Consider the following 57,671-nt stretch of genomic DNA (forward strand, 5'->3'; position numbering starts at 1 on the left):
CGTCGGCGGCAAAATCCATCGACCGCATCATCGACGTGTTCCCGGCAGAAGAAAAGGAAATGGTGCGGGCCATGCTGTCCGAATCCTTGCAGGCGGTGATTTCGCAAAACTTGCTGAAAACCAAGGATGGCACGGGTCGCGTGGCCGCCCATGAAATCATGCTGGCCACGCCAGCCGTGCGTAATCTGATCCGCGAAGCCAAAGTGGCGCAGATGTATTCGGCCATCCAGACGGGCAGCAGCGTGGGCATGCAAACCCTGGACCAGTGCCTCTCCGACCTGGTGCGGCGCGGCACGATTTCGGCGGAAACGGCGCGCACGGCCGCCAAGTCGCCTGAAAACTTTCCAGGGTAAGCCGCATGGACGATAGTTTGCAAACGATGCATAGCTTGCTGGCACAGATGCGCGAACGCGGCGGCTCGGACCTGTTCATCACAGCCGGCTTTCCGCCCGCCATCAAGCTCGATGGCAAGCTGACACCGCTGTCTGCCGAACCGCTAGCTGCTGCCCAGGCCAGTGCCTGCGTGCGCGCCGTCATGAACGAGCGGCAAGCGGCCGACTTCGAAACCAGCCGCGAAGCCAATTTCGCCATCAGCCCGGATGGCCTGGGGCGCTTCCGCGTGTCGGCTTTCGTGCAAATAGGACAGGCAGGCATGGTATTGCGCACGATCAATACCGCCATCCCCAAGCTGGACGCGCTGGGCTTGCCCGCCATCCTGCAAGACGTGGTGATGAGCAAACGAGGGCTGGTCATCATGGTAGGCGCCACCGGTTGCGGCAAGTCGACCACGCTGGCCGCCATGCTGGGCCACCGCAACGAACACAGCCACGGCCACATCATCACCATCGAAGACCCGGTGGAATTCATCCACCCGCATGGCAATTGCATCGTCACCCAGCGCGAAGTGGGCGTCGATACGGAAGACTGGGCCACGGCCCTGAAAAACACCTTGCGCCAGGCGCCCGACGTGATACAGATCGGCGAAATCCGCGACCGCGACACCATGGACCACGCCATCGCATTTGCCGAGACAGGCCATCTGTGCCTGGCCACCTTGCACGCCAACAACGCCAACCAGGCGCTGGACCGCATCATCAACTTTTTCCCTGAAGAACGGCGCCAGCAATTGCTGATGGATTTGTCGCTCAATTTGAAGGGAGTCATCTCGCAGCGCCTGATTCCAGCGAGCAATGGCAACGGCCGCAAGGTAGCGATGGAAATCCTGCTCAATTCGCCGCTGATGAGCGAGCTGATCTTCAAGGGCCAGGTGCATGACATCAAGGAATTGATGAAGAAATCGCGCGAACTGGGCATGCAAACGTTTGACCAGGCCCTGTTCGAGCTGCATGAAGCAGGATCGATCAGTTACGAAGACGCCTTGCGCAACGCCGATTCTGTCAACGACCTGCGCCTGGCGATCAAGCTCGACGGCAAATCCAGCTCTGCGTCCAATGCGGCGCAAGGCCAGGCATCGTGGGGACTGCTCTGAGATGACGAACATTCATGATTTCCAGGCAGATAGCCTCGACGGCAAGCCTGTCGACCTGGCACAATACCGGGGCCAGGTACTGCTGATCGTCAATACGGCCAGCGCCTGCGGCTACACGCCACAATACCAGGGGCTCGAAGCGCTCTACCGCCGTTATCACGACCAGGGCCTGGTGGTGCTGGGCTTTCCCTGTAATCAATTCGGCGGCCAGGAGCCCGGGGCCAACGCAGAGATCGGCGCCTTTTGCGAAAAAAACTTCGGCGTCAGCTTTCCCCTGTTTGCCAAAATCGATGTGAATGGCAGCGACGCCCATCCCTTGTTCCAGCAATTGAAACAGGCGGCGCCCGGCATCCTGGGCACCAAGGCCATCAAATGGAATTTCACCAAATTCCTGGTGCGCAGGGATGGCAGCGTCTTTGAACGTTATGCCAGCGCCAGCAAACCGGAAAAATTGGCAGCAGATATCGAAAAATTGCTAGCGGAATAGGGGGCAATTAGATTAATTTTAAACAACTATGATGCAAAATCAATAAATTTGATTTTATTTAAGGATTGCCGTCAATATTGTGTTCCAAATGGCAATTTTTCGGTGATAATGTTTGCACAATTATTCGCAGATATCGATCAAAATAACGATGCCAGTCTTCGGGAAAATACTATCTTCATGGATGCGGATGGGGTCTTATTCCCGCCTCTTCATTCCCATTTCCCTGTTGATCATTAGCGTATCGGCGGTTCGCTATCAAGCCTTGCTGAATCAGGAAACGGCGCTGGCCACTTCGCACTATCAAAGCGAGGCGCGCCAGCTTGACCTGTACCTGGCCAATACGGTGCTGCCGCTGGCAGTGCAGACGGACTTGCGTAGCGTGCCGCGCGTGCTGCGCAGCGCCCTGCCGCTAAACCACAACCTGTCTTCTATCCGCTGGGACAACGCTGGGGAACATACCGAAGTGCTGCCCGACACCTCGCCCGAGGAACAGCTTGCCGCCAGCGTGCCTGCATGGTTCGCGCGCCTGACGGGCATCACGGCGATTAACAGCAGGCTGACGGTGGCACTGCCCGGTGGCCAGGATGCCATCCTCGATGTGCATTACAGACCCGACCTGCCCTTGCTGCAGGTATGGAACCGCGTGCGCCACCAGGCCGTGATCAGCGCCATCAATATCACCCTGATCTTTGTCTTGCTCAGCCTGATACTGGCCTCGCATCGCAAGCTGCTGGCGCGGCTGACCATGGCCACCGAACGTTTCCGCAGCGGCGACTTCACGATCCGCATGGCGGACGGCGCCACGCCGGAAGAGCAAGCCGTATCGCGCTCGTTCAACAGCATGGCGGGCGATATCGGTAACATGCTGTCTTCGCTGCAAGCGAGCCAGAAACGGCTGGGCGAGCAGTTGAACGAGACGGTGCACATGCAGAAGGCGCTGCAAAAGATGTCCTGGCAAAACTACAATGATGTGCTGACCGGACTGCCTAACCGGGCTGCGCTGGCGGCCCGCTTCGAGCAGGAACTGTTCATCTCGCGCGAGCGCCAGCGGCTGCTGGCCGTGTGCCTGTTCGATCTCGACCATTTCCAGAGCATCAACGACCGCCATGGCGCCGAAGCAGGCGATGAAATCCTCAAGCAGGTGGCGGCGCGCCTGCATGACTTCACGGGACAGGTGCACTATGCGGCGCGCCTGGGCGGCGATGAATTCGTCATGCTGCTATGCGGCCAGGCCAGCATCGCCACGATCGAACAGAATGTCACCTTGCTGATGCAGGAATTGAGCCGGCCCTACCAGTGCGACCAGCAAGCCTTGCACATGACGGCCAGCGCCGGCATCGCCGTCTACGCGGGCAAGGAACTCAATGCAGAAAGCTTGCTGCGCCAGGCCGACCACGCCGCCTACCAGGCCAAGCTGACCGGACGCAATCAATACCACTTCTTCGACACCAACCTGGACGAGGAAGTACGCACCCACCACAACCAGCGCACGGAAGTGCGCCATGCCCTGATCAATGGCGAACTGCGTCTGTATTACCAGCCCAAGGTGAATATGCGGGCCGGCACGGTGGTGGGCATGGAAGCGCTGCTGCGCTGGCAGCATCCGCGCCGCGGCGTGCTGGCGCCGGCGCAGTTCCTGCCGCTGGTGGAGCAAACCGATCTGATCATCGATATCGGCGAATGGGTGCTGCGCCAGGCCCTGTGGCAAATGCAGCGCTGGATCGCTGCCGGCCAGCACTGGGTGGTCAGCGTCAATATCGCGGCGCGCCACTTCCAGCAGCCCGATTTCGTCTCGCGCCTGAAAACCATCCTCGGCGAATTTCCCGGCGTACGCCCCAGCATGCTGGAACTGGAAATCCTCGAATCGTCCGCCCTGCACGATATCGAGCACGTGCGCCGCATCATCCGCGCCTGCCAGGCGCTGGGTATCACCTTCGCGCTGGACGACTTCGGCACCGGCTATTCCTCGATGTCCTACCTGAAGCGCCTGCCGGCCAACATCGTCAAGATCGACCAGAGCTTCGTGCGCAATATGCTCAACGACCACGACGACCTGCACCTGGTGCGCGCCGTGATCGGCCTGGCCCGCTCGTTTTCGCTGACGGTGATTGCCGAAGGGGTGGAAAGCATCGAACACGGCGCGCGCCTGATCCAGCTGGGCTGCGACCTGGCGCAAGGCTATGGCATCGCCCGCCCGATGCCGGCCGACGCCGTGCTCGATTGGGCGGCCAATTTCGTGCCGGCGCCGCAGTGGCGCGTGGCCCAGTTCACTGAAACGCCGGTTTAAGAGCGGCGTCGATCAATTCTATCCAGTGCCGCACGGGCGTCTGCGTGCCCGACTGCAGATGGTTCAGGCAGCCGATATTGGCCGACACGATCACGTCCGGCGCACATTGCGCCAGGTTCGCCAGCTTGTTGTCGCGCAGTTGCTGCGACAGCACCGGCTGCAGCATCGAATACGTGCCGGCCGAACCGCAGCACAAATGGCTGTCAGCGCACAGCACCACATCAACGCCGACGGCGCGCAGCACCTGTTCCACCTTGCCGCGGATTTGCTGGCCATGCTGCAGGGTGCAGGGCGGGTGATAGGCTACGCGCCCGGTGATCTTCCCCTGCACCAGCGCCGCCAGTTCCGCCTCAAACGCCGGCATGATTTCGGATAAATCGCGGGTCAGCGCCGCAATGCGCCGCGCCTTGTCCGCGTAGACCGGATCATGGGCCAGCAAGTGGCCATATTCCTTGACCGTCAAGCCACAGCCGGACGCCGTCATGACGATAGCTTCCACCGGCGCGGCAGTGTCCACATACGGCCACCAGGCGTCGATATTGCGGCGCATATCGTCCAGCGCCGCTTCCTGCTCGTTCAAATGGTGGCGCAGCGCGCCGCAGCAGCCAGCCTTGGGCGCGGTGATCAATTGCACGCCCAGCGCATCGAGCACACGCGCCGTGGCCGCATTGATATTGGGCGACATGGCAGGCTGCACGCAGCCATCGAGCAGCAGCATGGTGCGGACATGGCTGCGCGTGGGCCATTGCCCCGGCGCCGCACCGGGGCGCAATTTGTCTTGCAAGCCTTTCGACAGCAAGGGCCGCAGCGCCTGCCCCACTTTATAGGCGGGCGTAAACAGCCAGCGGCGCGGCAAGGCTTGTGCCAGCGCATAACGCAGCGCCCGTTCACGCAGGGGCCGCTGCACCCTCTGCTCGACCACGTTGCGGCCGATATCGACCAGGCGGCCATACTGCACGCCCGAGGGACAGGTCGATTCGCAGTTGCGGCAGGTCAGGCAGCGGTCCAGATGCGTCTGCGTCTTGCTGGTGACTTCTGCGCCTTCCAGCACCTGCTTGATCAGGTAGATGCGCCCGCGCGGGCCATCAAGTTCGTCTCCCAGCAACTGGTAGGTCGGGCAAGTGGCGGTGCAAAAACCGCAATGCACGCAGGCGCGCAAAATCGCTTCAGCCTCCATGCCTTCGCGCGTGTGCTTGATGAAATCGGCGAGATTGGTTTGCATGCGCCCTCAGTACATTCTGTGTCGGTTGAAGATGGAAGCGGGGTCAAAAGACAGCCGCAAGCGCTGGTGTATCTGGGCCACGGCTGGCGCCAAAGGGTGGAACACGCCCACTGACTTGTCGCCGCCACGGAACAGCGTGGCGTGGCCACCGGCGGCCGCCACCGTCTGGCGGATACGCTGCGCGCCTGCCACATCGGCATCGCCATCGAGTTTCAGCCAGCGCTGCGCCCCGCCCCATTCGATCAATTGCCGCCCTTTCAGGATCACGGCGCTGGCCTGCGGCGGCAAGGACAAACGCCACAAGCTGCCCGCACCGGAAAAGAAGGCATGTGTCTGTTCGCGCAAGGCAGCCCAAAACAGCAGCGCCTCGGATGACTCCACCACCTCGCCGCCCAGGGTGTGCAGCGCTTCGGCCACGGCCGCGTCGGCGCCCGACAGGCGCACGCTCAGGACATCGTCATGCCAGCAGCTGGCGGCAATCGGCAAGGGCTTGCCGGCCCATTCATTGAGCAGGCGCAACGCCGCGATCTCGGCGCATTCCAGGCGCACGGTGGCCTCGCGCAGCGGCAAGGGCAGCACTTTCAATGACACTTCAAGGATCAGGCCCAGGGTGCCCAGCGAGCCGGCCAGCAGGCGCGAGACATCGTAGCCGGCCACGTTTTTCATCACCTGGCCACCGAAAGCGAGGCGTTCGCCCCGGCCATCCATCAGCACGGCGCCCAGCACGAAATCGCGCAGCGCGCCGGCCGAGGAGCGGCGCGGACCGGACAAGCCGCTGGCCACCACGCCGCCGATGGTGGCGCCAGGACCGAAATGCGGCGGCTCGAAGGCCAGCATCTGATTGCGCGCGGCCAGCGCCGCTTCGATCTCTGCCAATGGCGTGCCGCAGCGGGCCGTGATCACCAGTTCCGTCGGCTCGTAATCGATGATGCCGGCATACGCGCGCGTATCGAGCAGCTCGCCTTCCAGCTGCTGGCCATACCAGTCCTTGCTGCCGCCGCCGCGCAGGCGCAACGCTGTACCGGCGGCGCTGGCGGCCACGATGGTTTGCCTGAATTGTTCCACTATCGCTTGCAAAGAAGTCTCCAACACAGTTAAAAACGCGGCAAGCCGGCAAACGGCAGGCGCCCCGCCGTGACATGCATCTTGCCGAATTCGGCGCAGCGGTTCAGGGTCGGTATCGCCTTGTCGGGATTGAGCAAGCCATGCGGATCGAAGGCCCGCTTGACGGCAAAAAACGCGTCCAGTTCGGTCCGCGTAAATTGCAGACACATGGAGTTGATCTTTTCCATGCCCACGCCATGTTCGCCCGTGATGGTGCCGCCGACGGCCACGCACAGGGCTAGGATATCGGCGCCGAACGCTTCGGCCCGTTCGAATTCACCAGGCTGGTTTGCATCGAACAAAATCAGTGGATGCAGATTGCCATCGCCCGCGTGAAATACGTTCGCGCAGCGCAAGCCATGCATCTGCTCCATCTGCGCGATGCCCGTCAAGACTTCGGCCAGTCTCTTGCGCGGGATGGTGCCATCCATGCAGTAGTAGTCGGGCGAGATGCGCCCAGCGGCCGGAAACGCGTTCTTGCGGCCCGACCAGAAACGCATGCGCTCCGCTTCCGACGTCGAGACGGTAATCGCGCTGGCGCCCGCCCCTTCCAGCACTGCCGTCATGCGGGCGATTTCCTCTTCCACTTCGGCGTGCGTGCCATCGGCTTCGCACAGCAGGATGGCAGCTGCATCGGTGTCGTAACCCGCTTTGACAAACGGTTCGACCATGCGCGAGGAAGTCTGGTCCATCATTTCCAGGCCGGCCGGGATGATGCCGGCAGCGATCACGCTGGCCACCGCATTGCCGCCCGTGACCACGTCGCCGAAAGACGCCATGATGACCCTCGCCGTGGCCGGTTTCGGTATCAGCCTGACCGTCACTTCGGTGACGATGCCCAGCATGCCTTCGGAGCCGATCAAGACGGCCAGCAGGTCGAGGCCCGGTGCGTCCAGCGCTTCGCCACCCAGTTCAATGATGTCGCCAGCGATGGTGGCTACCCGTACGCGCAGCACATTGTGCACCGTCAGGCCATACTTCAAACAATGTACACCGCCCGAATTTTCCGCCACGTTGCCGCCGATGCTGCAGGCGATCTGCGACGAGGGATCGGGCGCGTAATACAGCGCGTATTGCGCGGCCGCCTCGGAAATGGCCAGGTTGCGCACGCCCGGCTGCACCACGGCGATGCGCGCATAGGCATCGACACGCACGATGCGGTTCAGGCGCGCCGTCGATAGCACCACGCCATCGACGATCGGCAAGGCGCCGCCGGACAGGCCCGTGCCGGCGCCGCGCGGCACAATCGGCACGCCAAGTTCGCGGCACACGCCCAGGATGGCGATCACCTGTTCTTCCGTGTCTGGCAAGGTGACCACCATCGGTAACTGGCGGTAGGCGGCCAGGCCATCGCATTCATACGGGCGCGTGTCTTCGGCGTCAGACAACACGCAGCGGGCGGGCAGCACGGACAGCAAGGCGGCGACCACGGCTTGCTGGCGCGCAGCTGTACTCAATGCGTTCAGTTGCGGAGCTGGTACGGCATTATGCATAAGATAGTCCGGCAAGATGATCTTGCAACGATTGTAAGCACAAAAGCTATAGTCATCGCATTTTTTTGCGCAGATGCCGTATGCTGCCCTCATTCTTCACAACACAAGGCACAAGATGGGCAAGCGACTCTCGAAAATCGCCACGCGCACGGGCGACAATGGCAGCACTGGCCTGGGCGACGGCAGCCGCACCAGCAAGGACAGCTTGCGCATCCACGCCATCGGCGACGTGGATGAACTCAATTCCCACCTGGGATTGCTGCTGTGCGAAGCCATGCCCGACACCCTGCACGGCGAACTGGTCGCCATCCAGCACGACCTGTTCGACCTGGGCGGGGAACTGTGCATCCCAGGCTACCAGTTGATCAAGGAAGAACATGTGTTGCGCCTGGACGCCATGCTGGCCCACTACAATGCGGACCTGCCCGCCTTGACGGAGTTCATCTTGCCGGCCGGTACGCGCGCCGCCTCGCTGGCCCACGTGTGCCGCACCATCTGCCGCCGCGCCGAGCGCAGCATCGTGGCGCTGGCCAATGCCGAAACCATCCACGAGCATCCGCGCCAATATGTGAACCGTTTATCGGATTTGCTGTTTGTGCTGTCGCGCGTGCTGAACCGTTTTGGCGGCGGTGGCGATGTGTTGTGGCGCCATGAGCGCACACGGGGATAATCGGGGAAGCTGGCCTGTCCAGCGTACTGGCAGGCCCGCACAATCTTGATTTACGGCAAATACGGATCGCAACTCTTGTAGCAGATCTGGTGAATCTTGGTGCAGGCACCGGTCGACTTTGGACGGTCAATCGTGCACTGTATCAGATCATCATCGCACTGCGAATAACATGCAGCCTCACCGCCACCAGCGATGGCATACGAGGCACTGACACCCATGGCAAATAGAAAGAAACCCAACTTTTTAAACATGATATCCCTTTGTAGTAGTGGCGAAGAAAAAATCGCAACACGCCGCCTTTTTCCATGCTGCGACTAAAGATCAATAGGGCAGCTGGAATCAGCCGGCGATTTTCTTGAGGGCAGCCTGCAACGCATCGGCGTTATAGCCCTGGATCTTGCGGTTGCCGATCAGGACCAGCGGTACGCCGCCTCCGCCCAATGCTTCGTGGGCTTTCTTCGCTTCCGGCGATTTTTCGATATCGAGATCGACGAATTCAATCTTGTTTTCTTTGAAGTAAGCGCGCGTCTTGGCGCAATAGCCGCACCAATCGGTGCCATATAAAACCACTTTGCTTTGCGGATTCGGGAAATAGGCGGCGTAATTGCCTTCCACGTAATTCGACTTGAACAAGCCAGGCAACAGGGACAAGCCATAACCGCTGCCCAGGCCGGCAGCAAGTATTACGATATACAGCGCTGTGGTTTTTAATTTTTTCTGCATCATGCTTGTTCCTGAAAAACAATATGCAACAGCCATATGCAATGGCCCATACCAGATTTATTTAAAAGAAAATAGGGAATAATGCTAATTATTAGCACATCATTCCCGCCTGCCTAGAAGACAGGCATCTTGATTTAGCCGCAGGTTTTCAAACAAGCCTGGTAGTTATGACTGCAGAAGGGAGAGCTGTCACCATAAATCATCTTGCATTCTGTCAGTTCTTCCTCGCAGACATAGCAGTTGTTAGTCGCTGCCATGGCATACGAAGCACTCAATCCCAGGGTAAAAATAAAAGCTGCAATCTTCTTCATTCATTCCTCGCCGTGTTTTAGCCATGAACAGAAATCAATCATGATTTCATCTTATTTTCATACTACAAAAACAAATATAGTCCTCACTTATTTTAGAGTCAATATTTCTTTTTCAGATAGAACGTTCATGAAAATATTTTTTCAACAAGAGAAAAATGTGATGTTTTGAGAGATTTAAAGGAGAGTATGTCTATACAATAATGCGCGTCTTGCAATGAAAACAGGCTGCAAAAGCAGCCTGTTTACTCACCACGTATTACCCTGCTGAAAGACGAGCCTATTCGGCACCGTAACTTGCCGCAGCATGAGGCGCCATCTTTTTCGCGTGCAGATGTTCACGCAGCAATCCTCGCAGCAATTGCACATGTGCCACGGCATCAGCTTGCAAGGCCGTCAAACTTTCCGTATTGCATAGGTCAGGCGCCAGCGCATCGGCATCGCCGCGCAGCAGCGCGTCGATTTCGCTACTGACTACGCTGATCCAGCGCTGCAATTCTGGCGGGGCTGGCTCGGCCTGCGGACTCAGACTGATACGCGCCGTGCTGCCTGCCACGCGGCGCAGCAAGGGCAAGGTGGACATGGCGGCCAGGCCCATGCCCGCGCTGCGGCCCAGGCGGCGCTCGATGCGCAGGCGCTGCACCACTTGCTCTGCATTGTTGCTGGCCAGCCCCGCTTCGCGGCGCAAATGCGCAATCGATTTGTCCCATTTGCCGCCGGCCGCCATCACGCCCAGCAGGTATTGCAGATTCGCCGACACAGCCTCGGTCAGGCGCTGGTCCAGGTCGTCTGCCTCGCGGTCTGGCCACAGGAAAAACGTCGCCAGCAGGGCCAGCACGCAGCCGAGCACGTTGTTGCCCAGGCGGCTCAGCGCATACACCATCTCATTGGCAGGCGCCGCATAGTCGGCCACCAGCACGAAGGCCGGCGTCATGAACAGCACATGCAAGCCATAGTTGACGCGGCGCAAGGCCATGGTGGCCACGATCAAGGGGAACACCACCAGCGAAATGGCCAGCGGCGTATGGATCACCAGGCCGATCAACACGGCCAGCAAGGCGCCCAGCACACTGCCCGCCACCCGCTCGATGCCGCGCGGCCAGGTGGTCGACACGGAGGGCTGCAATATCAGCAAGGTCGCCATGGTGGCCCAATAGCCAAACGGGATATGCAGCATTTCGACCAGCATGAAACCGGCCGTGGTCGCCAGCGACACGCGCGCCGCATGGCGCCAGCTCAGGGAACGGGGTGTGGCGTTAACCTTCAGCGTTTGCCACGCTTGTCCCAGCGACAGCAAGGCTTGCTCGCGCCATGGCAGCTCGGTGGCGCGCGCCATGCCCAGGTCCATGAATTCCACGTTCAGGCGCAGGGGCAACAAGGCGCCCAGCGCCGCTTCGAGGCGCCGCCCGCACGCGGTCAGGCGGCGCTGCAAGTCCAGCGGCGCCACATCGGGCTGGCGTTGTACCGACAAGCCCAGTCGCCGCAGCAGCACCGCCATCGCTTCCAGGCTGCGCCGCGCACGCGGATCATGGCGCAGGCGTGGGCGTTCGCGCTCGCAGGAATGCGTGACGGCGATCAGGTAGGCGAAGATGCGTTCGGCGTCGCTGAGCGCCAGCAGCAGGTTGTCGTACAAGTCGCCACGGCCCGCGCGCGCTGGCGGCACGGCGGCCAGCGCCACCCGCGCCGCTTCCAGCGCGGCGCGCGCCTGCGAACGGTAGCTGGCGCCATGCGCGCCAGTGCCGTCCTGTTCAGTGTCCCGTTCCAGATAGCGCGCATTGTCGCGCGCGATACCGGCCAGCCGTGAATAGGCAGCGGCCACGGCGCGCCGGGCCGGCACAAACGGATGGATGCGCCAGACGGTAAAACTGAGTACGGTAGCAAACACGCATCCAAACAGATACAGGCCCAGGAATGGCGCGCTTTGCGTCAAGGAATGCAGCGGGTGGGTGACCATCACCACGCAGGCGGTGGCCGCCAGGATAGACACTTGCGCCGTGGCCGCGCCCCAGATGCGGGCCAGCGCGCCAGCCCAGGAAAACAGCAGTACGGCGATGGCCGCCATCAGCAGGCCATGGCCGGCCGCCAGCGCAGCCAGTCCGCCCACCACGGTCGATAGCAAGCCGAATCCCAGCATCGACACGAAACGCATGCGCCGCGTGCCGGCCGCGTCGGCCAGGCAAGTCCAGAAGGCGCCGATGGCGGCCCAGGCAAAATCGGGGTGGTTCAGTAGCAGCCCCAGCAGCAACACGGCGCTGGCGGCGCACGCGGCGCGCAAGCCTTCGGACAGATTGGTTTCGTCGATGGCCAGGGTCACCATCCACAGGGGACGGCGCTGTGCCAGTTTGTCGCTCAATACATGCAGCGCCGTCACAAGCCGGCTAGTCGAGGTGCGCGCGCGGCGATGGAGTTTCCTGAGTCGCAAGGTCAGCTTCGTTTAGGATGAAAACAGGATCGTATCATTGCCGCGACACAAAATGTTGCAGTGCAGCGTAAACGTGGAGCCGATGCGAAAAAAAAGCGACACCGCAGTGCCGCTTCCGTTTGATCAGCTGACCACCGCCAGCCGTGGCGCCGTGTCGCCAAAGCGCTGGGTAATCGATGCCGCGATACCCGCGCCATCGAGGCCCACGCTTTTCAGCAATTGCACAGGGTCGCCATGGTCGATGAACTGGTCGGGCAAGCCCAGCATCAGGACAGGCTTGACGATGCCTTCCGCCGCCAGCGCTTCGGCCACGGCCGAACCGGCGCCGCCCATGATGCAGCCCTCTTCCACCGTCACCAGGTAATCATGCTCGGCGGCCAGTTGTTTCACCAGCGCTACATCGAGCGGCTTGACGAAACGCATGTTGGCTACCGTGGCGTCGAGTTGCTCGCCCGCTGCCACACCAGGCGCCACCATCGAGCCGAAGGCCAGGATGGCGATGCGCTTGCCTTGGCGCTTGAGCTCGCCCTTGCCGATTTCTATACTCGTCAACTCAGGCACGATGGCTGCGCCAGCACCGGCGCCGCGCGGGTAGCGGATCGCTGCCGGGCCCGGATAGTGGTAGCCCGTGGTCAGCATCTGGCGGCATTCGTTTTCGTCTGACGCAGCCATGATGACCATGTTTGGAATGCAGCGCAGGAAGGCCATGTCGTAGTTACCGGCGTGCGTGGCGCCGTCCGCGCCCACCAGGCCGGCCCGGTCCAGCGCAAACGTCACGTCCAGGTTTTGCAGCGCCACGTCGTGGATCAGCTGATCGTAGGCGCGCTGCAAAAAGGTCGAGTAAATGGCGACCACCGGCTTCAAGCCTTCGCAAGCGAGGCCTGCCCCGAAGGTCACCGCGTGCTGCTCGGCGATACCGACGTCAAAGTAGCGGGCCGGGTATTGCTGCTCGAACTTGACCATGCCCGAACCCTCGCGCATGGCCGGCGTGATGCCGACCAGGCGTTTATCGTGCGCCGCCATGTCGCACAGCCAGTTGCCGAACACTTCGGTGTAGGTCATCTTGGCCGGCGCCGTGGCCGGTTTGATACCCTCGGCCGGATTGAACTTGCCGGTGCCGTGGTACAGGATCGGTTCCGCCTCGGCCAGCTTGTAGCCTTGGCCTTTTTTAGTGACCACGTGCAGGAATTGCGGACCTTTCAGCTGCTTGATGTTTTGCAGGGTCGGGATCAGCGAATCGAGGTCGTGGCCATCGATAGGGCCAATATAGTTAAAACCGAACTCTTCGAACATGGTGGCAGGCACCACCATGCCCTTGGCGTGTTCTTCAAAGCGTTTCGCCAGTTCCAGCACAGGGCCGGGCAGCACGGACTTGCCGACGTTTTTCGCGGCCGCATAGAACTGGCCCGACATCAGCCGTGCCAGATGGCGGTTCAGCGCGCCCACGGGCGGCGAAATCGACATATCGTTATCGTTCAGGATCACCAGCAGGTTGATGTCTTCCTGCACGCCCGCATTGTTCATCGCTTCGAACGCCATGCCGGCCGTCATCGAACCATCGCCGATCACGGCAATCGCGTGCAGCGGATCGCCCTTGATCTTGGCTGCTTGCGCCATGCCCAGGGCCGCCGAGATCGACGTCGAGGAATGCGCCGTGCCGAAGGTGTCGTACTCGCTTTCATCGCGTTTCGGGAAACCCGAAATGCCGTCGCGCTGGCGCAGGGTATGCATGCGGTCGCGGCGGCCCGTCAAAATCTTGTGCGAATAGGTCTGGTGGCCCACATCCCACACGATGCGGTCGTGCGGCGTATTGAATACGTAATGCAGGGCGACAGTCAGCTCGACCGTTCCGAGGTTGGACGACAGATGGCCGCCCGTCTTGGACACGGAATCGAGCAGGAAACTGCGCAATTCCTGCGCCAGCGGCGTCAGTTGCGAACGCGCAAGCTTACGCACTTGCGCCGGTTCATTGATGGTTTCTAACAGTTTCATTTATGCCTTCCGCTGCACGACCAGGTCTGCCATCTCGCGCAGGCGGCGTGCCTTGTCCCCAAATGGCGCCAGCGCCGCATGGGCGTCGCACCGCAATTGTTCTGCCAGGGCTTTCGATGGCTCCAGCCCCAGTATCGATACATAGGTCGGCTTGTTGGCCGCCGCATCCTTGCCTGCCGTCTTGCCCAGGGTGGCGGAATCGGCAGTGGCATCGAGCACGTCGTCGACCACCTGGAAAGCCAGGCCCACGGCGCGCGCATACGCGTCCAGCGCCGCCAGTTCATCTTGCGTGACATCCTTGCCGGCCAGCGCACCGAGCACCACGGCTGCGCGCAGCAAGGCGCCGGTTTTCAACTGATGCATCTGTTCCAGCTGCTGCAAGCTCAAGGCCAGGCCCACGCTATCGAGGTCGATCGCCTGGCCACCGCACATGCCGGCGGAACCCGAGGCTTGTGCCAGCAGCCGTACCATCGCCATTTGCCGCGCCGGTGGAATCGCCGCGCCTTCGGCCAGCAGCATGAAAGCCTGCGATTGCAGCGCATCGCCTACCAGCAGGGCCGTTGCTTCATCGTAAGCGATGTGCACGGTGGGTTTGCCACGGCGCAATGCATCGTCATCCATGCAAGGCATATCGTCATGCACCAGCGAATACACGTGGATCATTTCCAATGCGCAAGCAGCGCGCGCCAGAGTGTCCACATCGGCGTCAAACAGTTCGCCAGCGGCGCGCACCAGCAAGGGACGCACGCGCTTGCCACCGCCCAATAGCGCATAGCGCATGGCAGCGTGCAGCTTGTGCGGCACGCTGTCCGCCGATGGTAAAAATTGATCTAACTGGCCCTCTACCTGCGACTGGGTCGCTTGCATCCAGTCGCCAAAGGTCAAACCAAAGTTATCCGGGCTGGCCGTCATTGTGCAGCCTCGCCATTATCCGTAAACGGTTTCAACAAATCGGCTTCCAGGACTTTGACCTGGGCTTCGACACCGTCGAGCTGGGCTGCGCAATACTTGACCAGTTCCGAGCCGCGCTGATAGGCCGCGACCGACGCTTCCAGCGGCAGCTGACCCGCTTCCATTTGCGTTACCAGCTGCGCCAATTCAGCCATAGCCTCTTCAAACGAGGCCGGCGGGGCGGCAGCGGCAGTTAATTTCTTCGACATAAACTCTGTTCTCTTTGTGGCAAGCAGGGACTGATCAGTAGACGGCGTGGATGCCCGGCCAGCATGGAAGCGTTATTTTAGAACAAACCACAGTCTTAAGTGAAAACTAAAGCGTGAATGCAGCGTGAACCACGCTCCCGTGTCACGCTAAAAAGAAGAGATAGTTTCATCTTGTGCATGGATTTTAGCGTAAGCGCCCCCACTTACAGGAAATTGGCAGCTTGCAGTACAAAAGGTGCGTATTTTCTGCAGGAAAAACATGGACAAGCTATCGGTTTTGGCAATCTTGACGCCAATCCGCGCTATAATCTCCGGTTCTGTCCGAAATACTGTTTCAACAAATTCGAATTCAGGTCTTTGCGGTTTCTTTCTCTCTGTAGCGCTTGCCGGGGGATGACTTGGCAATCTGCTGACCGTTGTACATTTATGGGGGGTTGGGATGTCCGATCTGGCTACTCACGCCAAGCTAGCGCGTTCAAACGCGCAACTTCCGGTCCACGTCTATTTTGACGAAACGCTGTTGCAGCGTGAAATGCAGCAATTATTCCAGGCCGGCCCGCGCTATGTCGGGCATGAACTGATGGTGCCCGAAACCGGTGATTTTGCGACCCTGGCGTCTGAGAACGAAGGGCGCATGCTTGTGCGCAACGCCAATGGTATCGAAGTGTTGTCCAACGTCTGCCGCCACCGGCAGGCGCTGATGTTCAATGGCCGTGGCAATGCCAACAATATCGTGTGCCCGCTGCACCGCTGGACGTATGACCTCAAGGGTGAATTGATCGGTGCGCCGCATTTCCCTGAAACGCCGTGCCTGAACCTGTCGAAAACACCGCTGCAAAGCTGGAACGGCTTGCTGTTCGAACAGAATGGCTACAACGTCATGGACAAGCTGAAACAGCTTTCCGTGTCGAAAGACCTCGATTTTTCCGGGTATCTGTTCGACCACGTGGAAATCCACGAATGCGATTACAACTGGAAAACCTTCATCGAAGTCTACCTTGAAGACTACCACGTCGAACCGTTCCACCCGGGCCTGGGCAGCTTTGTCAGCTGCGACGACCTGCGCTGGGAATTCGGCAAGGATTACAGCGTGCAAACGGTAGGCGTGCACCGAGGCTTGCAGCAGGCCGGCTCACCCGCCTATAAGAAATGGCAGGAGCAGGTGCTGAAATTCCGTGGCGGCGAACCGCCACCGTATGGCGCCATCTGGCTGACCCTGTATCCCAACATCATGGTCGAGTGGTATCCGCACGTGCTGGTCGTGTCGACCCTGTGGCCGATCGGTCCGCAAAAGACGCGCAATGTGGTGGAGTTCTATTACCCCGAGGAAATCGCCCTGTTCGAGCGCGAACTGGTCGAAGCGGAACGGGCAGCGTATATGGAAACCTGCGTCGAAGACGATGAAATCGCCCTGCGCATGGATGCCGGCCGCAAGGTGCTGATGGCGCGCGGCGTGAGCGAAGTGGGCCCTTACCAGTCGCCGATGGAGGATGGCATGCAGCATTTCCACGAGTGGTACCGCAGCAATATCGAACTGTAATTCTCCAAGGGCCGCCGTGTGCGGCCCTTTTCATTGACGTCGCCAGGATTCCCTCATGCAGTCTTTATGGATGTTATTTGCCAGTTTTATGTTCGCCATCATGGGCGTGTGCGTGAAACTGGCCTCGGATATGTATTCCACCTCCGAGATCGTCATGTATCGCGGCATCATCGGCATGACCATCATGGCGTCCACCATCTTGTACCAGGGCGGCAGCTTCAAGACCAGCATGCCGGGCCAGCATCTGTGGCGCGGCGTGGTCGGTGTAATCGCCCTGTGGTTATGGTTTTATGCGATTTCCATCTTGCCGCTGGCCACCGCCATGACCCTGAACTATATGGCGCCCATCTGGATCGCCGTGATCTTGCTGGTCGGTGGCTGGTGGAAAGGTGGCAAAGTGGCGGAATGGCCGCTGGTAGCGGCAATTGCCATGAGCTTTGTCGGCGTCACCCTGCTGCTGCGTCCCGTGTTTGAGACAGATCAATTAGGCGGCGCCATCACGGCGCTGGTCTCGGGCATGCTGTCGGCCCTCGCCTATCTGCAGGTACGTAAACTCGGCTTGCTGGGCGAGCCTGAATACCGGGTAGTGTTTTATTTCTCCGTGGTCAATTTCTTTGCTGGCGTGATCGGCCATGTGGCCAGCGCGGGTACCGGCCCCGTCGTCTGGCATGCGCATACCAGCGGCTTTGGCATCGGTTTATTGGCCGCCATCGGCCTGTGCGCCACCATGGCGCAAATGGCCATGACGCGCGCCTATCGCCTGGGCAAGACCCTGGTCGTGGCCAACCTGCAATACACGGGCATCATCTTTTCCAGTTTCTGGGGCGTAGTGATCTTTGGCGACCTGTTCGACTGGCATGGCTGGCTGGGCATCGCCATCATCCTGTGCTCTGGCAGCGCCGCAACCTACTACAATAGCCGTAGCCGGAACGCGCCCGCCACCTCGGCCACGCGCACCGATCCCATCGCCAGTGAAGTCTGAAGGAGTTTGTTGTTATGTACACGACCTTGATCAGCGCCAGCGAGCTGGCCCAGCACTTGAATGACAGCCAGTGGGTCATTCTCGATTGCCGCCATGACTTGCTGAACCACAACGCCGGCAGCGATGCCTTTGCCGCCGGCCACATCCAGAACGCCCAGTTTGCCGACATCGACACGGCCCTGTCCGGCCAGAAGGCGGCCTTCGGGCCGCAATTCACGGGGCGCCACCCCCTGCCCGACCGCGCCACCCTGCTCGCTACCCTGCGCGCCTGGGGCATCAACGATGACACGCAAGTGATCGCTTACGACGCCCAGGGCGGCATGTTCGCGGCCCGTTTGTGGTGGCTGCTGCGCTGGATCGGCCACCCGGCAGTCGCCGTACTCGACGGCGGCCTGGCTGCCTGGCAAGCAGAAAACTTGCCCCTGGTCACGCCTGTCGCACCAGCGCGCGCAAGCGGCAATATCACCGAAAAAGCCAGCCTGACCCGCAGCGTCACCGTAAAGCAGGTGGTGGCAAACCTGGAAACCCAGGCGGCGACCGTGCTCGACGCCCGCGCACCCGACCGGTTCCGAGGGGAAAATGAAACCATCGACCCGATCGGCGGCCATATCCCCGGCGCAAAAAGCCGTTTCTTCAAGGATAACCTGCAAGCCGACGGCCGCTTCAAGAGCGCCGAAGCCTTGAAACAAGACTTCGAGGCCCTGATCGCCTCGCCAGAATCGGCCATCATGCAATGCGGCTCGGGCGTGACCGCCTGCCACAACCTGCTGGCGCTGGAACTGGCGGGCTTGCCGGGCGCCGCGCTGTATCCGGGATCGTGGAGCGAATGGTGCGCCGATCCGGCACGACCAGTGGCGACAGGAAGCGTATAACAATCATTGACAGGCAGGCAGTCTGAAAAGTTTCCATATGGCACATTATTCTTATACAATAATTATTCATTTAATATAATTATTGATATAGGAATATCTTCATGCGGTTCTTGTTGATCGCGGCAGCCGTAGCATCGTTCTTGATGTCGTCTGGCGCCCATGCACAATCCCCCCAGGCAGAGCCCGCTTACCGGGAAACGCAGGTACGCCAGGGCGCTTACGCGACCGGTCCTGCGCCAGCGTGGGTCACGCCCGCCGACATTCCCGAGAGCACCTTGAGCGGAGATGCGATACGGCGACTGTCGGAAACCCACTTTCTGGCAGGGGCAGTGCCTGCGTTTTATATCCGCCAGGTTATCCAGATCAACAGTCCGGCTGGCATGGCCAACCTGGGGCCGATCATCATGAACTTCGTGCCGGAATATCAGAGCCTGACCTTGAATACCTTGCGCATACTGCGCGGCACTGAAGTCATCGACGTGCGCGACACAGCCAAGGTACGCTTCCTGCAAAGGGAGACAGGCCTGGAACAAGGCGTATACCAGGGTGTCGTCACTGCATCCATACTATTGGACGACTTGCGTGTCGGCGACATACTGGATTTCGCTTCCACCACCACCGGCATCAATCCTGTATTTGGCGGTAAATACTTCGAATCCGCCGCCTGGACACCTCCGGTGCCAACAGAAATGCGGCGGGTAGTCTTGCAATATCCAGACAAGCGTCCCGTGCACTACCGTTTCCTCGGCCCCATCCCCCAAGGCGAGGCAAGCAAACCGCTACGCAGTATGGTCGGCGACATGGTACGACTGCAATTCGAAGAACGCCGACCAGCCATAGTGGCGGCAGAACTCTTTACGCCCCCATCTTACGATGCATCAACGTCATTGGAATTTTCCGAATATGGCTCGTGGAATGACGTCGCGCGGTGGGCAGCCGATCTGTTTGTCAACAAGGAAACGCCAGACACACAATTCACACAGCGTGTCACCGCTTTGCAAGCCGCGCCAACAGAAGAAGAGAAAATCCTCCAGGCTATTCGCTACGTGCAAAATGAGATACGCTATTTCTCGGTATCTTTCAATGAAAGCACCCATCGGCCCGCAGCGCCCGGGCTGACGCTGCAACGCCGCTATGGCGATTGCAAGGATAAATCGCTGCTGCTGGTGAGCCTGCTCAAACAACTGGGCGTGCGCGCCGACATCGTTCTGGTTGCCTCAAAACGCTACAAGAATATGGATGCGCAACCACCCTCGCCCGGTGTGTTCGATCATGTGATCGTCAAGCTGGCACACAATGGCAAAGAGTATTTCGTCGATCCGACACGGGTCGGCCAGGCGGGAACGCTTGAAACCATGGGGCAATACCTCACGGGTGCCGAAGTACTGGTGGTCGACAAGGCAAGCCGCTCCTTGGTGACGATCCGCAATACCGATACCTATGCCGCTACGCCGAACAGCGAATTGCATGAAACCATGTCCTGGCCCGATTTCGACAAGCCCGCCACGTTTGAAAGCAAGCTGATCGTTCGTGGCAAATATGCCGAATCGATGCGCCAGGGTGCGCAGAGCCTGCCTGCGCAATTCGATACGTTTCGCACGCGCTACCTGGCACAGCGCTATCCCGAGGCACGCCGCATCGGCAATGCCGAGCTCAGTGACGACCTGCTGGCAAACCAGCTGACCATTATCGACCGCTACACCATCGACAAGCCGGGCGAAATGCAACAGGACACCAGGCTCGTCACTTTCGCGCCATCCAATTTTTTTGATGCCATCCGTGTCATCAGTGGCGCGCAACGCAGCACACCCATGGTATTGCCCGACGCTCCGCAAGAGCTGCGTTATTCGTTTGACCTGAACTTGCCCGCCAACGTCAGCGCCATGTTCGATCCACGCAGCGAGAAAATCAACAACGATTACTTCAAGTTCAAACTCAATGAAAGATTCCGTGGCAATACCATGCATATGGATCTGGTATTGAAAGTCGTGGCCGACGCCGTGCCGGCAACGGGCATGAAAACCTATCTCGGCGATCTGAAGCAGATGGGCGAACTGATACGTGGCGTGGTACCGATACAGCCCAGACTGCTAAAGGCTACGGCGCCTGCCAATAGCGACCCGGCGCAAGTACTGGCGCAAAGGCTGCGCGAGCAGCAGCAGACGGAAATCGGCGTCTATTCCAAGGTGATCAAAGATAACAAGCTCACCGGCAAGGATCTGGCGGCCGTGTATGCTGCACGCGCTGTCAGCCATAGCAATCTGATGCAGATGGACGAAGCGCTGGCCGATATCCTGCAAGCGAGCCGGCTCGATCCCTCCGAATCTGATCATCCACTCGACCTGGCCATCATCTATGAAAAACGTGGGCAAAACCAGGCTGCTATCGAGCAGGTCAAACGCGCCCTGGTGCTGGGCGCCGATCCGTATCGCATCTACACTCTGCGTGGCCAGATCTATTCCCATATGGGAAAATACGAAGATGCCCTGCGCGATCTTGAACAGGCGGCACTATCGCAGGATAACAAGCCAGGCCTGCCCTATGCCAGACTGTGGTACTTGTGGACATTGGGCCAGGCGGGCTTGCCAGTGCCAGCAACATTGAAACAGCAGCTGGATCAGGAGTTGACGGGCCCCTGGCCACGTGCAGCGTATGGCATGTTCACCGGCGCATCCACACCCGAAACGGTGTTGGCACAGGTACAGAAGATGCAGGGCGAGGAAAGGCTGATGGCCTTGTGCGAAGCGTACTTTTACGTCGGAAAATACTATCTGGTCAAAGGCAACAAGGCAAAAGCCAGAGAGTATTTCGAGAAAACCAGGGCTACCGGTCTGACTATCTATACGGAATATGTCGCCGCGGTACAGGAACTTGAACGCATGGACCGGCCGGAGCAGCCGGCGGCAGGCAGCCAGTAACAGACAGTGATACTGGATGATGCTGCCAAAGAGCAGCATCATCCACAAGCACTCGCTTAGGCGCTGATGCCCAACGCCCGATTCAGCTGATCCAGTTCTTCCCGCCACACCCGCTGGCTGGCCAGCTTCTGATGCCGGGGCTTGCGGGCCAGGTCCTCAGCCAGCAATTGTTCCAGTTCGCACAAGCGTTCCAGTTGCAGGTCTACCTCGCTTTGCACAGGCACCAGCACCGGCGCCTGCTTGCTTGGCTGAGGGGCGGGTGATACGCCGTCTGCCGTGCTCAGCCTTGCATACGCGCTGGGTGCATCGGGCCACTCTTCCAGCTTGCCATCGGCCACCACCCAAAAGCGGTTGCACGCTGTTTCGATCAAGTCGCGGTCATGCGAGACCAGCAGGCAGCCGCCTTCAAAACCTTGCAGCGCCCATCCCAGTTCGGCCTTGCCTTGCATATCGAGGTGATTGCTGGGTTCATCGAGCAGCAGTAAATGATAACTGGCCAGCGACAGGCCGAGGAACAGCAGCCGCGCCCGTTCGCCCCCGCTCAAGGTCGCCACCTTTTGCCCATGCCGGGCATAGCCAAAACCAGCCGAGATCAAGGCTTGCCGGCGCGCCAGCTGGCTGCGGCTGACTTCATTCTGCACGGCAAACGGATACAGGGCATCCGATAAATCGGCCTCGTCGGCCAGTTGCTGCAAGGACTGGTCGTAGTAACCGACGTTGGCGGCCCGATGAAAACGCAGATCCAGGCGTTGATCTTCCTCCCCGGCTTGCATCGCTTGCCAGCACAAGCGCAGCAAGGATGACTTGCCACTGCCGTTGGCGCCCAGCAAGGCGACCCGGTCGCCCGGTTTCAGCCACAGCTGGCCGACATGGAACAGCACGGGCGACTGCGGCACGGCGCGCACGGCAAGCGCGTCCAGCACCAGCAACTGCTTGGCGGCCAGCGCCTTGCCGCGCAAGCTCAAGCGCCACGGCGCGCCATCGCTGACAAAAGCTTGCTCATCCTTCAGCTTGGCGATGCGCCGCTGCATGGTCTTGGCCTTGCGCGCCAGGTTTTCATTGTCGTAGACCTGTCCCCATACGGCCAGGCGCTTGCTGCTGACGGCCAGGCGGTCGATTTCCTTTTGTTCCGCCGCATGGCGGGCGGCGGCAGCCACATCGGCCTCGGCCAATGCGGTCAGTGCAGGGCCGCAAGGCAGCTCGAAATCGTAGATGCGCCCGTCGCGCAAGATCCAGCTGCGCGTGGTGACGTTATCTAACAGACGCTGGTCGTGCGAAACAAGGATGAGGGCACCGCGCCACTGCGCCAGGAATCGCTCCAGCCACAGCAAAGATGGCAAGTCCAGGTGATTGCTCGGTTCATCGAGCAGCAACACGTTCGGCTCTTGCAGCAGGGCGCGCCCCAGCAGCAAGCGCGTGTGCTGGCCGCCGGACAGCGAGTGCACCGGCACTTGCGCCGTAGCGGCATCGAAGCCCAGTTCGGCCAACAGGCTGTCGACCCGCCAATGCCATTCGGGACGATCGAGCACGGGCGCCAGCAAGGCGTCGTACAGGCTCAGGCTGGCGAGCCCGGCCGGCAGATGTTGCTCCACATGCTGCAAGCGGCAGGCGCGCGCAGTGTGGATGCTGCCGGAGGTAGCCTCCCGTTTGCCGCTGAGCAGGCCTAACAAGGTGGATTTGCCGCAACCATTGTGGCCGATCAGACCGATGCGGTCGCCCTGGCGCAAGGTAAAGGCGAGTTCAGTGAACAGGAAACCGTCGTGGGATTCCAGGTGTAAAGCTAGGGTAGAGATAAGGGTAGTCATGGCTCTTGTCTTTGATCGGGATGCAAGCATCCGCGTTAACAGGAGCGCTAACGACAACCATGAGCCGAGGAAAGACTCTGAAGGGAGATTTACTTTGCTCTGACCAAGTTATCGCAGCGCGATAGAACGAGGGCAAGAGCGGGCAACTATACCAAAGGCACGTACGCCCCAAACGGCATACTTCCAGTCTTCCATGATTCCTCCTTTCTTTAACAAGTTGTTGAAAGAATCAATATAGCATTCACCATGCGATACATCAAATACCGTGCCGGTGCCGCGTCAAGAACAGCACGATGCACACGCCCACGGCGATCAGGATCACTTGCGGGATGGTTTCGCGCACGGTGGCGCGGCGCTGCATCTGCGGCATCAGATCGCTCAAGGCAATATAAATGAAACCGGATGAAGCAAACACCAGTACGTAGGGGATCAGGTTGCTGGCGCGGTCCAGGGTGAAGTAGCCAAGCAAGCCGCCGGCGACTGCCATCAGGCTGCACAGCAAGTTGAATACATAGGCGCGCAGGCGCGAGAAACCGGCGTTCAAGAGCACGATAAAGTCGCCGATTTCTTGCGGGATTTCATGCGCGATGATGGCCAGGCCCGTCACCAGGCCCAGTTTCGGGTCGGCCAGGAAGGCGGCAGCGATCAGGATACCGTCCGTAAAGTTATGCATGCCATCGCCGACCAGTATCATCCAGCCAGCCTTGCCCGCCTCATGCTTGTCGTGCCCGTGGGCATGGTGGTGGCCATCGCCTTCATGGTGGTGGGAATGGCGCAGGATGGCGAATTTTTCCAGCAAGAAGAAGGCCAGCAAGCCGATCAGCAAGGTGGCAAACAGGCTGCGCGGGTCCGCATGCGACTCGAACGCTTCCGGCAAGGCGTGCAGCAAGGAGGTCGACAGCATGATGCCCACGGACAGGCTGACCATGCGCTCGACTACCTTGGACAAGAATGCAAACGAAAAGATCGCCGCCGCGGTAATGCTGAACAGGCCCGCGATGGTGGTCGCGAGCAATATGGATAAAAGGACGGGATCGATGATTTCTTACCTCAAAATGGGCGCCGGGTCACGGGCGCCCGCTGTGCTGGCGTCTGGCCTGATGATGACGGTATTGCCAATTATTTTGCGCGCTTGGCGGCAGCGTAGCGCAGGGAAGATGCAATTGTACTGCATTGAGGCGCGCTTGAGGCACCACCGGGCATTTTCAGCCCGGTTCGCTTGTCATATTAAATAACGGAAAAGAAACGTTGTGGGGCTTGCCAGATCAGGCGACACCGTGTTGTTTGAACCACGCCAGGCAGCGCGCATAACCGTCTTTTGCATCGGCCGCGATGTAGCTGGGGCGATAATCGGCGTTGAAGGCATGGCCCGCATCGGGATAGACCACGAACTCGGACTGGTTGCCGCCCTTGGCCAGCGCTTCCTTCATCTTGGCAATCGATTCCTGGCTGATGCCCGTATCCTTGCCGCCATACAAGCCCAGTACCGGCACTTTCAATGTCGGAGCAATATCGATGGGATTGGTCGGCATCAAGGGGCTAGGTTCGCCTACCAGGCGGCCATACCAGGCCACGCCCGCCTTGACGGCCGGGTTGTGCGCCGAATACAGCCAGGTGACCCTGCCGCCCCAGCAAAAACCGGTGATGCCCAAACGGCTGGTATCGCCGCCATTCTGTTTAGCCCAGGCAACAACAGCGTCCAGGTCGGACAAGACTTGCGCATCGGGCGTCTTGGCGATGATGCCTTTCATTAATTCCGGAATGCTGCTGACCTTGGTCGGATCGCCCTGGCGCACGAACAGGTCGGGCGCCAGCGCCAGATAACCCTGCTTGGCGAAACGGCGCGCCATGTCGGCGATATGCTCGTGCACGCCGAAAATCTCGGAAATCACCAGCACCACGGGCAGGCCCGTCTTGCCTTCCGGCTGGGCTGCATACACGGGCACGGCCTGGCCATCGACCATTACCGTCATGGTGCCAGTCACCAGACCCACGGTATCGGTCTTGATGACGTTTTGCGCCGCCACCGGCAACACGGCCACGGCAAAGCCCGTGCCCAGTGCTACTTTCAGGAAACCACGGCGGCCATCGGGCCCGGACAAGCTGCTCTGACCCAGCAAACTCTCACAATCCTTGATCATGTCATGCATGCGTTTCTCCTGAAATATGACGTTCATAAAAAAATGTCGGCTTACGCTGCGCTAAGCCGACCTGTAAAGCATTACTCGTGATGACTTTTAATGGGCTTCATCCCAGTTGCGTCCTACGCCTACCTCGGCGGTCAGCGGCACTTTCAGCTGCGCCACGCCCGCCATCAATTCCGGCAGCTTGCGCTTGACCAGCTCCAGTTCCGCGGCCGGCACTTCCAGCACCAGTTCATCGTGCACCTGCATGATCATCCTGGTTTGCAAGCCATCCTGCTCCAGCCAGCCTTGCACGGCGATCATGGCCAGCTTGATCAGGTCGGCGGCCGTGCCTTGCATCGGCGCGTTAATTGCCGCCCGTTCCGCCCCCTGGCGGCGCGGGCCGTTCGGCGAGTTAATTTCAGGCAACCACAAACGGCGGCCAAACACGGTTTCCACGTAGCCGCGCGCCTTGGCTTGCTGGCGCGTGTCTTCCATATACTGTTTCACGCCGGAAAAACGGGCAAAGTAACGGTCGATATAGCTTTGCGCTGCCGTGCGGTCCACGCCCAAGTTGCCTGCCAGGCCAAACGCGCTCATGCCGTAGATCAGGCCAAAGTTAATCACCTTGGCGTAGCGGCGCTGCTCGCTTTGCACTTCGTCTGCCGGTACGCCAAAGATTTCAGCAGCGGTGGCGCGGTGAATATCGATGCCGTCGGCAAACGCGCGCAGCATCGCTTCATCACCCGAAATATGCGCCATGATGCGCAATTCAATTTGCGAATAGTCGGCCGAAACGATGCTGCTGCCCGGTGGCGCGATGAATGCTTCGCGGATACGGCGCCCTTCCGCACTGCGAATCGGGATATTCTGCAAGTTAGGATCGTTCGACGCCAGGCGCCCCGTCACGGCCACGGCTTGCGCATAGTTGGTATGCACGCGGCCCGTGGTGACGTTGATCATCTTCGGCAATTTATCCGTGTAAGTCGATTTCAGCTTGGCCATGCCGCGGTATTCCAGCAGCACTTTTGGCAGCGGGTAATCTTCGGCCAGCTTTTGCAGCACTTCTTCATCGGTCGATGGCGCGCCGGTCGGGGTTTTCTTCACCACCGGCAATTTCAGCTTCTCAAAGAAAATTTCACCGATCTGCTTGGGCGAACCCAGGTTGAAGGGCTGCTCGGCCAGTTCATAGGCTGTCTTTTCCAGCTCCAGAATTTTCACGGCCAGTTCGGCCGACTGGATATTAAGCAAGGCGTCGTCGATCAGCACGCCGTTGCGCTCGATCTTTTGCAAGACGATTGCCGTCGGCAACTCGATCTTTTCATAGATAAAGGTGAGTTTTTCATCACCAGCCACGTTGCCCCACATATTGTTGTGCAGGCGCAAGGTGATATCGGCATCCTCGGCCGCGTATTTGGCCGCCTGCTCCACTTCCACCTGGTTGAACGTGATTTGCTTGGCGCCTTTGCCGCATACGTCTTCAAACGGAATCGTGGTGTAGTTCAGGTGGCGCAGGGCCAGGCTATCCATGTCGTGTTTCTTGTGCGACTCGAACACATACGATTCGAGCAAGGTATCGTGCTTGACACCGCGCAAAGTGACGCCGTGATTGGCGAAGATATGGCTGTCGTATTTCAGGTTCTGGCCCAGCTTGGGCTTGCTTCCGTCTTCCAGCCACGGGCGCAGCTTGTCCAGCACGTGTTCACGCGACAGCTGTTCCGGCGCACCCGCATAATCGTGGGCCAACGGAATATAGCAGGCCGCGTGTTCGGCCACGGACAGCGAGATACCGACCATTTGCGCCGTCATCGGTTCCAGCGACGTCGTTTCCGTATCGACGGCCGTCAGCGGCGCCGCAGCGATCAGGGCTATCCATTTATCGAGCTGTTCATCAGTCAGCACCGTTTCATACTCGGCGGCCGGGGCTGGCGCAGCGTCGGCAAACATATCGCCCGTTACGTTCGAAGCGGCGGCTGGCGCGCCCACCGGCGACATCGGCGGCGGCGTGGCGCCCAGCTCGCGCAGCAAGGCCTTGAAACCATAACGCTGGAAGAAGGCCAGCAAGGCTTCCTTGTCTTCACCCCTGGCTTGCAGCGAATCGGCAATCGTCGTCATATGGCCGGCCAGGTCGCAATCGGTCTTGACGGTGATCAAGGCGCGCGCCTGTGGCAGCCATGGCAGGGCAGTACGCAGGTTTTCACCGACGGCGCCCGTGATCTTGGCGGCGTTTTCCATGATGCCTTCCAGGCTATCGTATTGCGTCAGCCACTTCACGGCCGTCTTCGGACCGCATTTCGACACGCCAGGCACGTTGTCGACCGTATCGCCGATCAGCGACAGATAATCGATGATGCGGTTCGGAGGCACGCCGAACTTGACCAGCACGGCCGCTTCGTCAAGCTTTTCATTGCTCATGGTATTGATCAGGGTCACCTGGCTATTGACCAGCTGCGCCAGATCCTTGTCGCCGGTGGACACCACCACGTCCATGCCGGCGCTCGCTGCCTGCACGGCCAGGGTGCCGATCACATCGTCCGCTTCCACGCCTTCGACCATCAAAATGGGCCAGCCCATGGCGCGCACGGCTTCATGGATCGGTTCGATCTGCAGGCGCAAGTCGTCCGGCATCGATGCCCGCGTGGCCTTGTATTCCGGATACATATCATCGCGGAAAGTCTTGCCCTTGGCATCGAACACGCAAGCGATATAGGCAGCCGGGTAGTCGGCGCGCAGACGGCGCAGCATATTGACCATGCCGTGCATGGCGCCTGTAGGGTAGCCGTCCGGGCTGCGCAAGTCAGGCAGCGCGTGAAAAGCGCGATAAAGATAACTGGAACCGTCGACCAACAGCAGGGTATTTTGCATAATGCCAATAAAATAAGGTGAGCCGCACCTGCTGGAAGAAAAATGGCGCAAAGCCGCAGGCGGGTGGAATATCACACAATTATCGCAGAGTTTAGGGCTGCACTTATGGCCATCCTGCACCCGGTTTTTAGCGATACTATCGTTGTAAACCTACCCTGGCGGGCAACTGACGGCCATTTCAGCGTTTTAAAACAGCATTGCGTACCAGTTTGTTACAATGCCCTGTAGACAAATTTATCGCATCGCATTTAATAAACTGAATAACACTGCACTGCTGCAGTCCACACACGGAAGCGAACCCATCATGATGCGTACCTCCACATTCTGGCAAATTCTGGCCCTGCCCCTGTTGGCAGTTTCAGCCATTGCGGGCGCCCAGACGCCAGCCAAACCCAGCGATGCACCACCGAAGCTGGAACAGATCGAGGAAGTCGGCGACGCGCCCATTACCGTCGCGCCAGTAGCTCCCCGTCAACAAATTACGGAAAAACGCGAAGCTGGCGTGGTCAGCGAAGTCAAAGTCAGCACCGGCGGCAGCACCTATTACATGAAACCGGGCACACCTGGCGACCCGACCAATAGCCAGCTGCGCGGTCCGCAATGGAAAGTACTGGAATTTGACCTGGGCAAGAAAAAGCAGAAACAGCGCGACGACGATGCGGCCGATACCACGCCAGAACCGCCGCAACCGACAAAATAAACCAGCACCTTCTGTTGCCCTGCCCCGCCCATTTGCGGGGTAGCAGGCTTTTTTTGACTTTTTGGACGACACCTCCTCTTTCCCATGGCAGTTTTTACCGCGCTACACCTGGACGATATCGGCCAGTGGACGATACAGTTTCCACTCGGCAAGCCTCTGGCGCTCAAAGGGATTGCCTCCGGCATCGAAAACAGTAACTTCTTCTTGAGTACCGAGCGCGGCGAATATGTGCTGACGATCTTCGAGAACCTGAGCTTTGAACAACTGCCGTTTTATCTGCAGCTGATGCGCCACCTGGCAGAACGTGGCGTGCTGGTGCCTAATCCGATCCCGAATGCCGATGGTCAACTGGTGACAGCCCTGCAAGGCAAACCGGCCGCCATCGTCAGCAAACTCGATGGCAGCTCGCAGATGGACCCGCAACCCGTGCATTGCACGGCCGTGGGCGCCATGCTGGCGAAGATGCATCTGGCGGCGCAAGATTTCCCGCTGCAGCAACCCAACTTGCGGGGCCTGGACTGGTGGAACGCCACCACGCCGCTGGTGCTGCCTCATCTGGATACCGACAAGGCGCACTTGCTACGTTCGGAAATACACTTCCAGGATGCCTTTGCTGCTTGCGACACCTACAAAGCCATCCCACGCGGCCCCGTGCACGCCGACCTGTTCCGCAACAATGTCATGTTTGACGGTGAACAGCTGACGGGCTTTTTCGACTTTTATTTTGCCGGTTGCGACACTTGGCTGTTCGACGTGGCCGTCACCGTCAACGACTGGTGCATCGACCTGGATACGGGCGTGCTCGACCAGGCACGAGTGCGCGCCCTGCTCGACGCCTACCAGGCCATACGGCCGTTCACGACCGAAGAACACGCGGCATGGCAACCGATGCTGCGCGCCGCCGCGCTGCGTTTCTGGCTGTCGCGTTTGTATGATTATTATCAGCCGCGCGAAGCGGAAATGCTGACCCCGCACGATCCGGCACATTTCGAACGCATTCTGCGCGAACGTATCGCCACACCTGCCCCTGAATTGTTTTAAAAAATGGAAAAATTACCTGCAAGTACAGGCTGGTCATGGGTGAAACAGGGTTTCGCCCTGTTTCGCAAGCAACCCGGCGGCATGTCGATGCTGTTTCTCGGCTATATGTTTTGCATGCTGGCCGTCAGCATCATTCCCCTGCTGGGCCAATTGCTGCCCGTGATACTCGTGCCCGTCTTCTCGGTAGCCTTCGTGCAAGGTTGCCTGCATATCGACCAGGGCAAGCGCGTCTTGCCCAGCCTGCTGTTGTCTGGCTTCCGCAAGCCTGTCTTCCCGGTGCTGTTCGCGCTGGGCGTACTGTATATCATCATGGCCATCGTTGCCATCGGCGCTTCATCGCTGGTCGATGGCGGCGCCTTGTGGCAGTTGCTAACGGGCCAGTTGAACAAGGAAACGGCCGAGGATGTCATCCGCAACTCGAATATGGGCGCCTCCCTGCTGCTGACCATCGCACTGTATGTGCCAGCCGCCATGGCATTTTGCTTTGCTGCGCCGCTGATCTACTGGAAAAAAGTCAGCCTGGGAAAATCGCTGTTCTTCAGCTTTTTCGCCGTCTGGCGCTCGCTGTCTGCCTTCCTCGTGTTTGGCGCCAGCTGGTTCGCCATCAGCATGGTCACCAGCCAGCTGCTGTTCCTGATCGCCGGCCGCGGGATGGGCGTGCAACTGATGATGCCACTGTCGATGATTTTGACAGTCGTCATGCACTGCTCGTTTTATGCGGCCTACCGGCAGATTTTTGGTTTGCCGGTGGATGAGAGCAAGAAGGTATCGCTGGAAAAGCCGGAAGAGTGATGTCATAGATACCCACATATAAAAAGGGGCAGCCTTTGCAGGCTGCCCCTTTTTTATGGCCGTGAATACTATCTTCCCAGCTTTTCCAGCTTGGCAATGCCTAGGTCCAGCACCTTCATGCCGTGCTGGCCGAAGTTGATCTGGGCGCGGGCATTGCCACCGCCGCCTTCGATATTGACGATCACGCCTTCGCCGAACTTGGCGTGGGCCACCGATTCACCGATGCGCCAGCCCGGACCGGCTGATTTTTGCACGATCTTTTGCGCAATCGCATTGTCCGTGCCCAGGCTGCCCACCGTGCGCGGGACTTCATCCCAGGCCGATTTGCGGTTGCCGAACCAGTTGGCCTGCACTTTCGGCGACAGCCACTTCAACGATTCTTCCGGCAATTCATCGAAGAAACGCGATTTCATGTTGTAGCGGGTCTGGCCGTGCAGCATGCGCGTTTGCGAGAAGCTCATGTATAAACGCTTGCGCGCGCGCGTAATGGCCACGTACATCAAACGGCGCTCTTCCTCCACGCCGCCATCTTCCTTGGAACTGCTTTCGTGCGGAAATAATCCCTCTTCCAGGCCCGTGATGAACACGTTGTCGAATTCCAGGCCCTTTGCCGAGTGTACCGTCATCATTTGCAAGGCATCCTGGCCCGCCTGGGCCTGGTTGTCACCCGCCTCCAGCGAAGCGTGCGACAAAAAGGCGGACAGCGGCGACATCACGGCTGGCAATGGCGCATCGGCGTCCAGAATTTCGATACCATCCTGGTTGAGCACGGGTGCACCCGATTGCGCCTGCGCGGCCGGTCCCAGATGGGCTGGTGCGCCCTGGCCAAAACCTTCTTCGGAGATAAACTGGCTGGCAGCACTGACCATTTGCTCCAGGTTTTCGATGCGGTCGGCGCCTTCTTTTTCATTCTGATAATGCTGCAGCAAGGTACTCGCTTCGAGCACCACGCGCACCATTTCCGGCAGGGACAATTGCTGCGTTTCAAAACGCACGCCTTCGATCAGCTTGACGAAACCAGCCAGCGAACTGCCTGCCTTGCCCGATACATACGGTACGGAAGCGTACAGCGAAATGCCATACTGTTCGGAGGCCGCCTGCAATTGCTCGATCGAGCGCGCACCGATGCCGCGCGTGGGGAAGTTCACTACACGCAAGAAAGCCGAATCATTGTGCGGGTTATCCATCAATTGCAAGTAAGCAATTGCGTGCTTGACCTCGGCGCGCTGGAAATAACGCAGGCCGCCATACACGTGATACGGCATGCCGGCCGAAAACAGCGCATGTTCAATCACGCGCGATTGCGCATTCGAGCGGTACAAAATAGCGATTTCACTGCGCGAGGCGCCATCGGCGATCAGGCTTTTCGATTCTTCAATGATCCACTGCGCTTCCTGCAAATCGGAACTGGCTTCATACACGCGCACCTGCTCGCCATGGCCCGCATCCGTGCGCAGATTCTTGCCCAGGCGCTTGCTATTATTAGCGATCAGCAAGTTGGCACTATCGAGGATGTGACCATGCGAGCGGTAGTTCTGCTCGAGCTTGATCAAGTTCTGCACCTGGAACTCATGCTCGAAGGCGCTCATATTTCCAACGTTGGCGCCACGGAAAGCATAGATACTCTGGTCATCGTCGCCGACGGCAAATAGCGCGCCGCCATCGCGGCTGCCATGGCCAGCCAGCAATTTGAGCCAGTTATATTGCAGATTATTGGTATCCTGGAACTCGTCGACCAGGATGTGCCGGAAACGCGCCTGATAGTGTTCACGCAGCGGCTGGTTGCGGCTCAGCAATTCATAGGTGCGCAACAGCAATTCCGCAAAATCGACTACGCCTTCACGCTGGCACTGGTCATCGTAGAGTTGATACAGCTCCACCATCTTGCGTTCGTGTGCGTCATACGCTTCCACGTCGCTGGCACGCAAGCCCTGGTCCTTGGCATTGTTGATGAAATACATCACCGTCTTCGGCGGGAATTTTTCATCATCGATATTGTTCGCCTTCAGCAAGCGCTTGATCACCGATAACTGATCCTGCGAATCGAGAATCTGGAAGGTTTGCGGTAACGCTGCATCGCGGTAATGCGTGCGCAGCAAGCGGTTGCACAGGCCGTGGAAAGTACCGATCCACATGCCGCGCGTATTGATCGGCAACATGGCCGACAAGCGCGTCAGCATTTCCTTGGCCGCTTTATTCGTAAAAGTCACGGCCAGGATACCGGGCGGCGACACTTGCTGGGTCTGGATCAGCCAAGCGATGCGGGTGGTCAGCACGCGGGTCTTGCCCGAGCCGGCGCCTGCCAGGATCAAAGCATGTTGCGCCGGCAAGGTGACGGCGGCCAATTGTTCAGGGTTCAGGTTGTGAAGAAGATTTTGCATGCCGTGATTATACCGGCACGCCGCTCAGGATTTTTTCCTGCCCGCGTCTTTATTGCCGATCAAGTGCCAGGCGCACAGGGCGCTGGCCAGCGCCAGCCCGGCCGATAGCCACATCACCCAGCGAAAACCGGCCACATACGATAGATCAATAACATGTTTCAGTGCGGCCGCGTCCTCGGCACTGGTGTGTGCCGGCAATTCAATGGCCGCCATCCGTGCCCGCTGCGCCCGCACCTGTTCGATCACGGCCGGCTTTGCTACTACCGTGCTCAGGTGGCTGTCCAATACGCCATTGAACACCAGCGCCATGACAATGCCGAACACGGCGATCGCCAGCAAGGCCGCCACGCGCGACACGGCATTGTTAATACCGGAAGCAACGCCGGCCAGGCTGGCGTCCAGCGCATTCATCACCGTCGTCGTCAGCGGCGCCACGGCGACCGACATGCCCAGGCCCAGTATCAATACCGCCGGAAAATAGGTGGTCCAGTAACTGCCGTCTATACCGGGCAGCGCGAATAAGGCAAACCCGAGCGCCGCAATCGCCGGGCCCAGTACCAGCGGCAACTTGGCGCCGTAACGGTCGACCAGTCCGCCGCTCCAGCGCGACAGGAAAAACATCAGCAAGACAAAGGGCAGCAAGGCGGCGCCCGCCGCCAGCGCCGAATAGCCTTGTACCTGGATCAAATTAAGAGGAAAGAAATACAGGCCGCCACCGAGCGCCGCATATAGCAGCAAGGTCAGCAGATTGGCGCCGCTGAAATCACGCGAACGGAACAAGCGCATCGGCAACATGGGCGCCGGATGGCGTAGTTCGACCATGACAAAAGCGGCCAGCAGCACCAGTGCAGCACCCAACGCCGCCAGTACGCCAGCATCACCCCAGCCCTGGTTCGACGAAGCGATCAAGCCGTACACCAGGCTGGCCAGCCCGGCGCTGGCCAAGGCCGCACCCGTCCAGTCGAGGCGGGCAGGCGCGTTCGGATCACTGCTTTCCGGCACATAACGCCAGGTCAGCGGCAAGATCAGCAAGACCAGCGGGATATTGATCAGGAAAGCCCAGCGCCAGGAAAAATGTTCGATCAGGAAACCGCCCAGCACCGGCCCGATAGCCGCCGTGATGGCCGTATAGCCAGACCAGGTGCCGATCGCCTTGCCGCGCTGGTTTTCCGGAAACGAAGCGCTGATCAAGGCCAGGCTGCCCGGCACCAGCAAAGCGCCACCGATGCCTTGCACGGCGCGGGCAACGACCAGTTGGCCCACGCTGCCGCTCAGCCCACAGCAGACCGATGCAGCGGCAAACACCATCACGCCCAGGCCAAACACGCGGCGCCGGCCATAACGGTCGCCAGCCGTGCCGCCCACCAGCAACAATGCCGCCAGGAACAATGCATACGATTCCACCACCCATTGCACGTTACTGGCGCTGGCCTTGAATTCTTGCTGCAACGCCGGCAAGGCCACATTCACCACCGTGCCATCGATAAACACCATGCTCGACGCGAGTATCGTGGCGGCCAGCACCCAGGGGCGCGCAGCGACCGTGCAAAGGGAAGCGGGCTGCGCTGCTATCGTGGTCGGGGACATCATGCTGGGCACTCCCATCTTGACTGCTCATGCCCCCAGCATAGCGTAATGACACCAGCGCGGCGCCGCTTAGGTGCTGAGGTGCTGAGGTGCTGAGGCGCTTACCCTTGGCGATCAGGTCGGGGTATCGACGTCGTCCCAGTCCGCATTTTCAAAGCGGGCCAGCCAGTTCAGCGCATGATGCCGTTCCAGCACCACGCCAGGAATCACGCCGTCCGGTGCATTCTTGCCATCGATATCGGCTTGCCTGACGGCCCAATGCAAGCGGTAATGCAGGTCCAGGGCATCGATCAATTCGGCCGCCGGGCGCAATACCGCGCGACTGATCAATTCTTCAGCATCGGCATCGAGCACCAGGCTGGCCAGGTGACCGACGTCGCAGATTGCATCCGGAAATGGCAGCTTGTCGATCAAGCCAATCGCCCAGGCCAGCAGATTGACGCCTTCGTAGCGCCAGCCGAACTGGGCCAGGTCTTGCGCTGCCGGCGTTGCCTCCTGCAGGAAGGCCAGCTCGCGCGGCGTGGCGGCGGCCAGCGCCAGCGGCAAGCGCGTGCCGATTTCGTCAAGCGACAAGTCTTTATGCTCGGACAGGAATTCGGCGCGCAAGGCCACGGCAAACAACGCCAGCACGCGCGCGGCGACCTCTTGCGGACTACGCAAGCTCACTTCCGGCACGGCTATCACCGGTGGCAGGCTGGACGGCACATGGATAGCCCGTTCCGCCAGCAAGCGGTCCGTGCGGGCTTTGCGCTCAAACGCTTCCTGGGGATAAGGTATTTGCGCCGCCGGATCTTCCTGCGCACCATCGGACGCCTGCAACAGCAAGCCGGCCGGATCGTGGATATTGCCATTTTGCAGGAACAGGATGGCATTCGCCTCTAGCGCCCAGGCATGGAAAGCGGCCAGGTGTTCGGCCGGCACTACCACGCTGACATGGCGCCGCACTTTTTGTATGTGGCGCAACAGGTGGTAGCGCGTGCGGGTCATCGCGCCATCGCCACGGCTTTGCACATAGCCCATAAAACCGTCGAGGTGCTTGCCGAGTTCGGGATCGCCATGATCGCGGTCGCCCAGCAAGTCGTGCGGGAAAGTCATAGTCGGCGGATCGCCGTTGGAACAATAGGCATTCAAAAGAATACGGTCATCGGCAGCAGTGTCTTTCGGCGGCGCCGCTTTCTTTTCGGCAAAAACACTTTTTAATATGTTAAGCATGGCAAGTCCAGGTAATACGGTGTGATTGGCTGGTGAAACATCTATCGATTACAGTTGCTTGAAGATATTAGCAGCCAGATCAAAAACACCGTGTCCCCTAGACATATGCGTCAGGCAAGCCAGGATATCAGACAGGCCTGGCTTTGCCACTGCGCAAAGCTTCTTCGATAATGGCGCGGGTCGCCTTGTCAGCTGCCTTCGACGCTTGCTCTTGCTGCTTGCCCAGCGTCTGCATCTGCTTGCCCAACGCATCCATGGGTTTGCCGTTTTCCTTCATTTGCTGCGACAAGGCTTGCATCGAGGCAGCATCGCGGTCATGGATCGCGGCAAGGCGGTCGCCGTGCTGCTCCATCTGGTCTTGCAGGCTTTCCATCTTTGCCTGCAATTTCTCCACCTCGCGGTCGGCCGCTGCACGCTCGCTATCGCTGCTGGCCAGCGCCTGGCGGCGTGAGGCCTGCCCCAGTTGACGCCCCACGTCCCCTTGCTGGCGGCCCAGTGCATTCATCTGCTCGCTCTCGGTGCGCGCTGCGGCCGATTGATTGCGGCCCTGTGCACTCATCTGCTTGCCCAAAGCGCCCATGCTCTTGCCCTGAGCCCCCATTTGCTTGCCCAGACTGCTCATTTGTTTGCCGAGTTCCTGCGTAGGCTGCCAAGCCGCATCAATCCTGGCCAACAGGGCAGGATCTTGCAGCAGATATGCCTTGCCCTGATCGCGGAACCACAGGAACGATCCCTTGACCGAGCTTTTCAAACGTTTGACCTGCTCGCCATCAAGATTGCTACCCACCATGGTGATGCTGTCTTTGCCGCCATCGACCAGTGCATAGCCCTCACCGCCTGTGTTCGTGGAATAGTTGACCCGTGTACTGGCCGCTGCAGGCGCGACAGCAGGCTGGGGTGGCTCCGGCGGCTGCACGGCCAGCACGCTGCCGCTGATAAGGATGCCGGCCAGGCTGAGGATCAAACGGTGGGGAGTGCTCATGGCTGCCTCGTTAAAAAGTGATAGAGCCTGGACTGTAGCGCTGGATGGCATGCATCTCCAGCAGTGCGCGATGGAAGGTCAAAACGGATGGCTGGACGGCATGTTCATGCGATGGATGGCAAATCGTCCAGGCAAAAAAAAGCGGAGGTGGGAGCCCTCCGCGGAAAGTGCCGTGGTACGGCATGGACAAGATAACGCAAGCAAACATGCACATCGAGCGCCACGCGACGAAGCGTCAAAACAAAGGACTGAACTGCATGCTGGCGCGACGGATAGCAAGCAGATAAAAAAACGGAGACCCGAGGTCTCCGCAAAAACGCCGTGGTACGGCGTAGCTTGATACAGTCTTAATACAGTACGACGGAGCGTATCGATTCACCGCTCTTCATCAAATCAAAGCCCTGGTTGATATCATCGAGTTTCAAGCGGTGCGTGATCAGGTCATCGATATTGAGTTTGCCTTCCATATACCAGTCGACGATCTTCGGCACGTCCGTGCGGCCGCGCGCGCCGCCGAAAGCCGAACCCTTCCACACGCGTCCCGTCACCAGCTGGAATGGGCGGGTCGAGATTTCCTGGCCGGCCGCCGCCACGCCGATAATAATGGACTGGCCCCAGCCCTTGTGGCAGCACTCGAGCGACTGGCGCATGGTGGTGGTATTGCCGATGCACTCGAAGCTGTAGTCGGCACCGCCATCGGTCAGCTGGATAATCGTGTCGACCACGTTTTCCACTTCATTGGCGTTGACGAAATGCGTCATGCCGAACTTGCGGGCGATTTCCTGGCGCGCCGGGTTGATGTCGACGCCGATGATTTTATCGGCGCCCACCATCTTGGCAGCCTGGATCACGTTCAAGCCGATGCCGCCCAGGCCGAACACCACCACATTGGCGCCCGCTTCCACCTTGGCCGTAAACAGCACGGCGCCCACGCCGGTGGTCACGCCGCAACCGATGTAGCAAACCTTGTCGAACGGTGCGTCGGAGCGTATCTTCGCCAGCGCGATTTCCGGCACCACGATGTAGTTGGAAAACGTCGAGGTGCCCATGTAATGGAAAATGGGCTTGCCGTCGATGGAAAACCGCGAAGTCGCATCCGGCATCAAACCACGGCCTTGCGTGGAGCGGATCGACTGGCACAGATTGGTCTTTTGCGACAGGCAGAATTTGCACTGGCGGCATTCGGGCGTGTACAGCGGGATGACGTGATCATCTTTTTTCAGGCTTTTCACGCCAGGGCCCACGTCAACCACCACGCCGGCGCCTTCATGGCCCAGGATGGCGGGGAAGATACCTTCCGGGTCGGCGCCCGAGAGTGTGTAGTAATCGGTATGGCAAATGCCGGTGGCCTTGATTTCCACCAGTACTTCGCCTTCGCGCGGACCGGCCAGGTCCACTTCCTCGATCGTCAAAGGCGCGCCCGCCTTCCATGCCACTGCTGCTTTGGTTTTCATGTCTGTCCTGTCGGTGATGGGATCGGGCGCTTGAACTTAACTAAAACACGCCACATCCCCGCATGATAGCAAACGGGCACGCATGGCAGGCGCCCATGCAGCAGACTTACTTGGTCTTGGCGCGGTTCAAAAAAGCGCCATGCAAGCCGTTCAGGGTTTCCTCGGCCAGCAGCAGCTGGTTGGCAATCTCATTGATCTTGCGGCGGCTGGAACGGGCATGGTCGCGCAGCACTTCGAACGCCGTGTTGCGGTCGGTCTGGAACTTGCCCATCAAGAGGCCCACCGCCAGGCTGGTTTCGCGGCCAGCTGCCAGCGCCGCATTCAGGTTCAATTCCGTGCGGCGCAGCTGGCGGATATCGTCCGCGCGCGCCAGACCCGCTTCAAACGCCGGCATCAAGCGGCCTTCATCGACCGGTTTCACCACATAACCGACGGCGCCGTAAGCGGCCGCCTGCTTGCCCGATTCGCTGTCGCCGCTACCGGACAGGAACATGAAGGGTACGGCCGTTTCGCCATGCAGGCGCTTGGCCAGTTCCAGGCCGGACATGCCGGGCATATGGATGTCGAGCAGGGCCAGGTCAGGCTCGCGCTGGGCGATCAATTGCAGCGCCACTTCGGCCGAATTGGCCAGCGCCGTTTCATAACCGGCATGACGCAGGACTTCGCCAAGGAATTCCAACAGGAGCTGGTCATCGTCAACGATCAGGATAAGGCGTTTCGCGGCGGCTGGCTGACTCATGGGTAAAGAAACCTCGGTAATGAATGATGTCCTTATTATATGCCGATTATCTGCAAAAACCGCCGCTCCGCAGCAATGGTCACGCGGTGATTTCAAGCGCTAAACAAGCGATTGAATTGCCCCACTGCAACAATAGGATCGTCCGCCTGGTACACGCTGCTGATGGCCGCCACCATATCGGCGCCGCGCGCAGTCAGCGGGGCCGCATTGATCGGCGTCATGCCGCCGATCACCACGCATGGCAAGGCGATCTCGCGCCTGGCTTGCAAGACGATATCGGGATCGGTCGTGACCGCATATTTTTTCACCAGCGACGGGTAAAAGCCGCCAAAGGCCACATAACTGGCGCGACCCTTTTGCGCCGCATGGGCCAGCGCCAGGTCGCCATAACACGAGGCGCCCACGATCTTGCCAGCGCCCAGCTGCGCCCGCACCTGCGCCACCGAAGCGTCGGTGCCGCCCACGTGCACGCCATCTGCATCGAGCTCTTCACATAGCTCGACGAAATCATTGATGATAAAGGGTACCCGGTACTTGCGCGCCAGCGCCAGCAAGGCGCCCGCCTGCTCGCGCCGCTGCCCCGCATCAGCGTTCTTGTGGCGGTACTGCAGCAGCGCCACGCCGGTACGCAAGGCTTGTTCGCTCACCTCCAGCAATTTTTCAGTGTCATCCCAATTGGGGGTGACCAGATACAGTCCACGCATTATTTCTCCTGTAGATAGTTGAGCCGCTGCGGCATGGCCTGCCCCGCCGCCACGGCATAAGCACCAGCCAAAGCAGCATGGCAATAGCTTTGCGCGCCATCGAGTGCATCGTCCATAGCCTGCCCCTGCGCCAGCCGCGCCGCGATGGCGGCGGCCAGGGTGCAGCCGCTGCCATGAAATTCGCCTGGCAGCCTGGGCCAGGCCCAGGCGCGGCACATGGCGCCTCCTTCAAACCAGCGGTTGACGACCACCTCGCCCTCGCCATGCCCGCCCGTCACCAGCACATGCTGACAGCCTTGCGCCTGTAAAAAAGCGGCCTGGTCCGCCACCGCAAGCTGCCCGCTGAGGCTCAAGGCTTCCGGTCCATTCGGTACTAACACGGTAGTGATGGGCAGCAAGGGAGAGAGTGCCTGCACCGCATCATCGCGGCTGAGCACGTCTCCATGGCCGCTGGCCAGCACCGGGTCCAGCACCACGGCCAAGCCCGGCTGGCGCTGGCGCAATTGGGCGATCAGTTCGGCGACCACGCGCGCATTGGCCGCGCTGCCGGGAATGCCGATCTTCACGGCGTGGATGACCATTTTGTCTATCAAGACCTGCGCCTGGCGCCGCAACAACTCGGGCGCCACCGGTTCGACGCCATACACACGGTCGTTGTCCTGCACGGTCAGGGCTGTGATCACCGGCAGCGCATGTGCGCCCTGCGCCGCGATGGCGAGGATATCGGCGGCGATGCCGGCGCCGCCCGAAGGGTCGACGCCGGCAAACACCAGTACCGTCTTGCGGCTAGCGGCCATCACGCCAGGCGGCCCGCCATCGGCGACGACGGCGAGGCCGCAAATTTCTTCGGCATCCGTCCCGCCAAAAACGCCTCGCGCCCTGCCCGCACGGCCAGCTTCATGGCGCGGGCCATGCGCACGGGATCGCGCGCACCGGCAATGGCAGTGTTCATCAGCACGCCATCGCAACCGAGTTCCATGGCAATCGCCGCGTCCGACGCCGTACCCACGCCCGCGTCGACCAGCACCGGCACCCTGGCCTGCTCGATGATCAGCGACAGATTCCACGGATTCAGAATACCCATGCCCGAGCCGATCAGGGAGGCCAGCGGCATCACGGCCACGCAGCCGATGTCTTCCAGGATTTTCGCCTGGATAGGGTCATCGCTGCAGTACACCATCACGTCAAAACCATCCTTGACCAGCGCTTCGGCCGCGACCAGGGTTTCCGGCATATGCGGGAACAGGGTCTTTTCATCGCCCAGCACTTCGAGCTTGACCAGATTGCGCCCACCCAGCAGCTCGCGCGCCAACTGCAAGGTGTAGACGGCGTCCTTGGCCGTGTAGCAGCCGGCCGTATTGGGCAAGATCGTGTAGCGGTCGGGCGGCACGAAGTCGAGCAGGCTGGGTGCGTGCGGGTCCTGGCCGATATTCACGCGGCGTATCGCCACGGTGATGATTTCCGCTTCGGCCGCATCGGTGGCCTCGCGCGTCTGCGGCAAGTCCCGGTATTTGCCGCTACCCACCAGCAAACGCGATTGATACTGCTTGCCTGCGATGGTCAGCAGGTCGTTCTGTGTTTCCGTATTCATGTGTTCTTCCTTATTCTTTCAGCCGCCACCGATGGCGCGTACGATTTCCACTTGATCCCGGGTTTCCAGGACTCTGTCAGGCCACACTTTGCGCGGCACGACGCTGCGGTTGACGGCCAGCGCCAGCGCCTGGTTTTCCAGCGACAAGGTGGCGATCAACTGGTCCAGGGTTAGTCCCGGCGGCACCTGATGCGGTGCGCCGTTCAAGACGATCTCTATCATTGCAGTGCCTCCTGATTCAGACCTTGCGATACAGCTCGGCGCCGTTCTTGACGAATTCGATGGCTTTCACTTCCATGCCTTTTTTCAGCGCCGCATCGTCCGAGATGCCGATGCCGGCCGCGTACTCGCGCACTTCCTGCGTGATCTTCATCGAACAGAAATGCGGGCCGCACATGGAGCAGAAATGCGCCACCTTGGCAGAATCCTTGGGCAGGGTTTCGTCGTGGAATTCGCGCGCCTTGTCCGGGTCCAGGCCGATATTGAACTGGTCGTCCCAGCGGAATTCAAAGCGCGCCTTGGACAAGGCGTTGTCGCGGATCTGCGCGCCCGGATGGCCTTTCGCCAGGTCGGCCGCATGCGCAGCGATCTTATAGGTGATGATGCCGTCCTTGACGTCGGCCTTGTTCGGCAAGCCCAGGTGCTCCTTCGGCGTCACGTAGCACAGCATGGCCGTGCCATACCAGCCTATCATGGCCGCGCCGATGCCCGAAGTAATATGGTCATAGCCGGGCGCGATATCGGTGGTCAATGGTCCCAGGGTGTAGAACGGCGCTTCGCCGCACTGCTCCAGCTGCAAGTCCATATTCTCCTTGATCAGCTGCATCGGTACGTGGCCCGGGCCTTCGATCATCACTTGCACGTCGTGTTTCCAGGCGATCTGCGTCAGCTCGCCCAGGGTTTTCAACTCTCCCAGTTGCGCTTCATCGTTGGCGTCGTAGATGGAACCGGGGCGCAAGCCATCGCCCAGCGAAAACGATACGTCATACGCCTTCATGATTTCGCAAATCTCTTCGAAGTGCGTGTACAAAAACGATTCCTGGTGGTGCGCCAAACACCACTTGGCCATGATGGAGCCGCCGCGCGAGACGATGCCGGTCAGGCGCTTGGCTGTCATCGGCACATAGCGCAGCAGCACGCCCGCGTGGATGGTGAAATAATCGACGCCCTGCTCTGCCTGCTCGATCAGGGTGTCGCGGAAAATCTCCCAGGTCAGGTCTTCGGCCTTGCCGTTGACCTTTTCCAGCGCCTGGTAAATCGGGACGGTGCCGATCGGTACGGGGCTGTTACGGATGATCCATTCACGCGTCTCGTGGATATGCTTGCCGGTCGACAGGTCCATCACATTATCGCCGCCCCAGCGTATGGCCCAGGTCATTTTTTCCACCTCTTCGCCGATCGAGGAGGTGACGGCCGAATTGCCGATATTGGCGTTGATCTTGACGAGGAAATTGCGGCCGATGATCATCGGTTCGACTTCAGAGTGGTTGATATTGGCGGGGATGATGGCGCGGCCGCGGGCGATTTCCTCGCGCACGAATTCGGGCGTGATCTCGGCCGGGATGCTGGCGCCAAAAGACTGGCCAGCATGCTGGCGGCCCATCAGCTCGGCCAGGCGTTCGCCCATGGCGCCAGAGGCGCGCAGCTCGCGCAGATACTCCTGGCGGCGCATGTTTTCGCGGATGGCGACGAATTCCATTTCCGGCGTGATGATGCCTTGGCGCGCATAGTGCATCTGCGTGACATTCTTGCCGGCGATGGCGCGGCGCGGCTTGCGGTGCAGATTGAAACGCAGCTCGGCCAGCTTGGGGTCGGCCAGGCGCGCGATACCGTATTCCGAGGTCGGACCGGGCAATTCTTCCGTGTCGCCCCGTTCTAATATCCACGGCAGGCGCGGTGTGTCCAGGCCCGAGCGGATATCGATCTGTACATCAGGGTCAGTGTACGGGCCGGAGGTATCGTAGACGTAGATCGGCGGGTTTTTCTCGCCGCCGAACGAGGCTTCCGTATCGGACTGGCTGATTTCGCGCATGGGCACGCGGATGTCGGGGCGGCTGCCTTCGACATAGATCTTGCGTGAATTCGGTAGCGGCGCGATGGCGGCTTGGTCCACCGTGGCGGTGGCGGAAAGGAATTTCGGATTGGCGTTCATTTTGGCTCCTTGGCTAGACTGTTTAAAGCCTGGAGCCAGCTAAGGAGGTTCGGATGTACCCAGCGCGCGCTCAATGAATGAATCAAACAAACAATCAGGCGGGTGTGCAGCATCCTAAAGCTTCCCTTCGCTGGCATTATCCAGATCAGGTTCGGAGGGTATTTCTCACCCGCGCTTCACCGTGTTTCCACAGTCAAGGCAGGACCCCTAGCGTTTGCCGCCTTGCGGCAGCGGAGCAATTATACGCTTTAACTACAGCGTCTTTCAAACAAAGTGAGGGCTATTTCTTCTTGCCCCATTGCCAGCGCGTCGGTTCACCCTTGCGCGCGCAGATACCGATCAACAGGGCAAAGACGGCCACTTCGTACACGATGTAAGCCACCAGTGATTCCTGTGGCGGAAACAGAAAGGCGCCGCAGGCGAACAGCAGCAGCGCAGCGAGGAACACCAGCCAGCCCTGCCAGGCGATGGGCAAGCCCCAGCCCATGCCGTAGCTCTTGGCGGGGAACCAGTATTTGGGAGGCGATTTTTCAGCCATGATCACTCCTTGTTAATGAATACACACAAGGCACAGTCTACATCAGGCGTGCCGCAAACGCAGGCGCTCGCTCACATCAAGCCCGATGCCGCGGTAGCCGATAAAGCGGCTGCCATTGTCAAACATCGGTTCGCCACTGACTTGCAGGTACTGCATGCTGCCGTCAGGGTTGCTGCGGCTATAGATAAAGTCGAGAAACGGTTCGCGCGCGGCGATCTTGGCGTCGAGCATAGCCCGCTCATCGGCATTCCAGCGCTGCGGTTCCTCGGCGCTGCCGATGCCCAGCATCTCGGCCACGGGACCGGAAAAGCGCGTCAGATTACCGTGTGCATCCTGCTCCCAGTACCAGTCCGACGACAATTCCGTGAAGCGCTGGAAGCGCGCTTCGCTGGCGCGCAATTCCGCCGTGCGCTCATCGACCATCAGTTCCAGCGACTTGCTGTAGTCATTGAGTTTCTGGTACAGCAGCCGCACTTCCAGCATATTGTGGATGCGCGTTTTCACTTCCACCAGGTCGAAGGGCTTGCTGACGAAATCCTTGGCGCCCGCCTGCAGCGCGCGCAGCTTGTGGCCCGGCTGGGCGGTGATCACCAGCACCGGCAGATAACTGCCCGCCTCGATGTCGCGCAAGCCTTCCATCACTTCGAAGCCGTCCATTTCAGGCATCTGCAAATCGAGCAGGATCAAGTCGTAGCGGTGTTCCTGGTGCAGCGCGCGCACGGCTTGCGGGTCCATGGTGGAACTGATGCGGCTATAGCCGGCATTGCGCAGCATCTGCTCGAGCAGCATGACATTGGCTTCCTGGTCATCGACGACGAGGATGCTGGCGTTCAAAATCTCGGTAGCTTGCAACATGGTGTGTTCCTAAAAAATGCTGAATCAGCGTAGTGCGTGAATGTCGTCGGCCAGGCCGTGGGCGGCCGCGTGGTGCAGGGCTACGTCCAGCGCATCCATGAACTCTGCCACTTTGATCGGTTTGGTCAGATAGCGGAAGAAACCCGCTTCCAGGCCTTTTTCTATGTCGCGCGGCACTGCGTTGGCCGACAGCGCCATGACGGGAATATGGCTGGTCAACGGATCGTCGTGCAGCAGGCGCAAGGCGCCAAAACCGCTCAGGCCAGGCAAGTTGATATCCATCAGGATGATGTCTGGCTGATAGGTGCGCGCCAAATCCATGCCCAGGTGCGCATCGATGGCCGTCAGCAGTTTCAAGTCGCTGCGGCGCGCGATCAATTGCTCGACCAGCGCCAGGTTGGCCGGATTGTCTTCCACGTACAGCAAGGTGCGCTGGGTTTCCTGGTCTTCCTGTACCACGGGCAGTACTTCGCCCTGGCCCAGCACCAGCTCGGGCGCACTCGAGGCCTTGAACTCGACCCAGAAAGTAGTGCCCACACCGACCGTGCTGTCGACGCCGATCTCGCCGCCCATCAATTCGACCAATTGACGCGTGACGACCAGGCCGATGCCCGTGCCCTCTTCCGTCCCGCTTTCCTGGCCCAGGCGGTTGAAGGGCTGGAACAGCTGCGCCATCTGTTCAGTGCTGAGGCCAGCGCCGCTATCGGTCACGCTGGCGCGCACGCGGTTGCCGCGCTGGCGGCATTCGACGCGCACGCTGCCGCCGCCCTGGTTGTACTTGATCGCATTCGACAGCAGATTGATCATCACCTGCTTGACCCGCGTGCGGTCGGCATGCACATAAAAAGCCTTGCCGCAGCGGGGGAAATACATATTGATGCCGCGCTTTTCCGCCTGCGGCGCGATCATCGCCTGGCAATCCTGCAGCACGTCGAGCAGCGACATCGCCTCTTCCGACATGGTGACCTTGCCCGACTCGATCATGGCCAGGTCGAGAATTTCATTAATCAGGCGCAGCAGATACCAGCCGCCCTTGAGTATCTGGTCCAGGGAGCGCTGCTGCGGCACGGTCGGCGGCGGCACATCGGATGCCATCAGCTGTGCAAAGCCCAGCACGGCGTTCAGCGGCGTGCGCAATTCATGGCTCATGCTGGACAAAAATTCGGACTTGGCGCGGTTGGCCTTTTCCGCCACCTGGCGGGCCTTTTCCAGTTCCGCATTGTTCGATTCGACCAGCGAACGCGTGTACTGTTGCTGCTCTTGCAGGCGCTGGTCCAGCAATGCCTGTTCCGCCTCGTCCTGCTTGCGGGCCGTATTGTCGGTGCCGATCAGCAGATAGCCGATCACCTTGCTTTGCGCATCGCGCAAGGCCGTCACGGATAGCATGGCGGGAAAGCGGCTGCCATCCTTGCGGATGTAGGTCAGCTCATAGATATCTTCGATGCCGCGCTTGGCCTTGAATACCAGCGCTTCCACGCCCGGCGTGATCGGCGTATCGAGTTCAAGGCTCAGCGCCTGCGCGCGCGCGATGATTTCCTGGGCGTCGGAAATACTGGCCGGCGTCAGCTTGTCGACCAACTCACTGGCCTGATAGCCCAGCATGCGTTCGGCGCCGACGTTGAATATCTGGATCACGCCCTGCGCATCGGTGGCGATGCAGGAAAAATTGGCGCTGTTAAAAATCGCATCCTGCAAGGCGCCCGCCTTCAATACCTGGCGCGGCAAGCCTGCCGCGACCGTGCGCCGGTACAGCGCGATCAACAGCAGCAGCAAGAGCAAGACCAGCGCATCGATCACGATCGCCGTCTGGCCCGAGTCATGCCAGGCCAGCAGACCCACGGCCAGCAGCACGATGGCGCTGAAGGTGAAGGCCAGCGCCATGGGCCAGCGCGAGGGTATGTTGGCAGGATTTTTTTCAGCTGTGTGCATGTAGAACCCAAGCGGTGACAACGGTTAAAAGAGCAAGGCGCTCAAGTGTTCTGGCGGCGCCGCACATCCGACAGCAAGCGGGCAAATTCCTTCTTGACCACGCCATAACATTCGCAGACATGGCCTTCCAGCCCGGCCCGGTCCTGCACGGTGATATGGCCGCGCCGGTAACTGATGAAACCGCGCACCTGCAAGCGGCCCGCCGCCTCCGTCACGCCTTCGCGGCGCACGCCCAGCATATTGGCGATCAATTCCTGCGTCATGGTCAGTTCGCGGTTCGGCAAGCGGTCCATGGTCAGCAAGAGCCAGCGGCACAGTTGCTGCTCCACCGAGTGATGACGGTTGCACACGGCCGTTTGCGACATTTGCGTGATCAGGGCTTGCGTATAGCGCAGCAAGAGGCGCATGACAGGGCCGGAGCGGTTGAATTCATCCATCAGCACATGCGCTTTCAGGCGAAAACCGATGCCGCCCGTCTGCACCACGGCGCGGCTGGGCGTGGAATCGCCGCCCATGAACAGCGACACGCCGACCACGCCTTCATTGCCCACGCCGGCGATTTCAGACGAACCGCCGTTTTCCAGTAAATAATGCAGCGAGACGATGGCCGTGGTGGGAAAATACACATGGTGCAGCTTGTCGCCCGAGTCATAGATCACGTCGCCCAGCAGCATGGGCACTTGCTCCAGATGCGGCGCCAGGCGCGCAAAATCCTCGTCGAGCATGGCGGCGAGCAAATGGTTTTGATTCGGATTGTGTTTCAAAGCATGCGGACTCGACATGGTCAGGCTTCCTGGTTTCCAGTCGTCAGCTAGGGGATGAGGTGAAAGGCGTCGGAACGAGAGCCGCCACACGATGCAGGGTAACACGCCAGCTGCAAGGCGTGGCTACTATATTCCTCTGCTGCCCAACTGTCCGTTCGGCAGCGAACGGACAGTTGGGCATTCAATTTAAAACGTGTGACGCAAGCCTATATTCAAGGCGCGGTTGCCGCTGCCCACTTCGGTGGCGTTACCCACCATATAGGCGGCGCCGTTGCGGTTGCGGATATGTGCATACGCGAGGTAGATCTTGCTGCGTTTCGACAAGGCATAGGTCGCGCCTATGGCAAGTTGCTGCGCATCGCGGTTGGCGGCATTGCGGTCATCCTTGTGAATGAAGGAAGCCAGCAAGGTGGTGGCGCCCAGCGGCACTGCCACCCCGACAAGGGCGTCGCGGCTATCGGTCGATACCGTGGGCGCGACTGGCGCGCCATAGGGATTTTCGGCAAAGAACATGGAACTGCCCTCGCCCGTGTTGCTACCGTAACCGGCAAAGGCCGTGGCCAGACCAAAGTTGTAATTGCCAGCCAAAATGGTGTTATTGACATTCGCCTTGCCCGGTTCGCCGCCCCGGCTCTGACGCGCCAGGCGCAAGGTCAAGGGACCGTTCACGTAACCGAGCGAGAGGCCCAGCGAGCGCTGGTCGGCAGCCAGGCCCGAATGTTCGCCCGCGCCAAACATGGCGATCGCCGTCAAGCCGCGCCATTCCGGCGAGGTGTAGCGCACGGTATTGTCGATACGGGTAGCTGAATAACCGGCGATATTGGTCGAGGCGCCTGCCATGCCGCCCTCGAATGGGTCGGCCACATCCGTCAGCGCCTGGCTTTGCAGATTGTACTGGCGGCCCACCGTCAGCATGCCCAACGGGCTTTTCAGACCGACAAAGGCCTGGCGGCCAAACAATTGGCCGGCCTGGTCGGAACCGCCCGTGTCCGTCAGCAAACCTGCTTCCAGGGTGAATACGGCTTGCAAGCCATTGCCGATGTCTTCCGTACCACGCAAGCCCAGGCGCGATCCGGCCGATACGCCACTGGTGAGCTTGCTGATCTTGCCAATACCACCGTTTTCCTGCACCAGCGCTGCATCCATCAAGCCATATACGTCGACCGACGATGCAGCGTGGACAACCTGGGCATGGGCGGTGGCGAGAGCAACACTGAGCGAGAGCGCAATTTTCTTCATGGTAGTTTCCTTAATGCAAGCGAAACCAGGAAAGCTGGCGGCCATGGCGCAGCCACAGGCGCGCTGAAGAAACCGCCATGCGGATTGCCGTATCGAAAGACGACGGGCCAGATATCCTGGCTAAGCTGTGGCGGCGCGGCAAATAAAAACAATCGCGCGCGGGTGTCCGCCGTGAATGGTGCACCGCTGGCGGTGCGCGTGGCTCAGGCGCCCAAAGGGCAGCTGAAATGGCCGGGACCGCTGCTGCGGCCGGCACGAATGATGCGGGCAGATAGTCAATCTGACCATGCGCCGCTGGCACTGTCCAGCAAAGCTGGGAGGCAGTAGCTAGGCCGTTATGATAACACCGGGAACCGATTACCCCCCGTTCTGTTGCCATCCGATGGGCCGCCAAGCCGCCAAAAGACTGAAAAACAGGGTCATCCACGGCGCAGGGCTTGCCGTGTCATCTATAATGGTTCCTTTTGCCAAACACACGCCAAATCATGGAATTAGCCAAGTCTTTCGAGCCCGCCGACATTGAACAATTCTGGCGCACCGAGTGGGAACAGCGCGGTTACTACACCGCCACCCTCGATGCCGGAAAACCTTCCTTCAGCATCCAGTTGCCGCCGCCGAACGTCACCGGCACCTTGCATATGGGCCACGCCTTCAACCAGACCATCATGGATGGCTTGACGCGCTACCACCGCATGCTGGGCCACAACACGGCCTGGATCCCGGGCACCGACCACGCGGGCATCGCCACGCAAATCGTCGTGCAACGCCAGCTGGACGCGCAAAAGATTTCGCGCCATGACCTGGGCCGTGAGAAATTCGTGGAAAAAGTGTGGGAATGGAAAGAAAAATCGGGTTCCATCATCACTGGCCAGATGCGCCGCCTGGGCGCTTCGGCTGACTGGAAGCGCGAATACTTCACGATGGACGAGCCACGCTCGAAAGTCGTGACCGACGTCTTCGTGCGCCTGTTCGAACAAGGCCTGATCTACCGCGGCAAGCGCCTGGTCAACTGGGACCCGGTGCTGGGCACGGCCGTGTCCGACCTGGAAGTGGTGTCCGAAGAAGAAGACGGCTCGATGTGGTACATCAAGTACCCGCTGGCCGACGGCAGCGGTTTCCTGACGGTGGCGACCACCCGTCCTGAAACCATGCTGGGCGACGTGGCCGTAGCCGTCGATCCGACCGATGAGCGCTACACGGCGCTGGTCGGCAAGATGCTGACCCTGCCATTGACGGGCCGCGAAATCCCCATCATCGCCGACGAATACGTCGACAAGGAATTCGGCACGGGCTGCGTAAAAATTACGCCAGCGCACGATATGAACGATTACGCCGTGGGCCAACGCCACAAGCTGGCGCAAATCGTCATCCTGACCTTGGACGCCAAAATTACCGACGACGCGCCGCAAGCGTATCGCGGCCTGGACCGCTTCGCGGCCCGCAAGCAGATCGTGGCCGACCTGGACGCGCAAGGTTTGCTGGAACAAGTCAAGCCGCACAAGCTGATGGTGCCGCGCGGCGACCGCACTGGCGTAGTCATTGAACCGATGCTGACGGACCAATGGTTTGTCGCCATGAGCAAACCGGCCCCGGAAGGCACTTTCTTCCCAGGCAAATCGATCGCCGAGACGGCGCTCGACAAGGTTGCCAGCGGCGAAATCAAGTTCGTGCCGGAAAACTGGAGCACCACTTATAACCAATGGCTCAACAACATCCAGGACTGGTGCATCTCGCGTCAACTGTGGTGGGGCCATCAGATTCCTGCCTGGTACGATGACAAGGGCAATATTTTTGTTGCGAAAACCGAAGCCGAAGCACAAGCCAAGGCGCAAGCGGCTGGCAGCACCGGCCCATTGAAACGCGACGACGACGTGCTCGACACCTGGTTCTCGTCCGCACTGGTACCGTTCTCGACCATGGGCTGGCCGGAAGAAACGCCGGACATGAAGGCCTTTTTGCCTTCGTCCGTGCTGGTGACGGGTTTCGACATCATCTTCTTCTGGGTCGCGCGCATGGTCATGATGACGGCGCACTTCACGGGCAAGGTGCCGTTTGAAACCGTGTACGTGCACGGCCTGGTGCGCGATTCGACGGGGCAAAAAATGTCCAAGTCGAAAGGCAACACCCTGGACCCTATCGACCTGATCGACGGTATCGGCCTGGAAGACCTGATCGTCAAGCGCACCACCGGCCTGATGAATCCACGCGATGCGGAAAAGATTACCAAGGCCACGCGCAAGGAATTCCCGGACGGCATTTCCGCTTACGGCACGGACGCCGTGCGCTTCACCATGGCCAGCTACGCTTCGCTGGGCCGCAACATCAATTTCGACCTGGGCCGCTGCGAAGGCTACCGCAACTTCTGCAACAAGATGTGGAACGCCACCCGTTTCGTCATGATGAATACGGAAGGGAAAGACTGCTCGCCGAACGAGGCGGACCTGTCGCAAGCCGATAAATGGATCATTTCCCTGCTGCAAAAAGCCGAGCTGGACGTGGCCAAGGGCTTCGAAGACTTCCGTTTCGACAATATCGCCGCCAGCATCTATAAATTCGTATGGGATGAATATTGCGACTGGTATCTGGAAGTGGCCAAGGTACAAGTACAACAAGGCACGGAAGGCCAGCAGCGCGCCACCCGCCACACCCTGCTGCGCGTGCTGGAAGTGGTGCTGCGCCTGGCCCACCCGATTATTCCGTTTGTGACGGAAGCACTGTGGCAAACGGTGGCGCCATTGGCTGGCAAGACACTCAAGGCCGAAGGCGATTCCATCATGATGCAGCCCTACCCTATCGCCAACACCGACAAGATCGATGAGTCGGCCGAAGCGTGGATGCAGCAGCTGAAAGCCTTGACGGACGCCACCCGCAACCTGCGCGGCGAAATGCAGATTTCGCCATCGGTAAGAGTGCCGCTGACCGTCGAAGCAGGCAACGCCGAAGAAAAAGCAGCGCTGGCTTCCTTTGCACCGTACATCGCCTCGCTGGGCAAGCTGGCCGAAGTGCAGATCGTCAATGCATTGCCTGATTCGCCTGCCGCGGTTGCCATCGTCGGCACCACCAAGCTGATGCTGAAAGTGGAAATCGACGTGGCCGCTGAACGCGAGCGTCTGTCGAAAGAAATGGCCCGCCTTGAAGGCGAGATCAACAAGGCCAACGGCAAGCTGTCGAATGAAAGTTTTGTCGCCCGCGCGCCGGCGGAAGTGGTGGCGCAGGAAAAAGCCCGCGTGGCGAACTTCTCTGCCACGCTGGACAAGATGCGTGAGCAATTTTCAAAGTTGCCAACCGCGTAATATGACTTAATCAAGGCCGCTCACTGAGCGGCCTTTTCTTTGGGCGCCAGCGCTGCTGGCATAGCGTTCGATCATGAACACATCACAGACAGGGAAGTAAACAGATGCACCCGAATCTTATCTACCGCACCATCGTCGCCAGTGCCGCCGCACTGTTATGCCAGGCCGCTGCTGCCGCCCCAGCTCCCCAGCAACTGCCGTTTTCGTTTGACGCCGCACCAGGGCACCTGCCGAAAAACGTCGTCCCCATCGACTACACGGTCGCCATCGTGCCCGATGCCAGCAAGCGCAGCTTGCGCGGCAAGGAAAGCGTCAAGCTGCTGTTCCGCGAAGCCAGCTCCAGCATCAAGTTCAACGCCATCAACATGCAGTTCCAGCAAGTGCGCCTCGATGGCAAGCCGGTCAAGAGCACGGTGATCGATCCGAAGCGGCAGATAGTCACGGTGACGCTGAGCAAACCGGCAGCAGCGGGTGAGCACACGCTGACGCTGGACTACACCGCGAAGATAGAAACCGGCCCACGCGGCCTGTTCGCCCAACCATTCAAGAAACCCGACGGCAGCAAGGACTTGCTGCTGTCGACCCAGTTCGAAGCGACCGATGCGCGCCGCATGTTCCCCTGCTGGGATGAACCAGCCTTCCGCTCGACCTTCCAGCTGAGCACCACCACGCCGGCCAAGTGGGTATCGATCTCGAATATGCCGGTGGCGCAGCGCACGGTGCATGGCAGCAGCGCCACCACCACCTTCCAGCGCTCACCCAAGATGCCGTCCTACCTGGTCGAACTGACCAGCGGCGACATGGCCAGCATCGGCACCAAGGCTGGCGCGACCGACATCAACGTCTGGGCCGTGCGCGGCCAGGAACAGTACGGCGCCGTTGCGCTGAATAACGCGCGCCAGATTCTGCTCGATTACAACGACTATTTCGACCATCCCTATCCACTGCCCAAGCTCGATCTGATCGCCGTGCCGGGCGGCTTCCAGGGCGCGATGGAAAACTGGGGCGCCATCACGTATAACGACCAGACCTTGCTGGTCACGCCGTCTTCCACCATCGACAACCGCCAGACCGTCTTCAGTATCGAAGCACATGAAATGGCGCACCAGTGGTTTGGCGACCTGGTAACCATGGGCTGGTGGGACGATATCTGGCTCAACGAAAGCTTTGCATCGTGGTTCGCCGCCAAGGAAATCGACTTGCGCAATCCGGGCTGGCATGTGCGCGAGCAGGAAGACGCCAGCAAGGAAGCGGCGATGGGCGTCGATGCGCGCGTGGACTCGAAACCGGTGCACAACCCGGTCATCGACGAACTGGCGCCGGAAAATGGCGCCGATAACCTGATCATCTATAACAAGGGCCAGGCGGTACTGCGCATGCTGGAAGCCTACATCGGCCCGGACACCTTCCGCAGCGGCATCCGCGCCTATATGAAGGACCGCGCCTATTCGAACGCCACCAGCGCCGATCTGTGGAATGCGCTGAGCAAAGCCAGCGGCAGCGATATCGGCGCGCTGGCGCATAGCTGGATCAACCAGCCGGGCTTCCCCATCGTCTCGGTGAACGCCAGCTGCGACGCTGCGGGCGCGCGCACCATCAAGCTGTCGCAGCAGCGTTTCCTGATGCAAGGCAGCGATACGGCACAGCCGCACTGGAGCATCCCGCTGCGCCTGCGCATCGGCGCCGGCGGCCAGCCGCAATCGCTGCTGCTGACCGAGGATGGACAAACCGTGGCCGCCGGCCGCTGCGACGAAGCGCTTTCGCTCAACGCCGGCGCCGACGGTTTCTACCGCACCACCTACGATGCGACCACCCTGGCCACCAATACGCGGCAGTTCCACAGCCTGCCGGCGGGCGACCGCATCGCCCTGCTCGATGACCAGTGGGCGCAAGTGGAAAACGGCACGCAGCCGCTGGCCAGCTATCTGGCGCTGGCTGGCGCAATGGGCAATGAACTCAATGAACGCGCCTGGAACCAGGTCATCGACGTGCTGTCGACGATCGAGCGTATCGAACGCAATACGTCCGGCCACGCTGCCTTTGTCGCGTATGCGAGCGGGCTGCTCAAACCGGTCGCCACGCGCCTGGGCTGGCAGGCTGCCAGCGATGAAACGGCCGGCGTGCAGCGCCTGCGCCGCACCGTGCTGTCGCGTCTGGGCGCCTGGGGCGACCAGGAGGTAGTGGCCGAGGCACGCAAGCGCTTTGCCACGTTCGTCGCGGACCGCAACAGCATTGCGCCGGATGACCAGGCAATGATACTGACCATCGTCGCACAGAATGCCGACGCCGCCACGTTCGAACAACTGCACGCCATTGCCAAGGCGGCAGCCAATGAGACGGAAATGCGCCGCTACTACGCGCTGCTGATGCGCGTGCGCGATCCGCAGCTGGCGGCACGCGCTGCGGCCATCGCGCTGTCGCCGGAAATCCCGCCGCAGGCAGATGTACTGCGTCTGGGCATGGTGTTCGGCCTCAATGAAGAAAATCCACAACTGTCCTGGAAAACCTTCACCGAGAATATCGAGGTCCTGACCGCGCCCAATCCGGGCGACCGTCCGAATGTGCTGGCGAAGCGTGCACCGGCCATCTATTGGAACAGCGTGCCTCCCGAGCAGATGTCCAGCTGGCTCAAGGCACACCTCGACGACGGCATGACGCAGATGCTGGCAGACAATATGGCACATGCACGCTTCAAGCTGGACGAGAAAAACCGCTTGCTGCAGGCGGCCAATGGGATTGCCAGTTCCAGCAAGCAGTAAGCGATTCACAACAAAACGAGCGCTTGCTCAGTTTTTCGGCGACAATTGAATCATTGCCCAAGCAGTTTGCTAAACTAGCCTGTGCATAAGGCAAGTTTGGATAGTTTGCGCGGCGTCAACTGCTGGCGCCGCGCAGTACTGCTAATCTTGTCTTGGTAGACCAGAGTTCGTATAACGATCAAGAAAAACCAACAGGAGACTAGCGATGCGTAACTTATTGAAAACAACTGTATTGGTGACCGCCCTGGCCATCGCCGGCACGGCCGCCGCAGCCGGTGACAACACCAGCCCCGTGGGCACCTGGAAAACCATCGACGACGCCAGCGGCAAGCCGAAGTCGCTGATCGTCATCACCGAAAGCAATGGCGTCTTGCAAGGCAAGATCGAAAAGCTGTTCCGGACTCCGGAAGAAGATCAAAATCCCAAGTGCGACAAGTGCACGGGCGCCAACAAGGATCAGCCCATCGTCGGCCTGACGATCCTGACGGGCTTGAAAAAAGACGGCAAGGAATGGTCCGGCGGTGAAATCATGGACCCGGCCAATGGCAAGGTCTACAAGAGCAAGGCCGAGCTGACGGACGGCGGCAGCAAGCTGCAAGTGCGCGGCTACGTGGGCGTGCCGATGTTTGGCCGTTCGCAAACCTGGGTGCGCGAAGAGTAAGTCCTTCGCTCCTGCCATGACGAAGCCGGCCGCTGCGCCGGCTTTTTTACGCGCCTCCCCCGCCATTCGTTGTTTTCCAGACCGAAATAGTTTCCTTTGAAAATATTTTCATATTGCCCAAGGCTGTGCGCGCCACCGCACATACCCAGGATTTCCTAAATGAAATAGTGCATGCCAGTCCATCGCCCCGTAGCGAAGGGCGACATGGCTCTGGCGGATGACCTCATCCCCGGATGCCCGGCAAGGTTTTGCCTATGCACAAAGGAAACACATGAACATCTTCAAGCGCTATCTGACCCCGCTGCTCGTCTCGGCAGGTTTATTGGCCATGGCCACCCTCGCCGGCTGCGGCGGTGGCGGCGACCAGGGCCGCGCACCCATTCTCGGCTTGCCGGGCGCGACCCTTTCCAGCCTGGCGGTCACGCCAGCCACGGCCACCGTCGCCATCGGCGCCGGCCAGCAATTTTCTGCCATCGCCACCTACAGCGACGGTTCGTCGCAAGACGTCAGTGCGAAAGCCGCCTGGACCTCTGCCACGCCGGCCAGCGCCAGCGTCAATTCCGGCACCGGCCTGGGCACCGGCATTGCGGCTGGCGGCTCGGCCGTCAGCGCCACCTTCGGCGGCAAGAGCGCCACGGCGCAACTGACCGTGTCGCCAGCCGTACTGAAGGCCATCGCCATCTCGCCACTTGCGCCATCGGTCGCCATCGGTGGCACGCAGCAATTTACCGTTACCGGCACGTTCAGCGACAGCAGCACGCATGACGTCACGGCGGTCTCCACCTTTGCCTCGGCCACGCCGGCCACGGCAAACATCGCCGCAGGCGGCCTGGCACTGGGCAAAGTGGCCGGCGCCACACAGATCACCGCCACCACCGGCACCTTGAGCGCCAGCACCGTGCTGACCGTCACGCCAGCCGTGTTGCTGTCGATTGCCGTCACACCACAAAATCCGACCGTACTGATCGCTGCAACGCGCCAGTTGACCGTGATCGCCACCTATTCGGACGGCACCACGCCGGACGTCAGCGCCACCAGCACCTACAGCACGGCCAACGCCGCCTCGGCCAAGATCGGCGCGAATGGCCTGGTCACCGGCGTCGCCGCCGGCAATAGCGTCATGACGGCCAGCTTCGGCGGCAAGACGGCCAACACCACCGTCACCGTGCCTGCCGCCACCATCATTGGCATCGCCGTCACGCCAGCCACGGCCAGCGTCGCCGTCGGCGCCCAGCAGCAATTCGTCGCTACCGCCGCCTATTCGGATAACTCGACTGCCAACGTCACCGCCGGCGCCCTGTGGACCAGTACCGCACCGGCCAAGGCGACCGTGCTCAATACAGGCGCCGCCACCGGCGTCACTGCCGGCGTGGCCAATATCACTGCCACCTCGGGCGGCCTGTCAGCCAGCGCCGTACTGACCGTCACGGCGATAGTGCCACCACCGCCGGCAGTACTGGTGTCGATTGCCGTCACGCCGCAAAACCCGACCGTACTGATTGCTGCGACACGCCAGCTGGCCGTGGTCGCCACCTATTCAGACAGTAGCACCGCGGACGTGACCGCTGGCAGCAGCTTCGTTTCCGCCACCCCGGCCTCGGCCAGCGTCGCCGGCAGCGGCCTGGTCACCGGCGTGACTGCCGGCAATAGCCTGGTCACCGCCAGCTTCAACGGCATGCAGGCCAGCACCACCGTGACCGTGCCTGCCGCTACTCTGGTCAGCATCGCCGTCACGCCGGCAAACGCCAGCATCGCCGTCGGCGGCGTGCAGCAATTCATCGCCACGGCTACCTATTCGGACAACTCGAACGCCATCATCACGAGCACTTCCACCTG

At 60.1% G+C, this 57,671-nt stretch carries 44 protein-coding genes and 1 riboswitch (2 of these 45 only partly in view); of the genes, 16 read left to right on the top strand and 28 right to left on the bottom strand.

Annotated features, from left to right (window positions below; translation table 11 throughout):
• From HDE75_RS20940 to HDE75_RS20955, 4 genes are all read left to right on the top strand, one after another.
• Positions 1-353, top strand: the final stretch of a protein-coding gene (locus HDE75_RS20940) for a type IV pilus twitching motility protein PilT (RefSeq protein WP_183680101.1). 691 nt of this gene lie to the left of the window's left edge; only the last 353 of its 1,044 coding nucleotides appear in the window; its start codon lies beyond the left edge, outside the window; the stop codon is at positions 351-353.
• A 5-nt stretch (positions 354-358) separates the two neighbouring features.
• Positions 359-1,489 carry a PilT/PilU family type 4a pilus ATPase gene (locus HDE75_RS20945; RefSeq protein ID WP_183680103.1) on the top strand — a complete coding sequence of 377 codons (1,131 nt, stop codon included), beginning with the start codon at positions 359-361 and terminating at the stop codon, positions 1,487-1,489.
• Position 1,490: 1 nt separating this feature from the next.
• Positions 1,491-1,976 (top strand): glutathione peroxidase, encoded by a 486-nt coding sequence (locus tag HDE75_RS20950; protein ID WP_183680105.1) that lies wholly within the window; start codon positions 1,491-1,493, stop codon positions 1,974-1,976.
• A gap of 187 nt (positions 1,977-2,163) precedes the next feature.
• Entirely contained in the window at positions 2,164-4,263 is a 2,100-nt protein-coding gene (locus HDE75_RS20955) for a putative bifunctional diguanylate cyclase/phosphodiesterase (protein WP_183680107.1), read from the top strand.
• Here HDE75_RS20955 and glcF read toward each other — a convergent pair.
• The 3 genes from glcF to HDE75_RS20970 are packed head-to-tail and all read right to left on the bottom strand — an operon-like array spanning position 4,244 to position 8,082.
• Positions 4,244-5,485 carry a glycolate oxidase subunit GlcF gene (gene glcF / locus HDE75_RS20960; RefSeq protein ID WP_183680109.1) on the bottom strand — a complete coding sequence of 414 codons (1,242 nt, stop codon included), beginning with the start codon at positions 5,483-5,485 and terminating at the stop codon, positions 4,244-4,246. The two genes, HDE75_RS20955 and glcF, sit on opposite strands and share 20 nt — an antisense overlap.
• A gap of 6 nt (positions 5,486-5,491) precedes the next feature.
• Positions 5,492-6,562, bottom strand: coding sequence for a glycolate oxidase subunit GlcE (glcE, locus tag HDE75_RS20965; RefSeq protein WP_183680111.1), 1,071 nt, complete (start codon positions 6,560-6,562; stop codon positions 5,492-5,494).
• 17 nt (positions 6,563-6,579) lie between these two features.
• A complete protein-coding gene (locus tag HDE75_RS20970; protein ID WP_183680113.1) occupies positions 6,580-8,082 on the bottom strand; it encodes an FAD-linked oxidase C-terminal domain-containing protein in 1,503 nt (500 codons plus the stop codon).
• A gap of 115 nt (positions 8,083-8,197) precedes the next feature.
• Between HDE75_RS20970 and HDE75_RS20975 the strand changes: the two genes are divergently transcribed.
• Positions 8,198-8,752, top strand: coding sequence for a cob(I)yrinic acid a,c-diamide adenosyltransferase (locus HDE75_RS20975; protein ID WP_183680115.1), 555 nt, complete (start codon positions 8,198-8,200; stop codon positions 8,750-8,752).
• A 339-nt stretch (positions 8,753-9,091) separates the two neighbouring features.
• Here HDE75_RS20975 and HDE75_RS20980 read toward each other — a convergent pair whose 3' ends face one another.
• The 5 genes from HDE75_RS20980 to HDE75_RS21000 form a co-directional block, all read right to left on the bottom strand.
• Positions 9,092-9,478, bottom strand: a complete 387-nt coding sequence (locus HDE75_RS20980; protein ID WP_260174242.1) for a glutaredoxin family protein — start codon at positions 9,476-9,478, stop codon at positions 9,092-9,094.
• A gap of 585 nt (positions 9,479-10,063) precedes the next feature.
• Positions 10,064-12,205 (bottom strand): FUSC family protein, encoded by a 2,142-nt coding sequence (locus tag HDE75_RS20985; protein WP_260174241.1) that lies wholly within the window; start codon positions 12,203-12,205, stop codon positions 10,064-10,066.
• 123 nt (positions 12,206-12,328) lie between these two features.
• Entirely contained in the window at positions 12,329-14,197 is a 1,869-nt protein-coding gene (gene dxs / locus HDE75_RS20990; RefSeq protein ID WP_183680117.1) for a 1-deoxy-D-xylulose-5-phosphate synthase, read from the bottom strand.
• Positions 14,198-15,109 (bottom strand): polyprenyl synthetase family protein, encoded by a 912-nt coding sequence (locus HDE75_RS20995; RefSeq protein ID WP_183680119.1) that lies wholly within the window; start codon positions 15,107-15,109, stop codon positions 14,198-14,200.
• A complete protein-coding gene (locus tag HDE75_RS21000) occupies positions 15,106-15,357 on the bottom strand; it encodes an exodeoxyribonuclease VII small subunit (RefSeq protein WP_183680121.1) in 252 nt (83 codons plus the stop codon). Before HDE75_RS21000 ends, HDE75_RS20995 begins: the two co-directional genes overlap by 4 nt.
• 439 nt (positions 15,358-15,796) lie before the next feature.
• Here HDE75_RS21000 and HDE75_RS21005 point away from each other — a divergent pair, with 439 nt between their 5' ends.
• From HDE75_RS21005 to HDE75_RS21020, 4 genes are all read left to right on the top strand, one after another.
• A complete protein-coding gene (locus tag HDE75_RS21005; protein WP_183680123.1) occupies positions 15,797-16,897 on the top strand; it encodes an aromatic ring-hydroxylating oxygenase subunit alpha in 1,101 nt (366 codons plus the stop codon).
• A 55-nt stretch (positions 16,898-16,952) separates the two neighbouring features.
• Complete coding sequence (locus HDE75_RS21010) at positions 16,953-17,879, top strand: DMT family transporter (RefSeq protein WP_183680125.1); 927 nt, start codon at positions 16,953-16,955, stop codon at positions 17,877-17,879.
• A gap of 14 nt (positions 17,880-17,893) precedes the next feature.
• On the top strand, positions 17,894-18,751 hold the full coding sequence (locus HDE75_RS21015; protein WP_183680127.1) for a sulfurtransferase: 858 nt from the start codon (positions 17,894-17,896) through the stop codon (positions 18,749-18,751).
• Positions 18,752-18,852: 101 nt separating this feature from the next.
• Positions 18,853-21,669, top strand: coding sequence for a DUF3857 domain-containing protein (locus HDE75_RS21020; RefSeq protein ID WP_183680130.1), 2,817 nt, complete (start codon positions 18,853-18,855; stop codon positions 21,667-21,669).
• A gap of 56 nt (positions 21,670-21,725) precedes the next feature.
• On the opposite strand, the gene HDE75_RS21025 is transcribed toward HDE75_RS21020, so the two are convergent.
• The 4 genes from HDE75_RS21025 to polA all read right to left on the bottom strand — a co-directional run bounded on the left by HDE75_RS21025 (position 21,726) and on the right by polA (position 28,462).
• Positions 21,726-23,474, bottom strand: a complete 1,749-nt coding sequence (locus HDE75_RS21025) for an ABC-F family ATP-binding cassette domain-containing protein (RefSeq protein WP_183680132.1) — start codon at positions 23,472-23,474, stop codon at positions 21,726-21,728.
• Between the two features lie 256 nt (positions 23,475-23,730).
• On the bottom strand, positions 23,731-24,489 hold the full coding sequence (locus tag HDE75_RS21030; RefSeq protein WP_183680134.1) for a ZIP family metal transporter: 759 nt from the start codon (positions 24,487-24,489) through the stop codon (positions 23,731-23,733).
• A gap of 250 nt (positions 24,490-24,739) precedes the next feature.
• Positions 24,740-25,624, bottom strand: a complete 885-nt coding sequence (locus HDE75_RS21035; RefSeq protein ID WP_183680136.1) for a dienelactone hydrolase family protein — start codon at positions 25,622-25,624, stop codon at positions 24,740-24,742.
• An 87-nt stretch (positions 25,625-25,711) separates the two neighbouring features.
• Positions 25,712-28,462: a DNA polymerase I gene (polA, locus tag HDE75_RS21040; RefSeq protein ID WP_183680138.1), complete on the bottom strand. Its 2,751-nt coding sequence runs from the start codon at positions 28,460-28,462 to the stop codon at positions 25,712-25,714.
• A 304-nt stretch (positions 28,463-28,766) separates the two neighbouring features.
• Between polA and HDE75_RS21045 the strand changes: the two genes are divergently transcribed.
• The 3 genes from HDE75_RS21045 (at position 28,767) to HDE75_RS21055 (ending at position 30,995) form a co-directional block, all read left to right on the top strand.
• Positions 28,767-29,162: a hypothetical protein gene (locus HDE75_RS21045; RefSeq protein ID WP_183680140.1), complete on the top strand. Its 396-nt coding sequence runs from the start codon at positions 28,767-28,769 to the stop codon at positions 29,160-29,162.
• An 84-nt stretch (positions 29,163-29,246) separates the two neighbouring features.
• Positions 29,247-30,203 (top strand): homoserine kinase, encoded by a 957-nt coding sequence (locus HDE75_RS21050; protein ID WP_183680142.1) that lies wholly within the window; start codon positions 29,247-29,249, stop codon positions 30,201-30,203.
• Positions 30,204-30,206: 3 nt separating this feature from the next.
• Positions 30,207-30,995 carry a BPSS1780 family membrane protein gene (locus tag HDE75_RS21055; protein WP_183680144.1) on the top strand — a complete coding sequence of 263 codons (789 nt, stop codon included), beginning with the start codon at positions 30,207-30,209 and terminating at the stop codon, positions 30,993-30,995.
• 68 nt (positions 30,996-31,063) lie between these two features.
• Here the strand turns inward: HDE75_RS21055 and HDE75_RS21060 are convergent, their stop codons facing one another.
• The 16 genes from HDE75_RS21060 to HDE75_RS21135 all read right to left on the bottom strand — a co-directional run bounded on the left by HDE75_RS21060 (position 31,064) and on the right by HDE75_RS21135 (position 49,122).
• Positions 31,064-33,376, bottom strand: coding sequence for a UvrD-helicase domain-containing protein (locus HDE75_RS21060; RefSeq protein ID WP_183680146.1), 2,313 nt, complete (start codon positions 33,374-33,376; stop codon positions 31,064-31,066).
• 24 nt (positions 33,377-33,400) lie between these two features.
• Positions 33,401-34,966, bottom strand: coding sequence for an MFS transporter (locus tag HDE75_RS21065; protein ID WP_260174240.1), 1,566 nt, complete (start codon positions 34,964-34,966; stop codon positions 33,401-33,403).
• A 111-nt stretch (positions 34,967-35,077) separates the two neighbouring features.
• Positions 35,078-36,175 carry a DUF4272 domain-containing protein gene (locus HDE75_RS21070; protein WP_183680151.1) on the bottom strand — a complete coding sequence of 366 codons (1,098 nt, stop codon included), beginning with the start codon at positions 36,173-36,175 and terminating at the stop codon, positions 35,078-35,080.
• Positions 36,176-36,302: 127 nt separating this feature from the next.
• Positions 36,303-37,157: a hypothetical protein gene (locus tag HDE75_RS21075; RefSeq protein WP_183680153.1), complete on the bottom strand. Its 855-nt coding sequence runs from the start codon at positions 37,155-37,157 to the stop codon at positions 36,303-36,305.
• 347 nt (positions 37,158-37,504) lie between these two features.
• Positions 37,505-38,611 carry an S-(hydroxymethyl)glutathione dehydrogenase/class III alcohol dehydrogenase gene (locus HDE75_RS21080; RefSeq protein WP_183680155.1) on the bottom strand — a complete coding sequence of 369 codons (1,107 nt, stop codon included), beginning with the start codon at positions 38,609-38,611 and terminating at the stop codon, positions 37,505-37,507.
• Positions 38,612-38,717: 106 nt separating this feature from the next.
• The gene (locus HDE75_RS21085; protein ID WP_183680157.1) at positions 38,718-39,350 is read right to left on the bottom strand and encodes an ANTAR domain-containing response regulator; all 633 of its coding nucleotides are present in this window, start codon (positions 39,348-39,350) and stop codon (positions 38,718-38,720) included.
• 92 nt (positions 39,351-39,442) lie between these two features.
• A complete protein-coding gene (thiE, locus tag HDE75_RS21090) occupies positions 39,443-40,054 on the bottom strand; it encodes a thiamine phosphate synthase (protein WP_183680159.1) in 612 nt (203 codons plus the stop codon).
• Complete coding sequence (locus tag HDE75_RS21095) at positions 40,054-40,851, bottom strand: hydroxymethylpyrimidine/phosphomethylpyrimidine kinase (RefSeq protein WP_183680383.1); 798 nt, start codon at positions 40,849-40,851, stop codon at positions 40,054-40,056. The genes thiE and HDE75_RS21095 overlap by 1 nt, the downstream gene beginning before the upstream one ends.
• Complete coding sequence (locus HDE75_RS21100) at positions 40,851-41,645, bottom strand: thiazole synthase (RefSeq protein WP_183680161.1); 795 nt, start codon at positions 41,643-41,645, stop codon at positions 40,851-40,853. Before HDE75_RS21100 ends, HDE75_RS21095 begins: the two co-directional genes overlap by 1 nt.
• 18 nt (positions 41,646-41,663) lie before the next feature.
• Entirely contained in the window at positions 41,664-41,867 is a 204-nt protein-coding gene (gene thiS / locus HDE75_RS21105; RefSeq protein ID WP_183680163.1) for a sulfur carrier protein ThiS, read from the bottom strand.
• Between the two features lie 16 nt (positions 41,868-41,883).
• Complete coding sequence (thiC, locus tag HDE75_RS21110; protein WP_183680165.1) at positions 41,884-43,797, bottom strand: phosphomethylpyrimidine synthase ThiC; 1,914 nt, start codon at positions 43,795-43,797, stop codon at positions 41,884-41,886.
• 105 nt (positions 43,798-43,902) lie between these two features.
• Positions 43,903-44,016: riboswitch (TPP riboswitch) on the bottom strand.
• 61 nt (positions 44,017-44,077) lie between these two features.
• Positions 44,078-44,335: a hypothetical protein gene (locus HDE75_RS21115; RefSeq protein ID WP_183680167.1), complete on the bottom strand. Its 258-nt coding sequence runs from the start codon at positions 44,333-44,335 to the stop codon at positions 44,078-44,080.
• A gap of 42 nt (positions 44,336-44,377) precedes the next feature.
• Entirely contained in the window at positions 44,378-45,190 is an 813-nt protein-coding gene (locus HDE75_RS21120) for a response regulator (protein WP_183680169.1), read from the bottom strand.
• 24 nt (positions 45,191-45,214) lie between these two features.
• The gene (locus HDE75_RS21125) at positions 45,215-47,119 is read right to left on the bottom strand and encodes a hybrid sensor histidine kinase/response regulator (protein ID WP_260174239.1); all 1,905 of its coding nucleotides are present in this window, start codon (positions 47,117-47,119) and stop codon (positions 45,215-45,217) included.
• A gap of 41 nt (positions 47,120-47,160) precedes the next feature.
• The gene (locus HDE75_RS21130; protein WP_183680171.1) at positions 47,161-47,901 is read right to left on the bottom strand and encodes a Crp/Fnr family transcriptional regulator; all 741 of its coding nucleotides are present in this window, start codon (positions 47,899-47,901) and stop codon (positions 47,161-47,163) included.
• Positions 47,902-48,069: 168 nt separating this feature from the next.
• The gene (locus HDE75_RS21135) at positions 48,070-49,122 is read right to left on the bottom strand and encodes a porin (RefSeq protein ID WP_183680173.1); all 1,053 of its coding nucleotides are present in this window, start codon (positions 49,120-49,122) and stop codon (positions 48,070-48,072) included.
• Positions 49,123-49,607: 485 nt separating this feature from the next.
• On the opposite strand from HDE75_RS21135, the gene HDE75_RS21140 reads away from it, so the two are divergent.
• From HDE75_RS21140 to HDE75_RS21155, 4 genes are all read left to right on the top strand, one after another.
• The gene (locus tag HDE75_RS21140) at positions 49,608-52,415 is read left to right on the top strand and encodes a valine--tRNA ligase (protein ID WP_183680175.1); all 2,808 of its coding nucleotides are present in this window, start codon (positions 49,608-49,610) and stop codon (positions 52,413-52,415) included.
• A 104-nt stretch (positions 52,416-52,519) separates the two neighbouring features.
• Entirely contained in the window at positions 52,520-55,174 is a 2,655-nt protein-coding gene (locus HDE75_RS21145) for a M1 family metallopeptidase (RefSeq protein ID WP_183680177.1), read from the top strand.
• A gap of 205 nt (positions 55,175-55,379) precedes the next feature.
• Positions 55,380-55,835 carry a DUF2147 domain-containing protein gene (locus tag HDE75_RS21150; RefSeq protein WP_183680179.1) on the top strand — a complete coding sequence of 152 codons (456 nt, stop codon included), beginning with the start codon at positions 55,380-55,382 and terminating at the stop codon, positions 55,833-55,835.
• A gap of 271 nt (positions 55,836-56,106) precedes the next feature.
• On the top strand, positions 56,107-57,671 hold the 5' portion of the coding sequence (locus tag HDE75_RS21155; RefSeq protein ID WP_183680181.1) for a beta strand repeat-containing protein. Its footprint extends 748 nt past the window's final position; 1,565 of the gene's 2,313 nt are visible here — the first part of the coding sequence; the start codon lies at positions 56,107-56,109; its stop codon lies beyond the right edge, outside the window.

Origin of the sequence: Janthinobacterium silvisoli (assembly GCF_014200725.1) — a bacterium.
In the GTDB taxonomy this organism is placed as follows: Bacteria; Pseudomonadota; Gammaproteobacteria; order Burkholderiales; family Burkholderiaceae_D; genus Janthinobacterium.

What these genes read in the sequence shown, in the direction of transcription:
- HDE75_RS21125 (WP_260174239.1), bottom strand. Translation starts at nt 47,119, where the DNA reads ATGCACACAGCTGAAAAAAATCCTGCCAACATACCCTCGCGCTGGCCC.
- HDE75_RS21150 (WP_183680179.1), top strand. Translation starts at nt 55,380, where the DNA reads ATGCGTAACTTATTGAAAACAACTGTATTGGTGACCGCCCTGGCCATC.
- HDE75_RS21140 (WP_183680175.1), top strand. Translation starts at nt 49,608, where the DNA reads ATGGAATTAGCCAAGTCTTTCGAGCCCGCCGACATTGAACAATTCTGG.
- HDE75_RS21100 (WP_183680161.1), bottom strand. Translation starts at nt 41,645, where the DNA reads ATGAATACGGAAACACAGAACGACCTGCTGACCATCGCAGGCAAGCAG.
- thiC (WP_183680165.1), bottom strand. Translation starts at nt 43,797, where the DNA reads ATGAACGCCAATCCGAAATTCCTTTCCGCCACCGCCACGGTGGACCAA.
- HDE75_RS20970 (WP_183680113.1), bottom strand. Translation starts at nt 8,082, where the DNA reads ATGCATAATGCCGTACCAGCTCCGCAACTGAACGCATTGAGTACAGCT.
- HDE75_RS21055 (WP_183680144.1), top strand. Translation starts at nt 30,207, where the DNA reads ATGGAAAAATTACCTGCAAGTACAGGCTGGTCATGGGTGAAACAGGGT.
- HDE75_RS21120 (WP_183680169.1), bottom strand. Translation starts at nt 45,190, where the DNA reads ATGTTGCAAGCTACCGAGATTTTGAACGCCAGCATCCTCGTCGTCGAT.
- HDE75_RS21085 (WP_183680157.1), bottom strand. Translation starts at nt 39,350, where the DNA reads ATGAGTCAGCCAGCCGCCGCGAAACGCCTTATCCTGATCGTTGACGAT.
- HDE75_RS20950 (WP_183680105.1), top strand. Translation starts at nt 1,491, where the DNA reads ATGACGAACATTCATGATTTCCAGGCAGATAGCCTCGACGGCAAGCCT.
- HDE75_RS21020 (WP_183680130.1), top strand. Translation starts at nt 18,853, where the DNA reads ATGCGGTTCTTGTTGATCGCGGCAGCCGTAGCATCGTTCTTGATGTCG.
- HDE75_RS21115 (WP_183680167.1), bottom strand. Translation starts at nt 44,335, where the DNA reads ATGGCTGAAAAATCGCCTCCCAAATACTGGTTCCCCGCCAAGAGCTAC.
- HDE75_RS21075 (WP_183680153.1), bottom strand. Translation starts at nt 37,157, where the DNA reads ATGAGCACTCCCCACCGTTTGATCCTCAGCCTGGCCGGCATCCTTATC.
- HDE75_RS21025 (WP_183680132.1), bottom strand. Translation starts at nt 23,474, where the DNA reads ATGACTACCCTTATCTCTACCCTAGCTTTACACCTGGAATCCCACGAC.
- HDE75_RS21000 (WP_183680121.1), bottom strand. Translation starts at nt 15,357, where the DNA reads ATGTCGAAGAAATTAACTGCCGCTGCCGCCCCGCCGGCCTCGTTTGAA.
- HDE75_RS21095 (WP_183680383.1), bottom strand. Translation starts at nt 40,851, where the DNA reads ATGGCCGCTAGCCGCAAGACGGTACTGGTGTTTGCCGGCGTCGACCCT.
- thiS (WP_183680163.1), bottom strand. Translation starts at nt 41,867, where the DNA reads ATGATAGAGATCGTCTTGAACGGCGCACCGCATCAGGTGCCGCCGGGA.
- HDE75_RS21080 (WP_183680155.1), bottom strand. Translation starts at nt 38,611, where the DNA reads ATGAAAACCAAAGCAGCAGTGGCATGGAAGGCGGGCGCGCCTTTGACG.
- polA (WP_183680138.1), bottom strand. Translation starts at nt 28,462, where the DNA reads ATGCAAAATACCCTGCTGTTGGTCGACGGTTCCAGTTATCTTTATCGC.
- HDE75_RS20945 (WP_183680103.1), top strand. Translation starts at nt 359, where the DNA reads ATGGACGATAGTTTGCAAACGATGCATAGCTTGCTGGCACAGATGCGC.
- HDE75_RS21135 (WP_183680173.1), bottom strand. Translation starts at nt 49,122, where the DNA reads ATGAAGAAAATTGCGCTCTCGCTCAGTGTTGCTCTCGCCACCGCCCAT.
- thiE (WP_183680159.1), bottom strand. Translation starts at nt 40,054, where the DNA reads ATGCGTGGACTGTATCTGGTCACCCCCAATTGGGATGACACTGAAAAA.
- glcF (WP_183680109.1), bottom strand. Translation starts at nt 5,485, where the DNA reads ATGCAAACCAATCTCGCCGATTTCATCAAGCACACGCGCGAAGGCATG.
- HDE75_RS21035 (WP_183680136.1), bottom strand. Translation starts at nt 25,624, where the DNA reads ATGCATGACATGATCAAGGATTGTGAGAGTTTGCTGGGTCAGAGCAGC.
- HDE75_RS21050 (WP_183680142.1), top strand. Translation starts at nt 29,247, where the DNA reads ATGGCAGTTTTTACCGCGCTACACCTGGACGATATCGGCCAGTGGACG.
- HDE75_RS21045 (WP_183680140.1), top strand. Translation starts at nt 28,767, where the DNA reads ATGATGCGTACCTCCACATTCTGGCAAATTCTGGCCCTGCCCCTGTTG.
- HDE75_RS20995 (WP_183680119.1), bottom strand. Translation starts at nt 15,109, where the DNA reads ATGACGGCCAGCCCGGATAACTTTGGTTTGACCTTTGGCGACTGGATG.
- HDE75_RS21010 (WP_183680125.1), top strand. Translation starts at nt 16,953, where the DNA reads ATGCAGTCTTTATGGATGTTATTTGCCAGTTTTATGTTCGCCATCATG.
- HDE75_RS21145 (WP_183680177.1), top strand. Translation starts at nt 52,520, where the DNA reads ATGCACCCGAATCTTATCTACCGCACCATCGTCGCCAGTGCCGCCGCA.
- HDE75_RS21070 (WP_183680151.1), bottom strand. Translation starts at nt 36,175, where the DNA reads ATGCTTAACATATTAAAAAGTGTTTTTGCCGAAAAGAAAGCGGCGCCG.
- HDE75_RS21130 (WP_183680171.1), bottom strand. Translation starts at nt 47,901, where the DNA reads ATGTCGAGTCCGCATGCTTTGAAACACAATCCGAATCAAAACCATTTG.
- HDE75_RS21005 (WP_183680123.1), top strand. Translation starts at nt 15,797, where the DNA reads ATGTCCGATCTGGCTACTCACGCCAAGCTAGCGCGTTCAAACGCGCAA.
- HDE75_RS20955 (WP_183680107.1), top strand. Translation starts at nt 2,164, where the DNA reads ATGGGGTCTTATTCCCGCCTCTTCATTCCCATTTCCCTGTTGATCATT.
- HDE75_RS20975 (WP_183680115.1), top strand. Translation starts at nt 8,198, where the DNA reads ATGGGCAAGCGACTCTCGAAAATCGCCACGCGCACGGGCGACAATGGC.
- dxs (WP_183680117.1), bottom strand. Translation starts at nt 14,197, where the DNA reads ATGAAACTGTTAGAAACCATCAATGAACCGGCGCAAGTGCGTAAGCTT.
- HDE75_RS21060 (WP_183680146.1), bottom strand. Translation starts at nt 33,376, where the DNA reads ATGCAAAATCTTCTTCACAACCTGAACCCTGAACAATTGGCCGCCGTC.
- HDE75_RS21065 (WP_260174240.1), bottom strand. Translation starts at nt 34,966, where the DNA reads ATGATGTCCCCGACCACGATAGCAGCGCAGCCCGCTTCCCTTTGCACG.
- HDE75_RS21015 (WP_183680127.1), top strand. Translation starts at nt 17,894, where the DNA reads ATGTACACGACCTTGATCAGCGCCAGCGAGCTGGCCCAGCACTTGAAT.
- HDE75_RS20980 (WP_260174242.1), bottom strand. Translation starts at nt 9,478, where the DNA reads ATGATGCAGAAAAAATTAAAAACCACAGCGCTGTATATCGTAATACTT.